50 protein-coding genes and 1 tRNA gene (1 of these 51 running past the window's edge) are annotated in these 57,671 nt (G+C 36.1%); 11 read left to right on the top strand and 40 right to left on the bottom strand.

Annotation, left to right across the window (positions count from 1 at the left end; translation table 11 throughout):
* Positions 1-183 (top strand): transposase (locus tag BLR30_RS15385; protein ID WP_317041398.1); only part of this gene is annotated, 183 nt, incomplete at its 5' end.
* Positions 184-497: 314 nt separating this feature from the next.
* Here the strand turns inward: BLR30_RS15385 and BLR30_RS15390 are convergent.
* The 3 genes from BLR30_RS15390 to BLR30_RS15400 form a co-directional block, all read right to left on the bottom strand.
* Positions 498-571, bottom strand: a tRNA-Arg gene (locus tag BLR30_RS15390).
* A gap of 71 nt (positions 572-642) precedes the next feature.
* Positions 643-2,403, bottom strand: coding sequence for a TonB-dependent receptor domain-containing protein (locus BLR30_RS15395; RefSeq protein WP_089860862.1), 1,761 nt, complete (start codon positions 2,401-2,403; stop codon positions 643-645).
* Between the two features lie 106 nt (positions 2,404-2,509).
* Positions 2,510-5,470, bottom strand: coding sequence for a tetratricopeptide repeat protein (locus BLR30_RS15400; RefSeq protein WP_089860864.1), 2,961 nt, complete (start codon positions 5,468-5,470; stop codon positions 2,510-2,512).
* Between the two features lie 252 nt (positions 5,471-5,722).
* On the opposite strand from BLR30_RS15400, the gene BLR30_RS15405 reads away from it, so the two are divergent.
* Positions 5,723-7,393 carry an APC family permease gene (locus tag BLR30_RS15405; protein ID WP_089860866.1) on the top strand — a complete coding sequence of 557 codons (1,671 nt, stop codon included), beginning with the start codon at positions 5,723-5,725 and terminating at the stop codon, positions 7,391-7,393.
* 114 nt (positions 7,394-7,507) lie between these two features.
* A complete protein-coding gene (locus BLR30_RS15410; protein WP_089860868.1) occupies positions 7,508-7,849 on the top strand; it encodes an Mpo1-like protein in 342 nt (113 codons plus the stop codon).
* A gap of 71 nt (positions 7,850-7,920) precedes the next feature.
* On the opposite strand, the gene BLR30_RS15415 is transcribed toward BLR30_RS15410, so the two are convergent.
* The 3 genes from BLR30_RS15415 to BLR30_RS15425 form a co-directional block, all read right to left on the bottom strand.
* Positions 7,921-9,942, bottom strand: coding sequence for a hypothetical protein (locus BLR30_RS15415; RefSeq protein ID WP_089860871.1), 2,022 nt, complete (start codon positions 9,940-9,942; stop codon positions 7,921-7,923).
* Between the two features lie 251 nt (positions 9,943-10,193).
* The gene (locus BLR30_RS15420; protein WP_089860873.1) at positions 10,194-11,147 is read right to left on the bottom strand and encodes an SPFH domain-containing protein; all 954 of its coding nucleotides are present in this window, start codon (positions 11,145-11,147) and stop codon (positions 10,194-10,196) included.
* Positions 11,148-11,249: 102 nt separating this feature from the next.
* Positions 11,250-12,605 (bottom strand): deoxyguanosinetriphosphate triphosphohydrolase, encoded by a 1,356-nt coding sequence (locus BLR30_RS15425; protein WP_089860875.1) that lies wholly within the window; start codon positions 12,603-12,605, stop codon positions 11,250-11,252.
* Between the two features lie 138 nt (positions 12,606-12,743).
* Here BLR30_RS15425 and BLR30_RS15430 point away from each other — a divergent pair, with 138 nt between their 5' ends.
* The 3 genes from BLR30_RS15430 to BLR30_RS15440 all read left to right on the top strand — a co-directional run bounded on the left by BLR30_RS15430 (position 12,744) and on the right by BLR30_RS15440 (position 15,764).
* On the top strand, positions 12,744-13,481 hold the full coding sequence (locus tag BLR30_RS15430; RefSeq protein ID WP_089860877.1) for a DNA-formamidopyrimidine glycosylase family protein: 738 nt from the start codon (positions 12,744-12,746) through the stop codon (positions 13,479-13,481).
* A gap of 799 nt (positions 13,482-14,280) precedes the next feature.
* The gene (locus BLR30_RS15435) at positions 14,281-14,988 is read left to right on the top strand and encodes an AAA family ATPase (RefSeq protein ID WP_089860879.1); all 708 of its coding nucleotides are present in this window, start codon (positions 14,281-14,283) and stop codon (positions 14,986-14,988) included.
* Between the two features lie 389 nt (positions 14,989-15,377).
* The gene (locus tag BLR30_RS15440; RefSeq protein WP_175443675.1) at positions 15,378-15,764 is read left to right on the top strand and encodes an MmcQ/YjbR family DNA-binding protein; all 387 of its coding nucleotides are present in this window, start codon (positions 15,378-15,380) and stop codon (positions 15,762-15,764) included.
* 339 nt (positions 15,765-16,103) lie between these two features.
* On the opposite strand, the gene gcvP is transcribed toward BLR30_RS15440, so the two are convergent.
* The 18 genes from gcvP to BLR30_RS15530 form a co-directional block, all read right to left on the bottom strand.
* Positions 16,104-18,962, bottom strand: coding sequence for an aminomethyl-transferring glycine dehydrogenase (gcvP, locus tag BLR30_RS15445; protein WP_089860883.1), 2,859 nt, complete (start codon positions 18,960-18,962; stop codon positions 16,104-16,106).
* Between the two features lie 522 nt (positions 18,963-19,484).
* Positions 19,485-20,135, bottom strand: a complete 651-nt coding sequence (locus BLR30_RS15450; RefSeq protein ID WP_089860884.1) for a DnaJ domain-containing protein — start codon at positions 20,133-20,135, stop codon at positions 19,485-19,487.
* A gap of 237 nt (positions 20,136-20,372) precedes the next feature.
* Positions 20,373-20,576: a DUF2325 domain-containing protein gene (locus BLR30_RS17615; RefSeq protein ID WP_139164645.1), complete on the bottom strand. Its 204-nt coding sequence runs from the start codon at positions 20,574-20,576 to the stop codon at positions 20,373-20,375.
* Positions 20,577-20,591: 15 nt separating this feature from the next.
* Positions 20,592-20,861, bottom strand: coding sequence for a hypothetical protein (locus BLR30_RS15455; RefSeq protein WP_089860886.1), 270 nt, complete (start codon positions 20,859-20,861; stop codon positions 20,592-20,594).
* 83 nt (positions 20,862-20,944) lie between these two features.
* Positions 20,945-21,286, bottom strand: coding sequence for a hypothetical protein (locus BLR30_RS15460; protein WP_089860888.1), 342 nt, complete (start codon positions 21,284-21,286; stop codon positions 20,945-20,947).
* 14 nt (positions 21,287-21,300) lie between these two features.
* Positions 21,301-21,855 (bottom strand): RNA polymerase sigma factor, encoded by a 555-nt coding sequence (locus BLR30_RS15465; RefSeq protein ID WP_228400784.1) that lies wholly within the window; start codon positions 21,853-21,855, stop codon positions 21,301-21,303.
* Between the two features lie 225 nt (positions 21,856-22,080).
* The gene (locus BLR30_RS15470; RefSeq protein WP_089860892.1) at positions 22,081-22,539 is read right to left on the bottom strand and encodes a DoxX family protein; all 459 of its coding nucleotides are present in this window, start codon (positions 22,537-22,539) and stop codon (positions 22,081-22,083) included.
* 31 nt (positions 22,540-22,570) lie between these two features.
* Positions 22,571-23,014 (bottom strand): SRPBCC family protein, encoded by a 444-nt coding sequence (locus BLR30_RS15475; protein ID WP_089860894.1) that lies wholly within the window; start codon positions 23,012-23,014, stop codon positions 22,571-22,573.
* 20 nt (positions 23,015-23,034) lie between these two features.
* Positions 23,035-23,463 (bottom strand): ATPase, encoded by a 429-nt coding sequence (locus BLR30_RS15480; protein ID WP_089860896.1) that lies wholly within the window; start codon positions 23,461-23,463, stop codon positions 23,035-23,037.
* A gap of 37 nt (positions 23,464-23,500) precedes the next feature.
* Entirely contained in the window at positions 23,501-24,334 is an 834-nt protein-coding gene (locus BLR30_RS15485) for an SDR family oxidoreductase (protein WP_089860898.1), read from the bottom strand.
* Positions 24,335-24,435: 101 nt separating this feature from the next.
* Positions 24,436-25,302 (bottom strand): VOC family protein, encoded by an 867-nt coding sequence (locus BLR30_RS15490; RefSeq protein WP_089860900.1) that lies wholly within the window; start codon positions 25,300-25,302, stop codon positions 24,436-24,438.
* Positions 25,303-25,632: 330 nt separating this feature from the next.
* On the bottom strand, positions 25,633-25,878 hold the full coding sequence (locus BLR30_RS15500) for a helix-hairpin-helix domain-containing protein (protein ID WP_228400785.1): 246 nt from the start codon (positions 25,876-25,878) through the stop codon (positions 25,633-25,635).
* A gap of 33 nt (positions 25,879-25,911) precedes the next feature.
* A complete protein-coding gene (locus tag BLR30_RS15505; RefSeq protein ID WP_089860906.1) occupies positions 25,912-26,325 on the bottom strand; it encodes an SRPBCC family protein in 414 nt (137 codons plus the stop codon).
* 67 nt (positions 26,326-26,392) lie between these two features.
* On the bottom strand, positions 26,393-26,824 hold the full coding sequence (locus tag BLR30_RS15510; RefSeq protein WP_089860908.1) for a VOC family protein: 432 nt from the start codon (positions 26,822-26,824) through the stop codon (positions 26,393-26,395).
* Positions 26,825-27,039: 215 nt separating this feature from the next.
* Positions 27,040-27,819 (bottom strand): alpha/beta fold hydrolase, encoded by a 780-nt coding sequence (locus BLR30_RS15515; protein ID WP_089860910.1) that lies wholly within the window; start codon positions 27,817-27,819, stop codon positions 27,040-27,042.
* A 4-nt stretch (positions 27,820-27,823) separates the two neighbouring features.
* The gene (locus BLR30_RS15520) at positions 27,824-28,348 is read right to left on the bottom strand and encodes a hypothetical protein (protein WP_089860911.1); all 525 of its coding nucleotides are present in this window, start codon (positions 28,346-28,348) and stop codon (positions 27,824-27,826) included.
* Between the two features lie 26 nt (positions 28,349-28,374).
* Entirely contained in the window at positions 28,375-28,779 is a 405-nt protein-coding gene (locus BLR30_RS15525) for a VOC family protein (protein WP_089860912.1), read from the bottom strand.
* Positions 28,780-28,855: 76 nt separating this feature from the next.
* Positions 28,856-29,446 (bottom strand): Crp/Fnr family transcriptional regulator, encoded by a 591-nt coding sequence (locus tag BLR30_RS15530; RefSeq protein WP_089860914.1) that lies wholly within the window; start codon positions 29,444-29,446, stop codon positions 28,856-28,858.
* A 140-nt stretch (positions 29,447-29,586) separates the two neighbouring features.
* Between BLR30_RS15530 and BLR30_RS15535 the strand changes: the two genes are divergently transcribed.
* From BLR30_RS15535 to BLR30_RS15545, 3 genes are all read left to right on the top strand, one after another.
* Positions 29,587-30,501: a helix-turn-helix domain-containing protein gene (locus BLR30_RS15535; RefSeq protein ID WP_089860916.1), complete on the top strand. Its 915-nt coding sequence runs from the start codon at positions 29,587-29,589 to the stop codon at positions 30,499-30,501.
* A gap of 81 nt (positions 30,502-30,582) precedes the next feature.
* Positions 30,583-31,179, top strand: a complete 597-nt coding sequence (locus BLR30_RS15540) for a hypothetical protein (RefSeq protein ID WP_089860918.1) — start codon at positions 30,583-30,585, stop codon at positions 31,177-31,179.
* A complete protein-coding gene (locus BLR30_RS15545; protein ID WP_089860920.1) occupies positions 31,176-32,252 on the top strand; it encodes a DGQHR domain-containing protein in 1,077 nt (358 codons plus the stop codon). The genes BLR30_RS15540 and BLR30_RS15545 overlap by 4 nt, the downstream gene beginning before the upstream one ends.
* 36 nt (positions 32,253-32,288) lie before the next feature.
* On the opposite strand, the gene gldG is transcribed toward BLR30_RS15545, so the two are convergent.
* The 13 genes from gldG to BLR30_RS15615 form a co-directional block, all read right to left on the bottom strand.
* Positions 32,289-33,959 (bottom strand): gliding motility-associated ABC transporter substrate-binding protein GldG, encoded by a 1,671-nt coding sequence (gene gldG / locus BLR30_RS15550; RefSeq protein WP_089860922.1) that lies wholly within the window; start codon positions 33,957-33,959, stop codon positions 32,289-32,291.
* A 4-nt stretch (positions 33,960-33,963) separates the two neighbouring features.
* Complete coding sequence (locus tag BLR30_RS15555; RefSeq protein WP_089860924.1) at positions 33,964-34,692, bottom strand: ABC transporter permease subunit; 729 nt, start codon at positions 34,690-34,692, stop codon at positions 33,964-33,966.
* A gap of 66 nt (positions 34,693-34,758) precedes the next feature.
* Positions 34,759-35,307 carry a CopD family protein gene (locus BLR30_RS15560; protein WP_089860927.1) on the bottom strand — a complete coding sequence of 183 codons (549 nt, stop codon included), beginning with the start codon at positions 35,305-35,307 and terminating at the stop codon, positions 34,759-34,761.
* Between the two features lie 81 nt (positions 35,308-35,388).
* Positions 35,389-35,799, bottom strand: coding sequence for a hypothetical protein (locus BLR30_RS15565; RefSeq protein WP_089860929.1), 411 nt, complete (start codon positions 35,797-35,799; stop codon positions 35,389-35,391).
* 126 nt (positions 35,800-35,925) lie between these two features.
* Positions 35,926-37,122, bottom strand: a complete 1,197-nt coding sequence (gene kbl, locus BLR30_RS15570; protein ID WP_089860931.1) for a glycine C-acetyltransferase — start codon at positions 37,120-37,122, stop codon at positions 35,926-35,928.
* Positions 37,123-37,209: 87 nt separating this feature from the next.
* Complete coding sequence (locus BLR30_RS15575; RefSeq protein ID WP_089860934.1) at positions 37,210-39,132, bottom strand: M1 family metallopeptidase; 1,923 nt, start codon at positions 39,130-39,132, stop codon at positions 37,210-37,212.
* 85 nt (positions 39,133-39,217) lie between these two features.
* Positions 39,218-40,690 carry a D-alanyl-D-alanine carboxypeptidase/D-alanyl-D-alanine endopeptidase gene (dacB, locus tag BLR30_RS15580; RefSeq protein ID WP_089860936.1) on the bottom strand — a complete coding sequence of 491 codons (1,473 nt, stop codon included), beginning with the start codon at positions 40,688-40,690 and terminating at the stop codon, positions 39,218-39,220.
* A 159-nt stretch (positions 40,691-40,849) separates the two neighbouring features.
* Positions 40,850-43,297, bottom strand: a complete 2,448-nt coding sequence (priA, locus tag BLR30_RS15585; RefSeq protein WP_089860938.1) for a replication restart helicase PriA — start codon at positions 43,295-43,297, stop codon at positions 40,850-40,852.
* Positions 43,298-43,552: 255 nt separating this feature from the next.
* Positions 43,553-44,461, bottom strand: coding sequence for an AEC family transporter (locus BLR30_RS15590; RefSeq protein WP_089860940.1), 909 nt, complete (start codon positions 44,459-44,461; stop codon positions 43,553-43,555).
* A 22-nt stretch (positions 44,462-44,483) separates the two neighbouring features.
* A complete protein-coding gene (locus tag BLR30_RS15595) occupies positions 44,484-46,973 on the bottom strand; it encodes a beta-mannosidase (protein WP_089860942.1) in 2,490 nt (829 codons plus the stop codon).
* A gap of 1,048 nt (positions 46,974-48,021) precedes the next feature.
* Complete coding sequence (locus BLR30_RS15605; protein ID WP_089860946.1) at positions 48,022-48,684, bottom strand: copper homeostasis protein CutC; 663 nt, start codon at positions 48,682-48,684, stop codon at positions 48,022-48,024.
* Between the two features lie 87 nt (positions 48,685-48,771).
* Positions 48,772-49,767, bottom strand: a complete 996-nt coding sequence (locus BLR30_RS15610; RefSeq protein WP_089860948.1) for an isoaspartyl peptidase/L-asparaginase family protein — start codon at positions 49,765-49,767, stop codon at positions 48,772-48,774.
* A gap of 64 nt (positions 49,768-49,831) precedes the next feature.
* Positions 49,832-52,090 carry a glycoside hydrolase family 20 protein gene (locus tag BLR30_RS15615; protein WP_089860950.1) on the bottom strand — a complete coding sequence of 753 codons (2,259 nt, stop codon included), beginning with the start codon at positions 52,088-52,090 and terminating at the stop codon, positions 49,832-49,834.
* A 325-nt stretch (positions 52,091-52,415) separates the two neighbouring features.
* Between BLR30_RS15615 and BLR30_RS15620 the strand changes: the two genes are divergently transcribed.
* Positions 52,416-53,174 carry an outer membrane beta-barrel protein gene (locus BLR30_RS15620; RefSeq protein ID WP_228400786.1) on the top strand — a complete coding sequence of 253 codons (759 nt, stop codon included), beginning with the start codon at positions 52,416-52,418 and terminating at the stop codon, positions 53,172-53,174.
* Positions 53,175-53,273: 99 nt separating this feature from the next.
* On the opposite strand, the gene BLR30_RS15625 is transcribed toward BLR30_RS15620, so the two are convergent.
* Together BLR30_RS15625 and BLR30_RS15630 are read right to left on the bottom strand one after the other, a co-directional pair.
* A complete protein-coding gene (locus BLR30_RS15625; RefSeq protein ID WP_089860952.1) occupies positions 53,274-53,927 on the bottom strand; it encodes a CoA transferase subunit B in 654 nt (217 codons plus the stop codon).
* Between the two features lie 116 nt (positions 53,928-54,043).
* Positions 54,044-54,748 carry a CoA transferase subunit A gene (locus BLR30_RS15630; RefSeq protein ID WP_089860954.1) on the bottom strand — a complete coding sequence of 235 codons (705 nt, stop codon included), beginning with the start codon at positions 54,746-54,748 and terminating at the stop codon, positions 54,044-54,046.
* Positions 54,749-54,918: 170 nt separating this feature from the next.
* Between BLR30_RS15630 and BLR30_RS15635 the strand changes: the two genes are divergently transcribed.
* Complete coding sequence (locus BLR30_RS15635) at positions 54,919-55,296, top strand: DoxX family protein (RefSeq protein ID WP_089860956.1); 378 nt, start codon at positions 54,919-54,921, stop codon at positions 55,294-55,296.
* Between the two features lie 195 nt (positions 55,297-55,491).
* Here BLR30_RS15635 and BLR30_RS15640 read toward each other — a convergent pair whose 3' ends face one another.
* A protein-coding gene (locus BLR30_RS15640; RefSeq protein WP_089860958.1) for a fibronectin type III domain-containing protein crosses the window boundary here: on the bottom strand, positions 55,492-57,671 show its 3' portion. It continues 559 nt past the right edge of the window; the window shows 2,180 of its 2,739 coding nt (coding positions 560-2,739); the start codon falls outside the window, past its right edge; its stop codon occupies positions 55,492-55,494.

The raw sequence follows: 57,671 nt of genomic DNA on the forward strand, positions 1-57,671 counted from the left end.
ATTGAAACCATAAATGACGAATTGAAAAATCATTGTCAGGTTGAGCACACCAGACACCGAAGTGTGAACAATTTTATAATAAATATTTTGGGAGGGCTAACAGCATATTGTTTCTTTCCAAAGAAACCGTCACTCAACTTGAAAAAGGTAAATGACGGTCAACTATTTTTAAAATTTGCTTAAACCGAACTCAGGTTAAATTAACAATTAATAAACAAAATATTTATATTATCACAGATCAGAATCAGGATGTTATCAATCAGCTTTCGGCAAACGAGCTAGCTCATCTCTGGTGATGAAACAGCCAGATCAATTCGGATGGCACAGAAGACGCAGTGATGCTGACGGAAACCTTGGCGATGTACATGGAAATGATGCTTTACAAAAAGATGTATGAAAAAGGAAATTAATAGATTGTTCAAATTAAAACAACTATAAACCCAATAACAATAAAAAAAAGGGAAAAATCACCGATAAAAGTGACTTTTCCCTTATAGTGACCCCGGAGGGATTCGAACCCCCAACCGTTGGAGCCGAAATCCAATATTCTATCCAGTTGAACTACGGAGTCATTATATAAATGATAATTGATGAATTATAAACGATGTAATCACTCATCAATCATCATTTATCAATTATATTTTAGAATGTAATCTTCACACCACCTAAAATCTGCGCGCCAAGGACTTTATACCCTTTATACGTTTGATATTTTGAGTTCAGAAGATTATTTCCGAGTGCGAAAATACTGAAATTTTTGTGAATTTTATACTCTGCTGATAAGTTTAAATCAGCATAACCCCCAACTTTATCATTGGTATCTTCGGTTGATTGGTAGATCATAGGACTTCCAACTCCCTCAAGCACAAATGAATTCGTCGTTCTGTCGCTGGCAAAAATCCCTTTAAAACCAAGCATTAATTTTTGATCTAACATCGTATATTTTGCACCGATTGATGCTGTAACAAGAGGTACATTATAGATATCCGAGTAGTTATCCAGATCAAATTTGGTAAATTTTACTTCCGTATCCAGAACCAGATTAGCTAATGGAAAATATTGCAAGCTTCCTTTGATGTCTCCAACATTTCCGTTATCATAAACTGCTGAAAAAGTATTTGCATAGTTATAAGCAGAACGGTTAACCGAAGTATAATCAAACAAATCATTGGCTCTGAAGAACATCATATCTCTCATTTTTCCATATCCGGCAGAAACATCATATTTAAACATCTCATCTACATCACCTCTCAAACCTACATAAAAATGATATTGGGTCTCTGTTGGTCTCAGATATTGATCTGATACAATGAATGGATTCTGTTGTAATAAATCAGCATAAGTATTCAGTTTCAGGCCACCGTCTACTCCACCGTAAAATTTAAATTCATCAGCTGCCGCATATTGAAATTCAGCCTGCGGAAACCAATAGGTTTTATTATTTTTCATCTGCTCAGGTATCATATCGTTCTGATTTTTTGAGTTCAGAAACGCAAATGAAGAACCTAATGTCAAATAAGATTCTCCTTTTCTGAAAGTCACTTTCGGAGCAAGATTCAGATTAACAAAATTAGATGAGTTTTTATTTAGGATTGCAAATTCACTTTTTACAGCATCAAGTCCAACTCCCAGATCAGCATTCAGATTAATTCCTGATTTACCTATTTCCACCGCATGTTTAGACAAGTTCGCAAGTATGGAAACCTGATTTTCCTGTGCATCAAAATGATCTTTTAGAAAAGATGATTTCACTCGTACATCATTCAGGATTTCATTAGAATAAAAATCATAATACCCATTTACCTTAAACTGATTAACTCTTTGATCCAGATCAACATCTCCCGGCTGCATCGCATAAATCCCGTAATAGTTATAGCTGTTTAATCCGTATTCAGCATTCAAATTAAACTTTCCTTTGTCTCCATAAGAATTCAGAAAGGCTCCCAATGTCGTAGAACTTTGTTTGGAATCCCAGTCATATTCTTTTTTAAGCCCTTGTGTTGAAAGAAAATGCGCGTCGGCACCCACTTCAATTTTATTTTCAAGGGTTTTGGAAATATTGGCATCACCTAGAATTTTACCGTAATTTCCCATTCCGAACTGGATGTAATTGTTCTGTGCCGAACCTTCAAATTTCGGTGTCACATCCTGCCCTTGGATGGTAGACGTTTTAAAATCTGAAACAGCAGGAACATCCGTAATATTATATTGTACAGGATTCTGCGACTTTTCTTCCGGCGGATAGTTTTTAATAGTTTCCACCGAAGTTTTCTTTTTCTCGATTTTCTTTACTTCCGGTTCTCTTTTTTTATTAAGAATCAGTTTTTCTTCTTTGATCTGAGAGAAAGCCACCGACGAAAACCCTAAAAATATGATAGATAATAATTGAATTCTTTTATTCATTACTTTTCTGTATTAATGTAACAATTTAATAATGTAGCAATCCAGCAATGTAATTCAGCCCGAATTGGTAAACTGGTACATTGATAAATTGGTAAACTATAATATTTTACTTTTTAATTTGTTTTTTAACCTCTTTTGCTTCTGCTACGATTTCAGGGAAATCTTTATAATTCTCGATAATCTGATCGCAGGTATAGCTTGCCTGATAATTATCTTTTAATCCAACATAATTCTTGGCCATTAACACAAGCGCTTTAGCACCCCAATATTCTTCTGAGGAGTAATTATTGGCGAGCTTGAAGATCGTTTCGTTGGAAGATTTAAATGCTTTTGCCTTATTCTGATAGAAAGCTTTTGCATAAAGCGATTCTGCAGCAACTTCCGTATTAGAAGACTTTTCAAGGGCAGCATAAGCCGTTTGTGCATCTTTATCTTTTCCTGAATTCATTAGACTTCTTGCCTTAATTACTTTTGCGGTTTCAATTACTGCCGCAGAATTTTTACTGTTGGCAATTACCGCATCTGCAAGTTTTTCTGCCTGAGCAAAATTCTTTTCATCAGCATATAATTTCATCAACTCTACATTTGCGTAATTTTTAACATTAATGTCTGAAGAGTTTTTGATATTCTCTAAATATTTTCTGGCTTCTGTCGTATCACCCTGAGCGATATAAATCTGAGCTAAACGTGTCTGTGCATCATCCTGATAATCATTCTGTACGTTGCCCACTTCCTGTAAAACCAACAGTGCTTTGGTTGTATTTTTCGTCTGATAATAACTTTCACCCAGCTCATATTTCGCCTGGTAAAGACCTTCACCCGTAGGGTTTTGAGTTAAATATTTCTCGTAGTAAGAAATTGCATTTTTATAGTCTTTCTTAGCGAAATACTGTTTTGCCGTAGAAAGGTTAATCTCATCAATTTCCGCAGCATCGATATTAACCCCGATATTTCTGGCAAAATTCTCATAACCTGTAACATCACCATTTTTGGTAAAAATAGGTTTGGCAGCCTGCACTATTTTATCAGCGTAAGGTGTATTTCTGTATTGCTCACCAAGGGATCTTAATTCAGATAAAGCCTTATCGCTTTGGTTTTGGTCAATATAATTCTGAGCCCTGTAAATAGAAGCATTCGCCACAAGATCTTTGTCAGATGATGTTTTAATCACTTTAGCAAAGAAATCATTCGAGTTGGCAAAATCATCCTGAGCTGCGTATGCTGTTCCGATTTCGTATTGAGCATCATCATAATAGTCGGAATCCGGATATTTGGATAAAAGACTTTTTAGATTGGAAATCTTTGCCTGTGTATCACCTTTAAATCCTAACGCCATTGCTTTCTGATACAGCGTATAATCCGTAGCATCTTCATTTTTTTCGTAGATGGCAATGGCTTCATTCAGATTATTGTTGGCATAATTAATATCTGCAAGACGAAGCTCGGCATCATTTTTAAATTCAGGCTTCGGATTTTTCAGGTATTGTGTAAAATATTGTTCTGCCTGATCGAATTTCTTAGATTTAAAATACGCATATCCCAGATCGTAAGGCAATTGCTGCTTCTCAGGGAAGTTTTCATTTAAAAGCTTTTCATAACGTGCTATCGCAGAAGGATAATTCCCTTTCTGGTAATACACCTGCCCTAGCCAATATAACGCTCTGTTATTGAATTCCTTATTAATATTAAATCCTAAACTTCTCAGAAAATACTGTTCTGCTTCATCGTAATTTCCTTTGTTGAATTCTTCCGTTCCTAATAAATAAGAAACTTCCTGATCAATTTTGTCGATTTCAGGAGATGAATTCTGAAGCCTGTCAATAGCATTCAGCGTTTCTTTATAATTACCGGAATACAGATAAGATTTCACCAGAAGTGATCTCATTTCTGAAGCGTTGGTATTCGGATTTTCGTTAATGTAATTCTGAATTACCGTTGAAGCACTTTCAAACGGGTTTCCGATATCGTAGCTTAATTTGGCATACTGCTCATGAGCAAGCTTTTTCACCTTCGGATCATAATTCATCTGGTACGACGAACGGAATGCCGAAAGCGCTTCCTGCTTTTTATCAACAGCAAGGTATGCATTTCCCAATTGGTAATAAGCATTCTGAGCCAGCGCAGAATTGCTGTTCAGCAACTGATTGTAATACGAAACCGCTTCATCATATTTTTTAAGCTGAGCCGCTACAAATCCCATTTCGTACAAATCATTTTCCGAAGGATTCTGCTGAACGCTCAAATAATCTTTCAAATGAGGATATGCTGAAGTATAATCACCCTGCATAAAATAACTCTCACCGATGATTTTATGTACTTCTGCTTTGTAGCCTTCCGAAATATCTTCATTCAACAAAGCGTTTCCTTCTGAAATTGCTTTGTCGTAATCCTTATCATTATAATACATCTGAACGTAATACGGACGAACGAGTTTTGAATATTTCGGCTGATCTTTTACAGAATCAAAATACTGGAACGCTTTATCATTCTGCCTGTCGGAATAATATAAATGTCCGAGCATATAGGCAATATCTCCTTTTTGGGATTCATCAGCTGTTTTATAAGCTTCTTCCAGCGCATCGGTTGCCCCTTTGGAATCTCCCATCATAAATTTTGCATATCCTAATTTTAGAACATACTGTGTATTTTCTTCTTTGGAAAGCTGATACTGATTCACTTTTTTAAGTGTTTCAAGCGCTTTTTGAAAATCTTTTTTAGCTAAATAATAATCAGCCAATGGCAAATTTGCCTGTGCAAAATAAGCCGAATTCGGATATTCTTTGATAAAAGCGGTTAAACCTTCCTCTGCATGATTTTTTTGGAGGATCACACCGATGACGTTATCAAAAAATTGCGCCGCTTCCTGTCTCGACCTCGACAAATTCTGGTTGTAGAAATATTGTCTGGCATATTCGTATTGAGAAGCGTTGTATATTTTGGTCTGATAAAGATTTTCAGCGAGATTAAATCTGTAGTCTTCTTTTTGGGTGAAGTATTGAGACTGCTGTGCATCGGAGATTCCGAAATAGAACACCGCAGCTGCTAAGAGTATTTTTCTTGATTTCATTAATTTTAAATTTTAAAACGTTTAAGACTGAAAATCAGGTCTTGGATATTTAAAATTCTGCGGAAAAATTATCCACAATCCATCAACGAAAATATTGAAAAGATATTGTATATACAAGCGTTTTAACACATTGTTAATATGTGGATAATTTTTTAAGACTTCTTAACTTTTCCGTAAGAAACCTTAAGAAAACCCCAATTATTTCAGATAAATAATTACATTTGCTTTTTTCAAATCAAATAAAAAAATTGAATGAGTCAGCTTTTTAAAAGAAAAATTTATTCAGAATCAGATACATCCACGAGTTTGCATAGGGTCCTGGGTGTTTGGGATATCGTATTTTTTGGTATTGCGGCAATTATTGGTGCAGGAAGTTTCAGCAGTTTGGGAGAGGCCGTTTTCCGGGGAGGGCCGGGAGTAATTCTCTTATATTTGATTTGTGGTTTTGCCTGTGGATTTACGGCGCTTTGCTATGCCGAATTTGCCAGTAGAATTCCTACTGCGGGTTCTGCCTATACCTACGCTTATGCCAGTTTTGGGGAGCTTATCGCATGGATTATCGGCTGGGCACTGATTATGGAATATTCCTTTGGTAATATTTATGTAGCCTTTTCCTGGTCCGATTATTTTACCAGTTTTCTGGGACGTATGGGAATGCATGTTCCCGATTACCTAACCTGCAGCTATACGGAAGCCAAAAAAGCTTTCATGAGCGGCTCCGAAAACAAAGAGCTGATCGGCGCATGGAAGAATGCACCGTTAATAGGAAACTTAAAATTTATTGTCGATGTACCTGCGTTGGTCATTAATGGATTGATTACGTGGCTTTGTTATGTAGGCGTTAAAGAAAGTAAAAATTTCAATAATGTTTTAGTGATCCTAAAATTAGCTGTAGTTGCTTTGGTTATACTGGTAGGCTTTGCTTACATCAATACAGATAACTGGACACCGGTAAATCCAGAAACACAGGTTGCCTCTTTTATGCCGAACGGCTTTGCGGGCGTTATGAGTGCAGTTTCGGGAGTATTCTTCGCTTATATCGGCTTCGATGCATTAAGTGTACTTTCTGAGGAAACTAAAGATCCGCAAAGAACATTACCTAAAGGAATGATTATTTCCCTGGTGTTGTGTACTGTTATTTATATCGCTTTAACTTTAGTGTTAACGGGAATGGTAGATTACAGGAAATTCGACGGTGTCGGGGATCCGCTTTCTTTTATCTTTGAAAAATCTAATGCTAATGTTGCCTGGATGGAACTTGTGGTTTCTTTTGTTGCCATTGTTGCCATCACAACGGTATTATTGGTATTCCAGATGGGACAACCGAGAATATGGTACGCAATGAGCCGTGATGGGTTGATGCCTCAAAAATTTCAGACAGTACATCCTAAATACAAAACACCCTCATTTGCAACGATTATTACAGGAATTGTAGTAGGTGTTCCCATTTTATTCACGGATAAAAGTTTCATCCTTGATTTTACAAGTATAGGAACTATTTTCGCTTTTGTATTGGTATGTGCTGGTGTTTTAATGCTTCCTGCAAAAGAAAAATTAAAGGGCAGATTTCATCTTCCTTATATTAATGGTAAAATCATTTTCCCGGTTATTTTTATTGGTGGACTGATCGGATTTTATTTATGGCAACCTGATTTTTTCCACACATTGATGGACTGGAAAGATCCGAAAGAAGGGGAATTCAGAGCATCCATATTTTTCTTTATACTGATTAATCTGGTTCTTTGTATTCTTACTTTTATTAAAAACTTTTCATTAATTCCATTAGCAGGCTTAAGCTCTTGTTTATACCTTTTGACAGGAATGAGTCATGACAACTGGTTTTGGTTTGGACTGTGGTTTGCGATAGGACTGATTATTTACTTCTGCTACGGATACAGAAACAGCAAGCTCAGAAAAGCTTAATTTAAACAATATAAAGCCGGATCTCAATATTGAATCCGGCTTTTTCTATTTTATAGAACTTCAAATTGGCGAACTTATTGCTTAGTTTTTTTTATAATGTAAACTATAAATGCCATGTCTGATAGAATAAAAACATTTAGCGAGTTTTACCGCTTCTACCTCACTGAACACAGTAAAATGGGAACCCGAATTTTTCATTTCATTGGAACTTTATTGGTGTTTTTTGTAATTGGTTATGTGATAAGTTCCGGGAAAGAGCGATTTTTATGGTACGTACCGATATTTGGATACGGCTTTGCCTGGTTCAGCCATGCTGTGATTGAAAAAAATAAACCGGCTACATTTCGCTATCCGCTTTGGTCACTGATTTCGGATTTCAGACTTTTCTTTGAACTTTTAATTGGCAAGCAGAAATTCACGGGAATTCCGGTTCAGAAAAAAACGGAAGAGATTTAAAGCTTTTTACCATTAATAAATTACGGCGGGTTTGCTTTGCAAACCCGCCGTAATATTTCAAAAAATCATATTTACTTGAATCTTTTCTTAAAATTAAATTTCAGCATATTCATTAATCCCGGTTCGATAATATCAATTCCCAAACCGAAATTGCTGTCAGCAACCTGATGATGGTCTGTGCGGAATTTTTCAAATTCATCCTGCGGAATTTCAAGATTCACAAGAGGATTAAATTCAATATAAACTGTCGCACCATTTTTATTTATTTTCTTGCGGCTTTTGAAATCAAAATAGGGATTAGTGATCGTACTTTCCTGAACCGTATATTTTTCTTCCGTATCGATTTTCTGATCGGTGTATAAATTAATCTCATACTTTTCACTGTCGAAATTATGCCAGAAAGGAAGATCTTTGTGCATAAAATCTCTTGCACTTGCTTTCACAACATTGCGATCAAAATACATCAGAAAACGATTATTTTTAGGATCAACAAAATATGGATTTTCTATGGTAGCATTGTATTGAATCCTGAATTCATTCAATTTTTTATCATCACTGATAATGTCAATTGCCGCATCTTTAAAGATATTTCTTACGTCTGTTCCATTTCTGTCATTAGAATAATTCAGGCTGTAAAAAAGGAAATTATTCCAGTTGTCAATCACTTCTCTTTTGTTGGTGTTTTTAAAATATCTTCTCATGGCATTGGCACGATTTCCTTTATAGGTCGTCGTTAACACTAACTTTCCCGTAGTATTCTTTACATTGAAGTCTACTTTTTCATCTACACAGAAATAAGGATAACGGTACGGCTTTCTTTCCTTTAATTCCTGATTAGGTTTTACTTCAAGATAATGCATAAAGTAAATGAAACCTCGATTTTCTAGCAAACCAAACTCATCTCGAATGGTAGCATCTATAAAATAATCTTCTCCTTTATGATTGATCTTTACAATAGCATGATTAAACGTCAGCAAAGACGGAAGATAATATTTAATGTAAAAATCTGTATGGAAATTCACCAGCACAATAGAAGCTTCTACGCCTATATAATCCAGAATAACTTTTAAAAGAACCGATTTAGCCTTACAGTCGCCCTGCTTATTTTCGTAGGTAATGGCAGGAGCTTGCGGTTTATGTCCATTCATTTCGTCGGCATTGAAAATATAATAGATATTATTCTGAACATACTCAATGGCAAACTGAATCTTCTCCTCATGATCTGGTATGGAATCCAGTTTTTCGACAAGATCGGGGGCAAAGTCCTTCAATGAAGCCTGACTAAAAATCTCATCATATACAGACGTAATATAATTAGAAAGATCAAGCCAGTTACTATCCGTTGCAAAATCTATAAAAGGAAATATCTCACGGCTGGCATCTACCGGATTGATATAGTTTTTCTCTTCAAAAATGAATTTTTCACCCTTTTGCAGATAGTGAACTTCCGGTTTTAGAAGATTCCCATTTTCATCCCTGAAAAATATTTTTTTACAGGCGATCTTCTGATTTCTTTCATTGATAAAGGTAAATTTGTAACTTCCGTACGCCCAGTAATTGTCCGGACTTACCCAAACATATTTGGAGAATTCTTTCCTTAAGAAATCACGTTCAGTGAAGGGTTTCACTCTTGAATCTTCAAGGATCAGAATATCGTACAGACGCAAATCCTTTATGGTAATATTGATTTTTTTGTTACTGCTTAATATTCCGCCACTACTGTGATTCTCATTGTCGAAAACTTTGATTTTTGTATCCGGAATTTTATCAATTAAAACGCCATCTCTAAAAACACAGATCCTGTGAATATTATAGATTTCATTTTCTTCAACGACGATATCAGAAACAGAAGCTCTTTCTAAATTTGCCGGTTCATTTAAAGTATAAGCCATACAAACATACTCACTGTTTTCCGTATTGCTTGTATGGTATTTTTTATCTAAAAAATAGCAGAAATCTTTTCCTTCGTTGTTTTGCTGTCTGGCAAAATCAGAATCCTGTATTTTGTTTATCAGTTCCTGATCGTCGATATTGCCTGCCCATTCTTCCGGTTTTCGGATTCTGTAATTTTCAATTTCAATCTGATTGTCCATATACTATTACTATTTTGTATTTTCGGTGTAAAAAGGAAAGTCAAATTAGCTATTTAAAAGCTAAAAAACAAGAGATACAGATGTTAAGATACCTTAAAACTGTTGCTCAAAACTGACTTTTCAGGGTTATGCTACATAAAAAATACCAAAATGAATTAGAGACACTTACTCCTGAAATTTTTACAAACTAACAATCTGATTAAATATATTTTAGATAAAAAAATAACCTCAGAAATTCTGAGGCTTTATTTTTAAAGGTCGCTATTTGTATTGTGGTTGTGATCCTTCGGCGGTTTAGGATAATTTCCTTTGGAAACCTCTCCTACCGTATTGGCAGCCGTCATGGCGACGACAAGATCATTCAGCATATTGCTTGCGGCAGTCGGTGAATTAGGCAATAATACCAGATTACTTCTATTGCTTGATCCTACAGAATGTAACGTATCATAATGCTGTGTTACAACAATTAATGCAGAAGCTTCATGAGAATTGATTTCAACGTTATTCAGCATTCTTACGGATTCTTCGAGACCTTTGGCGATTTCTCTCCTCTGATCTGCAATACCCTGCCCCTGAAGTTTTTTAGACTCTGCTTCAGCTTTTGCCACCGCAACAATTCTGATTCTCTGAGCTTCAGACTCGTATTCAGCGGCAGTTTTTTCTCTTTCAGCTGCATTGATTCTGTTCATGGCGTGTTTTACCTGCTCATCCGGATCAATATCCGTCACTAACGCTTTGATAATGTCGTATCCGTAGCTCTGCATAGCTTCCTGCAATTCTCCTTTTACAGCAATTGCGATATCATCTTTTTTTACGAAAACATCATCAAGTTTAAGTTTAGGAACTTCAGCACGAACTACATCAAAAACATACGAAGTGATTTGGTTTTCAGGATTTTCAAGGCGGTAATAAGCATCTCCGACCTGTGTTCTGATGACCTGATACTGAACAGATATTTTCATTTTAATGAAAACATTATCCAGTGTTTTGGTGTCAATCATTACATCCAATTGCTGAATTCTAAGATTCAGTCTTTTAGCTATCTGATCAATGATAGGCAACTTGAGATGAAGCCCTGAATGTTTTACAGCCTGAAACTTTCCGAAACGTTCGATAATTGCTGCGGTTTCCTGTTTTACGACGAAAAAAGAAGCAAATAAAATAATTAACCCGATAAAAATAATGGGTACTAAAAAAAGACTCATAGTTTTAATTTTTTAATATGAATTTGTATTCTTCATAAAGATATGGTTTTTAGTTTTAAGAGGAAAACCAACCGGAAGATTTGGCAATTCAAATTTTAAACGTTACATGGTCATTCCGATATCAATCCCTTTTATTTTCCGGTAAAGATCCGTAGCATAATTATCCGTCATTCCGGAAACGAAATCGATAATACCCAGAACTTTCTGATAATCGGTACCTTCCTTATAAACGAATTGCTGCGGAATGAGTTTTAAGGCTTTTTTATCATAAGATTTTCTTTCATCCTCGTGCTTCAGAATGGAGGGAATAAAGTGATCCAACAATTCATACATTACATTATAGCCGGCATTTTCAATTTCAACGACTGCTTTATGGTTGTATATTTTTTCAATGGAGAAGCTTTCAATATCCTGTAGTGTTGTATTTTCAGATTTATAAAGATCAAGAAGAGCTTTATCTAAATTACCTTGTAGAATTTTGTCAAAGTTCTGCTTATACATTTCCAATGATTTATTGATCAGGGCATTGATTACTTTAGCGCGAAGATACGAGATCTGTTCGTTTTCGTTTGAGATCGAACTGAGCTTGGATTCTATTCTTTTGACATCATCTGTTTCAGATTTTACCAGCTCAAAAAAAAGATTTTTACAGTCGGCGGTAGACACGATTCCCAGACGGTGCGCATCTTCCATATCAATAATATTATAGCATATATCATCAGCAGCTTCCACGAGCCACACAAAAGGATGTCTTTTAAAAATATGCGGCTCTTCACTTTCTGCAATCATATTCGTTTCTCTGGCAATTTCCAGGAAAATATCTTTTTCATTCTGAAAAAAACCGAACTTTTTCCGGTGAATAATCCCTTTTTTTCTGGCAATCGCTTCACAAGGATATTTGGCAATGCTGGACAAAGTAGAAAATGTAAGCTGAATTCCCCCGGCATCTTTCCCTTGCTGTTGTTGGGCTAAAACCCTTATTGCATTGGCATTTCCCTCAAAATTCATCAGATCCGCCCATTCTTTTTCATTGAATTTTGGTTTCAGATCCGTTTCATTTCGTTCAAAATAACTGGCAATCGCATCTTCTCCGGAATGTCCAAAAGCAGGATTTCCCACATCGTGGCAAAGGCAGGCAGCGGCAATTACGTTTCCTAAATTATGCAGGTAAAAGCTTTTTGCCTCTTCCGTAAGGTCATTCTTATACTGGTCGTGGATGAACTCTCCCATTACACTTCCAAGGCTTCGCCCTACTGATGAAACCTCCAGCGAATGCGTAAGACGATTATGCACAAAAACACTTCCCGGCAACGGAAAAACCTGAGTTTTATTCTGAAGCCTTCTGAAAGCTGATGAAAAAATAATTCTGTCAAAATCTCTCTGAAAATCCGTTCTTGAAGCTTTTGTATGCGGGTTGTTCCCTGTACGCTGATTCGTGAAAATCTGGTTTAAGTTCATCATGGTTCAAAATTAGTTCAAATTTTATTTTTTTCGGTTAAGTTCTCGCCATTTTTTATCAGAAACGTCGTCTTTATATTCTTCTTTTTTCACCCTTTTGTGGCAGAATTATTGTTATCTCGAATATAAAACAAGGTTATGCCAGAAGGTCCTTCCATATTATTAATGAAAGAAAGCATTCAGAAATTTGAAGGCGAAAAAGTTATTGAAGCAGGCGGAAATGCCAAAATAGATAAAGAAATCCTGACAGGCCGAACTTTAAAACAGATTAAAACTTTCGGAAAACAAACTTACCTTGTATTTGATGATGTCGCCGTAAGAATTCATCTTCTGATGTTTGGCTCACATAGTGTTGATGAACAAACAAAACCTGACCGACAACTAAGGTTATCATTAATATTTTCAAACGGCAGTATGTATTTTTACACCTGTAATGTAAAAATGGTAGACACCGAATTCCTGAAAAAGATCGACTGGGAAGCCGATGTCATGAGTGACAATTGGAAACCTTTAAAAGCAGAGAAAAAATTAAAGTCAAATCCGGAGATGATGGTCTGCGATGCTTTGATGGATCAGGATATTTTTTCGGGAGTGGGAAACATCATTAAAAATGAAGTTTTGTTCAGAATCGGAGTACAGCCCGAAAGCCTTTTAGGTAAAATGCCGCCTAAAAAGATTAAAGAACTCATTAAAGAAGCCAGAAACTACAGTTTCGATTTTCTGGAATGGAAACGGGATTTTACTCTCAAAAAACACTGGAAAGCACATACTAAAAAAATCTGCCCAAAATGCGGAGAAAACCTCATCAAAAAACAGACAGGCAAAGGTAAAAGAAGAAGTTTTTACTGTGAAATCGATCAGGAATTATATCAATAATCTTTTATTACCAGTTTATTAATAAATATTCAGATCTTTAATAATCATTAGATTTTACCACATACAACTTACACATTTACAATACATTCAATATCAAAAACAGTTAAATACTTTTCACCATAAAAGGATTAAACATTAAATTTTGTTAATATTTGACTATTTTAATCAAAATAAAGTGATATAAATCATGTCTTCTTTGATGCTATGCGATGCATTTTGATTATTAAGTCTCGAACACATAACACTATCTATTGAAATATTATCAAAATTTTAAACTAATATTGAAAAATTCATAAATAAATTTTGAAGTTTGTATTAAATTTATGTAAACATATTTTAGCCCAAAAGTTAACCCCAAGCACATACAACACTGATATACATCATATTTATTTCTTTGGGATGTCATTTTATTGTCGTAATATTGCAATGTCAAATCAACAATAATTAATCAAATAATTAAAAATACAATAAAATGATCGCTTACATCGGAATCGCAACATGTTTAGTAGTTTTTACTTCTTATTTTGCAACAGTAAAAAGAGAACAAAGAAACTAATCTCAAATTCTGCAGCTTAATTTTCAGCCTAAGAATACACAAATGAATTATATTGTTTATGTTTTCAATCTTTAACAGATTGACTGCTCTTTTACTCAGCGCGAGTAAAAGGGCATAAAAAACATAAAACAATCTACACTAAGGACAATTTTTAATTTTTATAATAGCCGATTGAGTCGAACATCTTTTTGTTCGGCTTTTTTGTTGAATAAACTTTTATCTTTGCAATAAATTTCCCAGCACATGAATCTCTACAACCTTATTATCCAGGACAAAGAAGAAATATCCCTTAACGACGTATTCCTGGAAGCCCATAATAAGGAACAGCTGACTCAGCTTATCAAAGAAAACAACTACGCGACAGAATTGCAGAAATACGGACTACCGGTAAACAACAAAGTCCTTCTTGAAGGCAGTTCTGGCTGCGGAAAAACCATGACCGCGAAAGCAATTGCCAATGCATTAGGAAAAAATATTATTATTCTTAACCTCAGCAATATCGTTTCGTCGCGGATCGGTGAGACTTCCCAAAACATTAAAATGATTTTCGACAAAGCAGCAAGAGAAAGATCCGTCCTTTTTCTGGATGAGCTCGACCAGATCGGGAAAGCAAGAGGCAGCGATGATAAAGATGTCGGCGAAATGAGAAGGCTCGTCAATACACTGATACAACTCATCGATTATTATCCTGAAAACGCACTTCTTTTGTGCGCTACCAATCATCCTGAAATTATTGATACCGCTCTGATCAGACGCTTTCAACTTAAAATTAAATATGAAATGCCATCTAAAGAGTTTCTGGATCAGTTTTACGAAAATATTCTGTTAAAATTCCCGGAAGATCTCAGGAGTATTGAACGGAAATATGAAATTTCTTTTGCGGAGGCAAAGGATCATGCTTTTACGGTTGTTAAAAACAATTTAATTAAAAAATTAGAAAGTCAGTTTTAATATTAAACTTGTTTAAACTAATTTCAGAATTAACCGCAAAAGTTACAAAAGATAATCACAATGAAATGATTAGTATATTTAAAGTTTTCAAAAGAATAAAAATCGAAGATTTTTTCAAGCTATTGTAACCTTTTTCATTTGTAATTATCAACTTTAAATAAAAGTTGAGCTCGTCTTTTGCAACTTTTGCGGTTATATAAAAGTTTAAACAGCCATATTGATAATCAAAATATTTTATAGATAAACTTTCAAGATTTTAAAGCGCTGCAAGATTCCGTCCAATCAGCTTAGTTCATAGATTCAGCATTAGTTCAGACTCTCTATCCGGAAAAAAAACTATCATTATTCATACTATTTTTTTTAAATTTAGCATGAATCACGGTAAGGATATGAAAAACAAAATACAACACTTTGACCCTAAAGATTTTGAAGCGGTAAAAAATATAGCCCTGAATTTTCCCGGAGCAGAAGAGAGCATTTCACATGAAGGAACACCTTCCGTAAAAGTCCGTGGAAAACTAATGTGCAGACTTCATGACAGCGGAGAGTTCATCCCGGTACGCCTGGATTTTGAAATACGAGACCATTATCTGGAACGATATCCGGAAATCTTTCACCTGCCAGACCATTTTAAACCCTACCCTTACCTCTGCATGTGGACCTATCATTATGATAAAAAATTACTACATGAAATCCTTGAGCTGAGCTGGAAAGGCCTTGCCACAAAAAAGCAGATTAGCGAATATGAAGCAGAGAAAAAAAATAATGGTCTTTGAAGTAACCGATAAAACAACATGACAGGTCCGTTAATTGTTTTAATAACTAATCCAACTTATCATAAACAGTATTCAGGCATTCAGTTGAGATTATCAGGCAGTTCGTTATTACGTTTAAGCGTTTAGATAAGACCATCAACTACTTCGAAGAAACGATCAACCGTTCCGAAGAGACAATCAACTGTTCCGAAGAAGCAATCAACTACTCCGAAGAAGCGTTCAACCAGTCCGAAGAGGCAATCAAGTACAATTTATTATATTTCAGCACTTTACTCAAATACAAAAAAAATCCCTCTCATTACTGAAAGGGATTCATATTATATAATTTAAAAACTTTAATTACATATAAGCTTCAATCGGCTCACAAGTACAAACTAAGTTTCTGTCTCCATACGCTTCATCAACTCTTGAAACAGAAGCAAAGAATTTGTGATCTCTCACCCATTCCAATGGATAAGCTGCTTTCTCTCTGCTGTAAGGTTTATCCCAAGAATCAGAGATAACGATCTGTTCTGTATGAGGTGCGTTTTTCAATACGTTATTGGTCGCATCAGCTTCACCGTTGGCGATCTCATCAATTTCATGTTTGATAGCGATTAACGCTTCTGCAAAACGGTCGATTTCTGCTTTGCTTTCAGATTCTGTAGGCTCAATCATCAATGTTCCGGCTACCGGGAAAGAAACCGTCGGCGCGTGGAATCCATAATCCATTAATCTTTTCGCCACGTCGGCTACTTCAATTCCTAAAGATTTGAATTGTCTGAAATCTACTATACATTCGTGCGCAACTTTTCCATTTTTGTTTGAATATAAAATAGGGAAATGCTCTGCTAATATTTCTTTTAAATAATTGGCATTCAAAATCGCGTGTTCAGTTGATTTTTTCAATCCTGAAGTTCCAAGCATTTTGATATAAGCGTAAGAAATATTAAGGATTAATCCGGAACCGTAAGGCGCTGCAGAAATACCCTCAATAGATTCTTTAGAACCAATTTTGATATTAGCGTTGGAAGGTAAGAATGGAACCAAATGTTTAGCCACGCAGATCGGACCAACACCAGGACCTCCGCCTCCGTGAGGAATCGCGAAAGTTTTGTGAAGATTCAGGTGACAAACGTCTGCACCGATGTTACCCGGACTTGTATATCCTACCTGAGCATTCATATTGGCACCGTCCATATAAACCTGTCCGCCATGTTCGTGAATTAAAGAAGTGATTTCTTTAATGTTGGCATCGAAGAATCCGTATGTTGACGGATAGGTAATCATTACACAAGCCAGATTTTCAGAATGTTGTTCTGTTTTAGCTTTTAAATCTTCAAAATCAATTTCTCCGTTTTCAAGGTTTTTCACCACAACGATTTTCATTCCTGCCATCGCTGCAGATGCAGGGTTTGTTCCGTGTGCCGACTGAGGAATCAATACAACGTTTCTGTGACCTTCGCCTCTTGAAATATGATATTGTCTGATTACCATTAATCCAGCATATTCTCCCTGTGCTCCTGAGTTTGGCTGAAGAGATGTTCCTGCAAAACCTGTGATTTCTGCTAAATCTTTTTCAAGTTCGCGGATCATTTCCTGATATCCTTCTGCCTGATTCACCGGTACAAACGGGTGAATAGCTCCCAAGTTTTCCCATGAAAGAGGAAGCATTTGAGTAGCAGCGTTCAGCTTCATCGTACAAGATCCTAAAGAAATCATCGAATGTGTCAATGATAAATCTTTTCTTTCAAGACGCTTGATGTAACGCATCAACTCTGTTTCCGTATGGTATTTGTTGAATACTTCTTCCGTAAGAATTTCGTCTTTTCTTAAATTTTCTTCCGGAATACTATATCCTTCTTTAATTTCTAATTTAAAAGTCTGCTTGTCTTTAAACTGAGCAAACGAAGCCATTAAATAATTCAATTTATCTAATGTGGTACTTTCATTGATTGCGATACTTACCACCCCTTCTGTGAAATAATTCAGATTGAGTTTATGATCCAGCATCATTCTCATCAGTCTTTTCTTATCTTCTTCGTTGATTGTAATTTTTACCGTATCAAAGATCGGCTCTTCAACAATGTCATATCCTAATGCTTTAAGTCCGCCTTTTAAAGCATTTGCTTTAAAATGGATTTGATCTGCGATATAGTTTAATCCTTTTGGACCGTGATAAACGGCATACATTCCTGCCATTACAGCCAGAAGAACCTGTGCCGTACAGATGTTGGAAGTTGCTCTTTCTCTTTTGATATGCTGTTCTCTGGTCTGTAAAGCCATTCTTAACGCACGTTTTCCGTACGCATCCTGGGAAACTCCAATAATTCTTCCCGGAATATCTCTCTTATAATCTTCCTTACAAGAGAAAAATGCTGCGTGAGGACCACCATATCCTAATGGAATACCGAATCTTTGCGTTGTACCTACTGCACAGTCGGCACCCATGGATGCCGGAGATTTTAGTTTAACCAAAGCCATTGGATCGCAGGCAACCACCACCTGAAGATCTAATTTCTTGTATTCAACAATATCTTCTGTATAATCTAAAACAATTCCATTTTTACCCGGATACTGCAACAGAACCCCAAAGTAAGAACCGTCAAGAGTATGTGTTTTGTGATCTCCTTCTACGATTTCGATCTCAAGACCTTCAGCTTTTGTTTTTAATACAGAAACGGTCTGAGGTAAAACAAGATCAGAAATGAAGAATTTGTTTGCTCCTGCTTTTTTCTGATCTTTTGTTCTGTTGTTGAAGAACATATGCATTGCTTCCGCAGCGGCTGTAGATTCATCTAATAACGAAGCGTTTGCCAAATCAAAACCTGTAAGATCACACACAACAGTCTGGAAATTAAGAAGAGCCTCTAATCTTCCCTGTGCTATTTCTGCCTGATAAGGAGTATAAGCGGTGTACCAGCTCGGGTTTTCAAAGATATTCCTCTGAATAGCCGACGGCAACAAGGTATTGTGATATCCAAAACCGATGTAGCTTGTATAATCAGTATTCTTTGCTGCCAGTTCTTTCGAATGGTTCAGCATTTCATATTCTGAAAGCGGTTCTGAAATTTCAAGATCTTTTTCTAAGCGGATAGAAGAAGGGATGGTTTGAGAGATAAGCTCTTCAATACTTGAAACGCCAATCTTTTCCAGCATTGCCTGTTTATCGGCTTCATTCATGGAAATGTGACGGCTCACAAACTGTTCTGTATTCATTTTTATTTATTAGATTTTGTTTGTAAAAAAGATTCGTAAAATTACGTTTTTTTAGAAAATTGTACAAGTAAATTGAAATCACACTAAAATCACACAATATATTCTATGTTATTCATAATTAATAGATTTTTATTATCATTTTAAACATAAAATCAGGGAAAATTATAATTTAAGATAAATTTTTATAATGTGCTATTTTTAAAAATTTCCTAAAAATCGATCTGAATGACTTTATTTATAAATTAGTTTAATTATTACATCATAAATTTTTAAATGATGTTTTTCTTTGATTCTAATGACATCATATTCAGCTGATAAAATTTATAAATTTTTATTATCTGTATTTATTCTAAATTAATATATTTGCAACATGAATATGATTATCCCTTTTAAGGTTCCGCCTTTAGCGCCAGCCTTTTCAATGAATACTCAGGAAATATATTGCGGTTATAAGAAATCCTGCTGTAAGAAGTTCAAAAAAGGAAAAAGATGCAAAAAGTGTCCGGGAAGGAAAAAATTGGCTTAATTAATAAAGCTGCTTACCAAAAAATAAATTGCTAACACAAGCAATATAACAGCCACAATGATTCTCATAACTTTTGGTTGTCCATATGGATTGGCGACTGTTCTCGGTTGTGATTTGAATAATTCTTCAGCTTTATCTTTGAATTTTTCCGTATTACTTTCAAAAACTTCCGTAATGGTAATGCCCTGAACGGCTGTCTTATGTAAAAGCGAATTTGTTGCATGAAGCAGAATCTGGAATTTGCCTTCTTTGAATTCCGTTATTTTGAAAATTCTTTCTCCGTAAGGCTTTTCCAATCCGAAAGGCAATACTTTTACGACATCCGCATTCTGTGTCTGCCATGTAATGATGATCTCCTCTCCTTTTTTCGCATGAATTTTATTGGCCGAAAAAGTTTTTATGGAAGGCGGAACAGTATATCTGAAGCTTTTCTGGTGACTTTCTAAATTCTGATCGTAAGCATATCGTCTACTTTTATCACTCAATGTTTCATAAGCCTCCTGAATTTCCCGGAAACGATCGGCGAAGAAGTCATCATTCTGATTTTTGTCGGGATGATATTTTAAAGACAGTTTGCGATATGCTTTTTTGATGTCCTCTTCTGAAGCATCATGAGAAATTCCGAGAAAATAGTAGTAATCTTTCATTGAACTGTACAAAAATAAGGAATTTGTGATTGCAGGCAAAGCGAAGGATTTTTTTTAACGTAAAGTGTGCGAAGATTTTTTGAAATGGTTGAGAATATTTTTTGTTCGCAAAGGTACCTCGACAAGCTCAGCATAAACTATCACTCAGCAAAGGCTGAATACATTAAATGATATTTCTAATATTGAAAGAAGGGCTGCTACCCTAGCCCAGATTGGAGCATTTGTTTGAGCTCATTTTCAATAGTTTCGGTTCGGCGGCTTTGCCGCCGAACCGAAACTATTGAAAATAGCGAGTGCGGAAAGCTGGAAACAGCTCCTTAAAATTCGCCAAAACGGAAAGTTTAGTTTTTTAGATTGCTTTTTCACTACGCTCATCGTAATGACAATAAAAAGATCCGGTTCGGGAAGCTTCGCTTCCCGAACCGGATCAAACAATCTCAATTAGTTACTTTCTATTTATGCTTCCGCAATATTTTCCTTTTCAAATCTTCTGTGTCTGCATCTGGATGCAAACTCTTTCTTGAATTTACCTTTTAGTTCCTGATATTGTTCATCATTCATTTCTCTGATTTTATCTGCTAACCCGAAAGGTGATTTTTCTTTGATTCCGTATTCTTCAAAAATACCTTTTACAAATCTTTTTCTTTCAATTGCTTTTTTAGCGATCATGGCAATGCCTGCAACGGCTAATGCTCCAAGAGCGCCTTTTAATACTGAATTTTTCATTTTTTTAAATTTTAAATTTTACTACTTCTTTTTTATATTGACGAATTAACCTAAACTTTACTTTACTACTTCTAAAATTTCAATTACTCGTTTGTACTTTTATTCCTGTTGAAAAAGCTGTTTTCACATCTGCTTTTCCAAACCTCTTTGAATTTTTCTCTTTCTTCTGGAGAAAGGTGTCTCATCTTTTCGCGCATTTTCCTTTCCTTGAAATCTCTCATTCCTTTTCCGAAATGGAAACCTCCGAAAAGAATTTTACACAAAATTAAAATTCCCATGGCCTGCAAGTATGAGATGGATTTTACACCCAAAATCTCAGGAAGAAGGCAGTTCCATAGCAGCATCACAATCCATGTGATTCCTAAAAAAATTAAGGGTGGGAACAGCATGAAAAAAATCCATCCTTTTTTATGTTTATAATTCATATCTTTCTTTTTTACTAACTATTTAAATCTTCGTATAATTGTCTGAGCCTGTTTCTTAAATGCTTAACTGCATAATTTTTACGGCTGATAATGGTTTTGATATTTTCACCGTGTTCATCGGCAATTTCCTGAAGGGTTTTATCGTTGAGTTCATTTTCAACATAGACCAGCTTTTGTTTTTCCGGCAATTCTTCCAAAGCTTCAAATAGCTTTTTCCAGATTTCATCCTGAAATATCTTCACTTCCGGACCTGCACTTTCGTCCATTAGCAGAATATCTTTTATGGAAAAATCTCCGTCTTCATCTTCATAGACAAAATCTTCAAGATTTTCGGTTTTCTTCTTTCTGTATTTGTCTGTAATTTTATTGGCCGTCACCCTGTAGAGCCATCCGCCAACATTTACTATTTCAGAAAGATTGGTAAGACTGCTGAACTGATACCAGACCTCCTGCAAAATATCTTCCGCATCTTCTGTATTTTTCACTTTCGGACGAATATACGACATCAGCTTTCCTCCGTACTTTGAAACGGTTTGTGAGATGATATTTTCCTTATCCTTCTGTGGCATTGTTATTTTTTCGACAATCTCCATATTGCTATGACGATTGAATTTTTTGTTTTACTTTAATAAATTTAAAATATTTTATCAAATTTTCCGGTTTTTCTTTTATTTATCATACTTTATACACTTTTTATTTTTTAAGCTAAAATGTAAATAGACCTGTTCACGAATAGTACAAACAAAAAACGGAAAGCAAGCAAGCCTTCCGTTTTTATATGTTTTTAATGAAACTTAATTCAGATAAATCCCGAAATACCACGTCCATACGATCAGGATAATCTGCATCGGTATTCTTTCTTTATAAAGATAATCCATTCCCGGGCCAGTAAAATCAGCTTTAAAAATATTGATATTCCTTTTGGATGAATTGATATTGGCAATAAAAACCAGAACATAAAAAATAATTAACAAAACAGCTGTAAGTTCACGGACAGAAGGAATCATCAAACCAATTCCTGCAGCAATTTCTATAACCCCTGTAACATATACCCAGAACATTTTAGCAGGAATAAAATCGGGAATCATCATAGCCATTCCTTTCTGAAATTTGAAGTGGGAAAAGCCTACAAATACAAGAAAAACAGCCATTCCTAAATTTCCGGAAAATAAGAAGTTCCAGTCGCCCTGAAAAATTTTTGTTCCTATTAACGCAAGAACAAAGGTTACAAAGAGAATTGTTAATAATTTCATGTTTAAATATATACATTTAAGCAGTAAGAATCTAACTTTTTTCAGCAAGATTTTTAATGATTTCCAGTCCTCGTGTAAAACCTTTGTTGATATGATCTTCCCATTCTTTCTCTGTCTGAACCTCAACATGCAGTTTGGTTTTTCCATCGAAATCTATTAAAATATACTTTTCAAAACATCCGCTCCACTGTTTTACCTCCATACTTTCTGTGTCTTCGTTCCCGTTTTTGTCAATCATTCCTAAGTGCTTGAAGATAATCTGATCCGGCTCTTCAAGACTATCAATGGTAGAAACCATTCCCTCTCCTTCTGCATTCAGGAAGTAAGTTTTACCTCCAACCTTCCAATCAGATTTCATGACACATCCCGGACTGAAAAACTGTGTCCATTCAGAATATGTGTTTTCGTTCCACAATACATTCCATACTTTTTGTTTAGAAGTATTAATGACAATTTCGTAAGATAGAGTTTCCATAACTACTTGTATTTTGATTATTAAAGCTGATTTTCAGAGAGATGTTTTACATTCGACAGAGCATTTGGAAATTTTTCTTCAAAAAATGGCTTAAACTCTTCTGATGTATTAATTTCTACATGTAAATGAGTGATGTTTTCATTTTCAGTAAGTACGTATTTCTCTGTAGCTTCTCCCCAATCACGGGGCGTTTCAATCCCTTCATGAATTTCTCCTAAATGTAAAAAAGTTATTTCCTCATTAGGGATTAAGTTTACAATTTTACTGTACATTCCGTTATTTTTAGGATCAAGAAATTTAACGATATTTCCTTCTTCTAAATTTCCCTGATAAAAAGACCCTTCCGTGAAAGCCGATGTCCATTGTCTGAAAGAAAAGTCGTCCCAGAGTACGCTCCATACTTTTATTGCTTCCGCATTAATCTGAATATCAAAATTCAATTTTTCCATAATTTATATATAAACTAGCTGTTAATCTGTGTAAATATTATCCTCCAACAAAGTCACCTCCATTGATATGGATAATCTCGCCGGTGATAAAGCTTGAATCCTCTGATGCTAAAAATACATATGCCGGAGCAACTTCTGAAGGCTGACCGGCTCTTTTCATAGGAGTATCTTTTCCAAAATCTGAAACGTCATCAAAGGTTTCTTTTACCAAAGGAGTCCAGATCGGTCCCGGTGCCACGCCATTTACCAAAATATTTTGCTCTGCCAAATTGGTGGCCAAAGAACGGATGAATGTAGCAATTGCTCCTTTTGTTGATGAATAATCTATTAAATGTTCACTACCCCGATAAGCGGTTACGGAAGTGGTACAGATAATTCGTGAACCACTACTCATCAACTGTAAGCAGTCTCTGGTAAAAGAGATCATTGAAATGATATTAGTATTAAAAGTTTCCTGAATCTGTTCATCGGAAATGTTTTCAATGTCATCTTTCGGAAACTGTATTCCTGCATTATTGACGAGTATATCAAGAGATTTCCATTCTTTTTTTATCTGCTGAATGCATTTTTTCCTGAAATCTTTTTTTGAGATATCTCCTTTCAGAAGAATACATTTCCTACCTTCTTTTTCTACTAGTTTTTGAGTTTCTTTGGCATCATCGTCGCTTTCTTTGTAAATAATAGCAACATCAGCTCCTTCACGGGCATAATGAACGGCTACAGCCTGACCAATACCGCTGTCACCTCCTGAAATCAAGGCCTTTTTACCTGAAAGCTTTTCACTGCCTTTATAGTTTTCACGAATTATTTCGGGAAATAATCCTTCCTGTGGAACTTTTGATTGAGAATCTGACTTGTTCTGTGTTTTCATATGCAAATCTTTTCTCTAATCATCATCAAACAGCAAGCCGAAGCTGAAAAATATGGTATATAATAAAGGAAAGAGATTAAATTTCAAAACCGTTGATATTATTAAGAATGATAAGCCTTCTCCAAATCTTCTATACTAATTTTCTGCATTTTCATCATTGCCTGAACGACTTTTTGTGCTTTTTCCTGATCGGAATCACTCATTAGCTGAATTAGTCTTTTTGGAACAATCTGCCAACTGAATCCAAACTTATCTTTCAGCCAGCCACACATACTTTCTCTTCCTCCATCAGCAGTCAAAGCATTCCAATAAAGATCCGTCTGTTCCTGATTATCTGTCATCACAACCATCGATATAGCTTCATTAAAATCAAACTGGTGGTCGTAAGAATTATCCATACAAAACAGGCTGTATCCATCAATTTCAAAATGGGCATGCTGAATATTCTCAGGAGGTTCCGGAGCAGGATGTCCTTCACTTCCATCCCCATATCTTAAAATATTTCCTATTCTTGAATTTGGAAAAGTTTTTGTGTACAGCTCCATGGCTTCGATGGCTTTCCCATTGTTCTGATGAATAAACATCAAAGTCGGAATAATTTTCTGATCACTTGCTTTTTCACCCAGAAAGATCTGCCAGGTTACGCCATATTTGTCCTGAACCCATCCGTATTTTTTACTCCAGGAGTAAGAATCTAATGGCATCAGAACCAATCCGCCGTCTGACAGCTGATCCCAATAATTCTGCACTTCGTTTTCTGTTTCACAAATCACCATAAAAGATACCGATGCATTTTTTTTAAACTGCGGACCTCCATTAAGAAGCATCAGTTTCTGACCGAAGAGTTCTATATTCATCACTACGGGTGTATCTGCTGTAACTTTGCCGTCAAATATTTTACAGTAAAATTCTGCGGATTCTTTAGCATCTTCATCGTACCAAAGGCACGGAAATATATTGTTGTTCATCGTTTTAATTTAAATAATTAATTCTAATATTGGTTTAATGTTGTATATTTCTTTTTTTAACACAAATGACGCGAAGATAATCTTTAAAGTATCATCTCCGGCCGCAAGGGCATTTCATTCAGCTAGTGATAGAGACTTAATAACTTTTAAAATGTTTGAAGGTAAAAAACTTTTGCTTTTTATTTTAATGCAAATGACGCAGGATTTTTTTTTAAATCATCATGTTGATTTCCGGGCGCAAGCGTTGAACTCCGTTCGTAAACCTACAGTTTATATTCAGCAAATGATAGGTATTTTGATATTGAATATCGTATATCTGCTAATAACAAGTTAGCTTTCATTATTTTTAAAATAAATATCATTTTCCATCATATACAATTTAAGTTTCTGCAGTGCATTTTTACCGAAACCATGCAACTGCAGGATTTCTTTTTCAGAGTAATGCGAAAGTTTTTCCAGAGAATCTATTTTTTCTTTTTCCAAAGCTCTTCTGGCGGGCATCGCGATAACACCCTGAAGAAAGTTTCCTTTAGGTACATGACTCACAGCGCAAATGGAACTTAAACATTTTGCCATTATCACTAAATTAATCATGATGCTAAAAAATAATTAATTGTTTTCTACGTATTTATGAAAATTATTCAGAATTGCATACCAGCCATCGCGCTGCATTTCGACAGGGTTTTGTTTTTCGGGATCGAAAATCTGCGTAACTTTTGTCGTGTTTTCATCAATCTTGTCAAACATTACAATTACTTTTCTGTTGTCCTCCGTATGATAAATAAGACTTCTTTCAGGAATTATTTCATCATAAATTCCGACAAAATCAAACCCGAAGCTTCCATCTTTTGTCTGCATTCGTGTTTTAAATGTTCCACCTTCCTTTAAATCAACTTCTGCTGAGGGGCATTCCCAGGTATCACTGGCAAAATTCCACTGTGTAATATGTTCGGGCGTATTATAGTAATTCCAGACTTTCTGAACAGGTGCTAAAATTGTAATCTCAATCTTGATAGGTTCCATGTTAATATAAATTTAGTGTTGTAAAAGGATAGCGGGCTGCTATCCTTTAATTTAACCTAAAGATAAGCTATTTTATATATTCTTCATTATAATTCACCATCCAATAAATACCGTATTTGTCCTGAAAACTGCCAAAATAATCGCCCCAGAACTGATCTTCGATCGGCATTTCTACATTTCCTCCTTCAGAAAGTCCATTAAAAAGCCTGTCTGCTTCTTCTCTGGATTCCGGGAAAATTGATACATAATTGCTGTTTCCGATGCTCAGGGTCTGCCCAAAACTTGGAACGATATCTGAAGCCATAAGCAGATCGTTGCCTATAGGAAGCGCAATATGCATCACCCTGTTTTTTTCTTCTTCCGATAAATGTTCGGTTCCGGGTGCATTTCCCATTCTGTAGATTCCGCCGAGAAATTCGCCCCCGAAAACAGATTTGTAAAAGTTGAAAGCCTCTTCCGCTTTTCCGTCAAAGTTTAAATAAGAATTTAATTTAGCCATAATTTTTATTTTTAAGTATTATTGTATGATATAAGATTTTCTTTCATATATTGAATGTTCCCAGTCAACGCACCCACCATCGTACGGTCAACACCTCGACTATCGTACGGTCCGGACACCCACACTCGAGCGGTGGACACCATGCCACTCGGGCGGAGGACACACCACCTTTCGGGCGAAGGACGAGGTAACTTACGAACGACATCTTCGCTACCTTATTCACTATTTAAAAACTTTTCAACTTCACTTACGGTGAAATCAATTAATTTTTCGTCTATTTTCCCTCCAAGATCTGCCATCATATAAGATCCGTGAGTTGCAGGAACGATCATTAACTGTGAATCTTTTACCAGACGCCACATTTCTACTGTATGTTCGGGTTTAATAATATCCTTGTCACCCGAAATAAATAAAGTAGGCGACTGTATGCTTTTTAAGATCTCTTCGCTCCAGTCTTCAAAAACCTGCATTCTTTTGCTGTCTTTATCAAACATATTTTCAAAGGCTGCAACGTTGGGGTTTAAACTTAAAAAATTATTTTTCAGAGGTGCCGGCATCGAATCAAGAGTAACTCCTTTCATGCTCTCGAAGAATCCGTCTATCATTCCGCTTTTTTTGTAGAACGCTGAAGCGACGACAAGTTTATCTATAAGCTCGGGATAAAGATGCGCCATCTGCATGGTTGTATTTCCGCCATTACTGAATCCCCAGAATAACGCTTTTTTAATATTAATTTCTTCCAGCAAAGCAGCGATATCATGAGCGTCCTGTTCAAAAGTCTCCGGAATATCGCGATGTCCGGATAATCCGTGATTCTGAAGGTCAATCCCGATGAGCTGGAATTTATTTTCCAGCCTTTCAATTACTTCTTTATAATCAAATAAAATTGAGCCTCCTCCGCCATGAATAAGCACCAGAGGTTTTCCGGAGCCGTAAATTTCATAATACATTTCGATTCCGTTAATGTATTTGTGGCCTTTTTCAATTGGATCCATTTTACTAATATTTCAGATCTTTATCGAAATTATATTTCATTCCTTCGTAGCCGAGTATTCTGCGCATTAATCCGATTTGTCCGCACAGGTAATCTTCGCGACCGATGCACATTCCGACAAAATTCAGAACCGTTTCCGGGAAGAAATCAATGTTCATTCCCATTGGGAAAGCTTTATCCAAATCCTCGTCCGAAACTTCCAGTAACTTTTGATAAACAAGCGGTGAAATCTTGTGGAAGGCTTCTTTCAGCTGTTGTAATGAGGGGTATTTAAAACTTTCATCCAATGCTTTCCCCTGGAAGAAAAAATCTTTGAATTCAAATTCTTCCTTAAGTCCTAAAATGTAGCCTAAGGCATATCGCATATCAAGAAAATTTCCAACCATCCAGATGATGTGATTGGTTCTGCCTTCTATTCTCTGTAAAGCACCTTCCTCTGCAATTCCGTCAAGAACCATCAGAAAATTCTGGCTGTGACCACGAAATGCAGGAATAATAATGTCTAGTTTATTTGATTTTGGTGTATCCATAACCTTTAGCGTTTAAAGTTGAAATACTATGAAGGCAATTGAGAAGGATCTGCAAAGATGACATTCCAGCCATGGCCATTGATATCCCAGAAGGAATTCTGATACATCCAGCCGTGATCCTGAGGTTCTTCGTGCTGTGTTGCTCCGTTGGCGACTGCAGTGTTTACCAACTGATCGACTTCTTCGCGGCTGTCTAAACCGATAGCTACCAAAACCTGTGTCGTATCGCCTTTCGGGACTGGCCTTTCAGAAAAGGTTTCGAAAAATTCTTCGGTGAGAAACATGATAGAAATATTGTCACTCATGATGATGCAGACCGCCCTTTCGTCAGAAATTTGTTCATTCACAGAGAATCCCAGATTCGTCCAGAATTCTTTTGTTTTCTGAATATCTTTTACGGGAAGATTGACAAAAATTTGATTGACTTTCATATTGTAATTTTTAGTATTAAGTTTTAACCAAAATTACCGGGTTATGACGAAAGTCAACTTGCCATAAGACAAGATTTTAAATTTTCCTGGGATGCGAAACGAGCTCTTTACGAATTCTGCTCAAGGAAGTATCTGTAATACCGAGATAGGAAGCAATCTGCTTGAGCGGCGCAAATTGTATGACGTAAGGTTTCTGCTCCAGAAGATTAAGATAACGCTTGGTAGCAGAGAGGGTAAACATTTCTACAGAACGCTGTTTCCCAATGAAAAGCTGCTGAGACATCCACGCTCTCCCCCATTCTCTGAGATTCGGGATTTTGTGAAACAGTTCCTGAAAGGTGTCGAAATTCATCTTCCAGCATTCACAGTCGGTAATGCACACCATATTTTCCTGCGTGGGAATTCGCTGAAAAAGGGATGAAACTTCAATGATGATTTCATTGTCTGTGAAAAAATTGATGGTCACATCATTTCCGTTAAAGTCATTGACAAATGACCGGGCAAGACCTTTTTCGAGAATATAATAATCATTAGATATTTTTCCTTCGCTAAGGATAAAATCTCCCTTGTGAAAGGTAACTTTTTCATGAGCCTGAAATATTTCTTCAAGCTCTTCAGCTAAAAAAAACGGAAAATCGTAACATATTTCCAGTGCTTTATTAATCATCAGAGAATGTTTTTTAGTGGTTTTAAAAATAGAGTTTTTTTATGGAAACTGATCCATAAAATAATGATAAATGATATAACTAGTTAATTCTGGTAAACTTAAGGCATTAAAGTTTCAGAATAATTAAATAATTTAGCGTTATGAAACAGACATTCAGATTTAATTCACTTTCAGAATTTCATGCGTTCTGTAATCTTCCCAACCCGGAACATCCGTTGATTAGCCTTATTGATTACAGCAAGGTTAAATATCCTGTCAATGACATGGAACTTAAATGGATTCAGAATTACTACTCGGTCGGACTGAAACGGAATGTCAATGCCAAATTCAATTATGGCCAGCAGGAATATGATTTTGATTCCGGGGTACTTTGCTTTGTTTCGCCGCTTCAGTTTCTGAGCCTTGAAATGAAACCTGATGTAGAAGTGGAACCGACAGGATATCTTCTGCTGATTCATCCGGATTTCCTTTGGGGAACATCACTCATCAAGAAAATAAAGTCGTACGAGTTTTTCAGCTATCAGATCAATGAAGCGCTTTTTCTCTCGGATAAGGAGGAGAAAATTATTGTTGATCTTTTTAAAAACATTGAAAAAGAATACCAGAATAATATCGATAAATTCACACAGGAACTGATTGTCGCCCAGCTAGAATTGTTCCTGATCTACGCCGAGCGATTTTATGAGCGACAGTTCTTCACCCGCAAAAAGTCCAGTCACGAATTGCTAGAGAAATTTGAAGAGGTTCTTTCACAACATTTCAACAACGGAAACCTGCTGGAAAAAGGGATTCCTTCTGTGAAATCCATCGCCGAGCAACTTAATATTTCACCGAATTATCTGGGAAGCTTACTCCGAATTCACACGCAACAAAACACGCAGCAGCACATCCAGAATAAGCTGATCGATCTCGCTAAAGAACGTTTGAGTACCACAAGTTTATCTGTTAGTGAAATTGCTTATGAGCTTGGTTTTGAGCATCCGCAGTCTTTCAGTAAGTTGTTTAAGCAGAAGGTGAAGCAGTCGCCGGGGGAGTTTAGGAGGGCGTTTAATTAGAGAAAATTGTAATAATATTATTAATTTTTCATTTTAAATTTTTATTTTTGATATAAACTAAAAGACTATGAAGAATCAAATATGAAAAATTTAATTATCTTAATAAAAGATCCATTTAAAGTTATTAAAGAAGATAAAAGTGATTTCTTAATATGGCTAATTTTTACAATTATAACTGGTCAACTCGGAATATTTGCAAATTTTATAGTTAGACATTACACAAATAATACAAGTCTAAAAAATTCTATATATATTGAGTCAACTAATGGAAGTTTTTATACATTTTCAATTGCATTAATTGCTTCTTTACTTGGTCCTATATTTATAAATTTTATTAAATCAGATAAAATACAATTTAGAACTCTTAAAACTTTTACAATAATAATTGCAATATTCTATTTGTTCATTGCTGGAATTGTTTACACTTCTATTCAATCCAAAAACAAAACTGTAATACTATCTAAAAATATTGAGTCTGACTTTAGTCAATTAATTATCTATATTTTTGCTATAATATTTGCTTCATATGGATATTGCATCTTAAAACTTGAATCAAGTACTTTAAATTTTAGTAATATAAATGATCCTCTTTTTAGTGAACAAAACAATGAAAATGTTGAAAGTTTATTAAATTCAGAACAATCTTTAAATCAAGATCCTAATGGTATAGAATTATGAAAAAAATTAAATATTTAAAAATAGAGCAGCCAATAGGAACTTTTTATTTAACCTCTTTAGAAGCATCAATACTAGCTAAAATTGCAATAATTGAAAGAAGAAATGAAAATCCTAACGCTATTCAAAGAGAAGCTTCAAGTACAAGAATTAAAGAAATTGCAAAATATTGTGGTGAAGCGGATGCTACTTTTCCGACTCCTATCATAATTGCAGTAGATGAAAATGCCAATATTAGAATAGATGAAAATTTTATATATTTTGAGGAGAATGAAATATTAGGTGATGTGATTGATGGACAACATAGATTAGAAGGTTTAAAAACTTCTAATTTCTTGTCAAAATTTCAAATGCCTGTAGTTCTAATGTTCGATCTATATCCATCTCAAAAAGCATATGTCTTTTCTATAATTAATAGTAAACAAACTAGAGTTAATATGTCTTTAATTTACGATTTGTTTGCTCTATCAGAAAAACGTAGCCCTTATAAAACGTGTCATGAAACTGCGAGAGCTCTAAATATTGATAAAAATTCTCCGTTCTATAACAGATTGAAAATGTTAGGAAAGAAAAAGGAAGACCAAGAGTCAGCTTCTTTATCACAAGGAACTTTTATAAAATATTTATTAGAATTAATCAGTAAAAATCCAGATGAAGATACTAGAAAAATAAAAAATGGTAATAAAATAGAATCTGATAAAAATTTAGTTTTAAGACAATATTTTATTGATGATCAAGATAATGTTATTTTTAAAATAATTTTAAATTTGTTTAACGGAGTCAAGGATGCTTTCGAGACAGAATGGAATAATCCAAATGAATATATAATATCTAAAGCAATAGGTTTTGGTGCTATAATAAAAGCATATCCAGTAATTCATATTTTAGGTGTTGCAAATAATAAATTAACCCAAGAATTCTTTAAAAATATATTTATTAATTTTAAAAAAAGTTTAAAAGCAAAAGGTATTGAATTAAATTCCAGTTCATTTGGATCAAATGAGCAGGCTAGAACTAAATTAGCAAACTTAATTATAGACTCTATTAAAGAAATGAATTGGAGAAATAATACTTAATAAAAAAGAGAAGTCTAGACTTCTCTTTTTATATTTCTATCCAAACTTCTTCTTCCTCAACCAGAAGAACAATCCTCCTAAAAGTCCGATAATGGCTAATGGCAGCAGCAAATTAAACCATTGCCAGTTGTTTTTCTCTTCGGTAATTCTTTGACGGTCGAGAAGTCTTTCTTCAATGTTTCGGTTTCTCAGCTCCATTAAATTGCTGTCGTCCAAAAGATAGTCTAAGGCATTTCTCAGGAACTGTTCGTTACCAAATTGTTCGTTGGTCAGCAGATCTACCCCTAAAGGCAAAGCTTCTCCTTTCAACACTTTGTTTCTTCCAACATCTCCGTCGGCGATAACGATCATTTTATTTTCAGGGCTTGAGCTTTTGAAATTCGGATACGATTTTCTTTCAATTCTTGAAGCATAGGCAGAATTAAATTTCCCTTCCAAAGCCACAGCGTAAATTTTCGGAGTACTCGGTTTTTCCATTTGCCCAAGACTGTCAACACTTGAGATTTCCTTTAAATCCACATAATTCGGAACCTGCTTCAACAACGTTCTTTCACTCGATTCAAAAAGCACATTGGTTTTAATATTCTTTCTGCCACCCAACGTATCGATGGAAGTCGGAAATTCGAATTTCACCGGATTGATATTTTTGGTAATCGGATTGTTATTTTCAGCAATTCCCAAAGGGAAATATGGCCAAGGAAGACTGGTGTATTGAGGGTTTCCGCTCACTTCTCCGGTAACTAACCTCAACAAGGCAAATTTCTTCACATCTTTCACCAAAGCCGGATTGATTCTGATTCCGTAATTGAAGAAAAAGTCTGTCATATTGATATCTACAGGGAAAGGCATTACTTTCTGAGACCTCATCAGGGTATCCATTTCTGCGTTTACAGCATCAATCATCCATAAGGTTTTCCCGCCGTTCATGATGTATTGGTCAAGAATTACTTTTTCTCCGTCAGTGAAGGCTTTTCTTGGTTTTGCAATCACCAAAGCATTCATCTGCTTCAGCATCGGGACATCAGCCAAAGTAAGTTCAGTTTGGTTTTTAGGAATAATAGGTCCTGCATCATAGCTTTCAGTTGCTAATTGCATGAAGCCTTGGAATTCTCTTGGATTCAATTCATCCTGATTGACCAAGATTCCGATTTTCTTTCTTTTGCTTGCGGCAATATTTTTAATGTTTGAAACAAGATTGTATTCTAAATTTTCAATGGATTTCGTAAGTTGCTGATCGGCATCAATCCCCGTCTGTTGCACCACCAAAGGAATGGAAACTCCTCTTTTATCGTACTTCACCACCGCATAAGGGAAAAGCATAATCTGCGAAACCTTCCCGTCTTTAATATCCGGAAGCATGGAAGGCTGCATACCCATCGCCATCAATGTGTCTTTAGACATTTTGGTTTTGATAGGATCAATAAATTTAAAATCGATCTTCGGATTTATTTTCCTGAATTCCTCGAGCATGAATTTTGTTTCGCTCTGAAGCTGTTTGAAGCTTGCAGGGAAATCACCTTCCAGATAAACATCGACTGTTAATGGTTTATGGACAGATTCCAATACTTTAACCGTATTTTCAGAAAGGGTGTATCTTTTTTCTTTGGTTAAATCTAATCTGATTCCTGAAACGGCAAGAATGATAACCAAAGGTAATATGATGAAAAGTAAAATTCCTAACGGAGACTTAATGGATATCTTCTTCATAATTCTACTTTTTTTTGTTTATAAAATGATTGGACAAAACTAATGTAATTCCGATGATTAATGCAAAATAAGCAACATCTTTAAAATCAATAAGTCCTCTTGTAAAACCTAAAAAATGCTGATAAAAACCGATATTCTGCAAGATGAAGTCTGCACCTCCCAACAGTTTGTAGCTTGCCAGCTGTTCAATCCCGAAATACATGATGAAGCACATGAAAACGCCCAACAGATAAGCCATAATCTGATTTTGTGAAAGTGAAGACGCCAGAATTCCCACTCCGGAAAATGCGGCAATTAAAATAATCGCCCCGATATAGCTTCCGAACGTCATTCCTAGGTCAATGTTTCCTTCAGGAACGCCTAAAACATATACGGTGTAAAGATAAATCAGTGATGGAATCAAACATAGAATTCCGACAATCCAAACGGAAAAGAATTTTCCGAATACCAAATCTGAAACTTTCAACGGTTGGGAAAACAGCCAGTTTAAGGTTCCTGTTTGCTGCTCTTCCGCAAATGTTTTCATCGAAAGTGCCGGAATAATGAACATTAACAACCACGGAACCAAAACAAAATAACTTTGAAGAGAAGCCATTCCGATCTCAAAAATATTAGAATCGTTTTCGAAAAAAAACAAAAACAGTGTCGTAATCAGACTGAATGCTGCGATAATCACCCAAGCGCTCCAGTTTCCGAAGTAGCTCCAAAGTTCTTTTTTTAAAATTGCAATCATAGTTTTAAATTTGCTGTATGCAGCAGGCAAAAAAGCTTATCGCTTAAAGCCTCTAGCCTAAAGCTCTTATTTTTTCTTTTTTTTATTAACTAGTTTCACCGTCATCATAATTAAAAATACCAGAACGAAAAATCCTGAGATTAATTGCCACCAATATTCAATAACCTGAAATTTCAGAATCACGGTAAATACGACGAGAAATAAAATGAAAGTTGCGATTTCGTTCGCCTGTCTTAATTTGATATTGGCCGTTTCGAGGGTATTCCCGTTGAGTTCTTTTAACTTTAGTACCTTTTTCCAGCACCAGAAATGGTAAATTGCCAGTGCGACAAGAAAGGTGAGTTTTAAATGAAACCAAGGCATTTTCATTAATCCTGTATTGAGAAAAATCAGGGTTAATCCGCAGATGGTCATAATAACACCGGCCGGAACCGTAATGATATTCCATAATCTGCGTGCCATGAATATGTACTGCTCTCTTAAAATCTTCTTCTTATCCTCCGAAAATTCGTCCGTATCTTTATAATACACAAAAATTCTGACGAGATAAAAAATCCCGGCAAAATAACTTACCATGAAGATAATATGAAGCGCTTTTATTATGGTGTAAAGCATTGAAAAAAAATAATGGCAAATATAACGTTAATCACAAAAATATTTGATAGAAAACAGAAGAAATCTTGCTTTTATTCTGTTCTATTCATTATTTTTCAGAGATATCCGAATTTTTTTTTTTTTAAATGAAATACTATCTGTTTTTTCACCATTAACATATTTTTTAATATAGCCAAGCTTTCCCTCTTCATCATAATATTTCCAGTCACCGAAGTAATACCAATGCTGTTCATTTGCAGAAACATCCATTTTAGACTGACCTTTTTCCATTAGTTTACCATCAGCGTAGTATCTTTTAGTTTTGATTATATTTTTTCTAAACCTACTTTTTTCGTATAGTTTATCATCAAGATAAATTTTCCATATTTTTATTTTCCTTCCCATCTTATATTTTCCGGATGCCATAAGTTTACCTTTATCCGAAGAATATTCTTCTTCCCATTTTCCGTGTCTCTTGTTGACATTATTTTCTTTTCTGATATACTGATTCATCTTTGTTTTACAGGAAACAAACACTAAAAGGATCAGTAAATAGGATAATTTTTGCATAAAAAAACAGAATTTCCGTAAATATAAGAAATTCCGTTTTTAATTCTACAAATGTAGAGTTGTTTATTTTTAAGAAATTACTGCTAATTCTTTTCCTACTTTTTCAAAAGCAGAAATCGCTTTATCCAGATGTTCTCTCGTATGAGCTGCAGAAAGCTGAACTCTTATTCTCGCCTTTCCTTTCGGAACAACCGGATAGAAGAATCCAATTACGTAAATCCCTTCATCCATCAGTTTTTCAGCCATTTTTTGAGCTAAAGGGGCGTCATACAACATCACCGGAACAATGGCAGCATCCCCATCAGGAATATCAAAACCTTTGGCTCTCATTTCAGTTCTGAAATATTCTGCATTTTCCATCACTTTATCGCGAAGAGAAGTGTCTTCAGAGATCATATCCAAAACTTTCAAAGCGGCACCCACGATTCCCGGAGCCAATGAATTTGAGAATAAATAAGGTCTTGAACGTTGTCTCAGCATGTCGATGATCTCTTTTTTTCCGGAAGTAAATCCTCCTAGAGCCCCCCCTAAAGCTTTACCTAATGTAGAAGTAATGATATCTACTCTGCCCATTACCTCATTGGCTTCATGCGTTCCACGCCCTGTTTTCCCGATAAAACCTGTTGCGTGAGAATCGTCAACCATCACCAAAGCATCATATTTATCGGCAAGATCACAAACACCTTTAAGGTCAGCAACAATTCCGTCCATTGAGAAAACTCCGTCTGTAACGATAATTTTAAAACGGTGATTTTTTTCAGAAGCGGCAATTAACTGTGCTTCCAGATCTTCCATATTATTATTTTTGTAGCGGTATCTTGCTGCTTTACAAAGACGTACTCCATCGATAATAGAGGCGTGATTCAATTCATCAGAAATGATCGCATCTTCTTCGGTAAATAATGGTTCAAAGACTCCTCCGTTGGCATCAAAACACGCAGCATATAAGATGGTATCTTCAAGACCCAGAAAGTCAGCAATTTTCTGCTCCAATTGCTTGTGAATATCCTGAGTTCCGCAAATAAAACGAACCGACGACATTCCATAGCCGTGAGATTCTATCATGTCCTGAGAGGCTTTCATTACTTCCGGATTGTTGGATAGTCCCAGATAATTGTTGGCACAGAAGTTCAAGAGCTTTTTACCATTAGCTTCTATTTCTGCACTTTGCTGAGACGTGATGATTCTTTCTCTTTTGTAAAGTCCGTCATTTTCAATATTCTGAAGTTCGTTCTGTAAGTTTTCAAGATACTTTTTAGAGATCATTTCTAATAATTTTTAAGATGTGCTAATTTAATAAAAAAAGCCGTTTCAACATGATGAAACGGCTTTCTTATTTGAAACGTATTATTTCTATTTTTTTAAAAACTTCACATTCTTATCATTAATTTTAAAAATATAGGTTCCGGGAACGAGTTCTGAAATATTAATTGATTTCTCAGGCTGATAAATTCCTTTTCTTACTAGCTTGCCATCTGTAAAATAAATTTTGAAATCTGTCGGCTTATCTATTCCTTTTATGTTGATTTCATTTTTGGCAGGATTAGGATACAAAGCAAATTCCTCCTTAATTATTTCTGTTGTTGCTAACGTGTTATCCTGAGTAACTGTAGAATTTTTTTCGACAATCTGATATTCATAATTAAATTCCACACTCGCTACCGGGAAAGTTACATTCTGCGTAAAATACTGGTTGTTTGAGGTATTGTTTAAGGCAAAATAAGCAACCTGTCCTCCGGTACCATTTACTTTAATTGGAAGAGGCATTTCAAAAAAACTTACGGTTGGGCTGCTTTGGGTTTGAGAAGCTTTAAAAGTCAATGTATTTCCGGTTTGTTTCCATCGAATATCATAAGTAGGATAGCCTTGTCCGTAGATCCAATCATTGAAAAATTCCGTAAAATCCTGTCCTGTAGACGTTAATAAAGAAGCATTAAAATCCTGTGTTCTCACATAATTGTATGCCAGAGCCGGCCTTGCATGATATTCTTTAAGTGCCTGATAAAATACGGTATCTCCTAAGATCCATTTTAGCATTCTCAATACATATGCTCCTTTAGCATAAGATAATCTCCCACTGAATATCATTCCGACACTTCCTAAGTTAGCATCTGCCACATAAACACTTCCACCAGGTGAACTTGTGATATAATCTTTTTGCCCTAAGAGGTAATTTCTAAACTCATTATTTGTCATTAAAAGTTTTTCATTGGCAAGATGTTCCCCGAAAGTAGCAAACCCCTCATTCAGCCAGATATCGTTCCAGGCACCACAGGTTACCTTATCACCGAACCATTGATGGGCAAGCTCATGAGCAATAAGACCTCTGCCCCATGATCCTAAAGAAGACATCGTCTGATGCTCCATTCCGCCACCGGCCTGAAATTCCATATGTCCGTATTTTTCGTTTCGGAAAGGATATGGTCCAAAGTAATTTTCAAAGGTATTCATTACTGTTTTTGTCCATTCTATGTTGCTCATACTTGTCGTATTAGAAGCTGTTGACGGAAAAACATAATTCACAAAAGGAAAAGGCGGATTTCCCATTGTATCGTTCAGTTTGACGAAATTAGTAATAGAAAGTGCGATGAGATAGGCTGCTGTAGGATATTGCGTTCTCCAGAAAGTAAGTTTCTGTCCGTTTCCAAGAGTGGTTTCAGACATCAGTTTTCCATTCGCGGCAACATTGTACTGGGAAGGTGTAGTCACCTTTATATCAAATTCTTCAATTTTATCATTTAAACTTTGCTTGGTCGGAAACCAGTCCTGAGCTCCGTAAGGCTCGCTTAGAGTCGACAAAACAGCTGTTCCGCTTTGCGTTCCGTTAAAAAATGCATTGTTTGCTATGGCCGGCGCACCGGAATAATTGATGGTAAGAGAATCTAAAACATTCGCAGCAATTGATGATGCAAAATCAATTCTTACTTCTTTGGTGCTCAGCTGTTGAAAATTAAGATTATTTCCGTGATATAAAACCTGTGAAACCGTCATCTGATTATCCAGATCAAAATAAATACTACTCATATTCTGGTTCGGCTTAAAATGAGAAGTTACAGAACCGGAAATATTGTAAACTGCAGGATCTATCGTGACATCCATTCTTTGGTACTGCAGATCATAATTCAATGTATTTGGATTGACGTTTCCTACTGCCATTTTATTGGCAAAAGACTTCATTTCCCTAGCGATCAGACCTTTGTTTTCAACATTGTCACTCTGAGCATAAAATTGCTGAAATGCCAATACACTTAAAAGCAAAAAGTAAATTTTTCTCATACTTTATAAAAATTGTATCAAAGATATAAAAAAACCTTTCAATCATTGATCGAAAGGTCATTATCTTAACTAAATTTTAATAATTCTACAAATCTAAAGCCGGTTCTAAAATCTGCTCCATCTTTTTCTTAACCATTGCGACTGATCCTGCATAATTATTGACTAATAACGAAAAAACAAGTGTTCGCCCCGTATTGGTTTTCATATATCCTGCCAAGGTTTTTACTTTATTTAAGGTACCTGTTTTTGCAAAAATCTGCCCGTTTCCGGTTCCTAAAAACATTCTTTTCAACGTTCCTGACTGCCCTCCTACAGGTAGAGAACTTAAATATGTTTTATAATATTTTTCATCCATTAATGATGTTAAAAATTTAGCCTGAGCAATCGGCGTTACGTTATTGCTTCTGGAAAGCCCGCTTCCGTCAATATAATTTAAACCACTCATATCAAAACCTTCATTCTTAAGGTGCTCTGTTACGACTTTTCTCCCGGATTCAGTGGTTTGATCGCCCAAACTCTGAAATCCTACGGTTTTTAAAAGTGCTTCCGCCAAACCATTGTCACTATGCTGATTGGTATAGAAGATAATGTCACTTAAAGTAGGAGATTTATACGCTGAAATGAACTTTCTGGCTTCCGGATTAGCATCAATCATTTTTGTGATCACCTTTCCTTTAACCGGAATTCCGGTTTTCACCAATGTTGTTCTGAATGTATTGGCAAGATATGCAGGAGCGTCGGGTAATTTTGTGGTTAAAATAGGATCTCCTTCGTATTTATCGGCATATACCATCTGATTATTGTAAGGAGAAACATAGAAGAATTTCTTTTCTATAGAGAAATTGGCAGATTTTTTAACGATTAGTTTTTCGTTTGCCGGGTTGATCTCGTGTGTGGTTCCGGCAGGAAGATAGTAATTATTATTTTCCAGCCAAACAACATTTTCCGGAAGCTTTGAAATATTGCCTTTGAAAAGCGCTGTCTGAATGATAATATCACCATTTACCTTTTTGATTCCCTCACGAGAAAGACCTTCTTTAAAATCTGAAATAATCTCTCTGTACGTCCATGCTCCGCCTTTATTTGTTCCCAAAGAAGGATCACCGCTTCCCACGATATAAAGATTTCCGTTCAACGCTCCGTTTTCATCAATACTTCCTGAATATTCCAGCTGCGTATTCCAACGGTAATTTTCACCCAGCATGTTCATTGCTGTTTCTGTGGTTAATAATTTTGTTGTAGAAGCAGGAACTAAAGGAGTGTTTTCGTTATACGAAGAGATTACTTTCTTCGTTTTCGGGTCGTACACTACGAATCCCCAGGTTGCGTTTTTCAGCACCGGATCGGTCATCATCGTGTTTACATTAATGTCTACAAGTTCTTTGGCCGACAAAACTGTTTTCTCTACCATTGAAGTAATGGGAGAAGGTAAGTTTAAACTGCTAGTCTGATTGTCGTAAGCCTGAGAATATAGAACTGTAGAAACGGTAGACTGGGCAAGAAAAAATCCTGAGGCCAGCACCGCAACACCTGAAATATACTTTCTGAAATTTACCATCTATTTTTTCATTTTGCTATAGTTTGGATCACCTAATAATCAATTTGTTAAATTGAAAATAAAACGCCAAACATATAATCAACGATCAAATGTAGAAAATATTACCAGAACTAGATACTTAGACCTCTTATAAAACCCTATAAAATTTGTTAAAAAATGTTAAAAATCAACAAAAACTTCTTTTTTTATGCTTTGATAAGCAGTAATTTCATCAAATTCTTTCAAACTTGTTAAAACCAACTTTTTATATTCGTCATATTTTTTTCCACGCGGAAGCTTAAGCATAATCTGAAACTGATAAAGGTTGTTAAGCCTCGCAATTTGTGCTTTCTCAGGACCTAAAACGCAGTCTTCAGGAAGATATTTCCTCAAAATAGAACCCAGAAACTGCGAAGCTCTGTTTGCTTTATCTTCTTTCCTATGTTTAAGTTCGATCATAATAAGCTTGGTAAACGGCGGATAATGAAATTTCTGACGTTCCGTTAAAATATACTTATAGACTTTTGCCGGTTTATTTATTTTAATCAACTGGAATACAGAATGCTCCGGATTAAAGGTTTGAATAATAATCTTTCCTTTTCCTGAAACCCTTCCTGCTCTTCCTGACACCTGTGTAATGAGTTGATAGGCACGTTCTTCCGCTCTGAAATCCTGAACATATAATAAAGAATCAGCCTTCGGAATAGCTACCAGCTCGATATGATTAAAATCCAAGCCTTTGGAAATCATCTGAGTTCCGACAACAATATCTGTTTCGCGGTCTTCTATTTTTTCATACAGTCTTTCGTAAGCAAATTTCTTCCTCATCGAATCGACATCCATTCGGTCGACTTCATGATCCGGAAACAGTTTTGAAACCTCTTCATGAATCTGCTCTACGCCTACACCCCGCTCATTTAGGTTTTCAGAATAGCATTTCGGACAGGTTTTAGGTTTGGAAGCTCTCTGTCCACAATAATGACATTTCATTTCATTGGCAGCTTTATGATACGTCATCACGACATCACAATTAGAGCAATAATTCACATAACCGCAGGTTTCACATTCTACCACATTAGCATAACCACGGCGGTTGTGAAGGACAATAACCTGATTTTTCTCTTCTAAAACTTTCTTAATCTCATCAATCACCTGCAAAGAAAAATTCCCTGAAACTTTTTTAGAATCCTGAGCTTCTTTAAAGTTAATCAGTTCATATTCTGGAAGATTGACATTCCCGAAACGTTCTTCAAGAAAAACATACGCCAATTTATCTTTCCTTGCATTGTAGTAACTTTCAACCGAAGGGGTTGCAGAGCCTAAAATAACATTAGCGCCATAAAAATTCCCCAGAACAAGTGCTGCATCTTTCGCATTAAAATAAGGTGAAACCTCACGCGGCCTGTACGCAGAATCGTGTTCTTCATCAACCACAATCAGTCCTAAATTTTGGTACGGTAAAAATAAAGCATTCCTGGTTCCGATAAGGACGCTGACATCATTTTGTCTGATTCTTCTCCACACTTCAACTCTTTCAAAGTCAGTTAATTTCTGATGATAAAAACCAAGCTTTCGTCCGTATTTCTTTTCTAATCGTTGGGTAATCTGTTTGGTTAAAGAAATTTCAGGAAGGAGAAACAATACATTTTTTCCTTCATTAATACAGTCTTCTATTTTATCTAAATAAATATGTGTTTTACCTGAAGAAGTGACTCCATGAAGAAGTACATTTTTTCCTTCTTCAAAGCCTACATCGATTTCTCCTTTTGCCACTTTCTGAGCTTCGGAAAGCTCTTCGATTTCTTCAATTTCTCCTTCATAGCTGTCAAGCCGATCTTTCTGAATATAATATTCTTCAACAAGATTTCTTTCTACCAGCCCCTTTAAATGAGAGTTTCCGAAATATCCCTCTTCAAAAAGTTCTGATTTTTTAATAAGAATATCCGGATCTTCAGTTTGCTTTTCAAGAATATACAGAAAAAGGTCTTTCTGCTTTTTGGCATTTTTTAATTGTAAAAGAATTTCCGTAAGGTTCTGGTTTTTTAAAACCTCATCGTTAATTTTAACGTAAGCTACTTCTTTTGCCTTATATTTTTCCGCAATCTTTTCGTCGATCTCGATGTATTGAAGATCAATTAGCGAGTTGATGGTTTTGATAATATCTTTTTTCGGGATGAAAGCTTCGATATCCGTTAAATTGATTAACTGCCTCACTTCCAACGCCTGAATCAGGTACATTTCATTGACATCCAGGTTTTCAAAATCAATCGTGATATTGGGTTTTAACTTTAAATACGTTTCACTTTCCAGTTTTAAGGAAGACGGAAATGCAAAACGGTAAATCTCTCCAAGCCCGCACAAATAATAGTCTGAAAGCCAGTTCCAGAATCGGATCTGCTCTTCCGGGACAATCGGCTTATCATCCAAAATGCTGATAACTTCCTTTACTACAAAATTTTCGGGAGCGATATCGTGGAGTTCAAAAACAATTCCCGTGTAAATTTTCTTTCCACCAAACGGAACCAAAACCCGCATTCCCACTTCAATCTGTGAAATTAAGTCTTCAGGAACTTTGTATGTGAAAGATCCTTTTAAATTTAATGGTAAAACAATTTGGGCGTAATTCAAGAGAAATATTTAAAATGTAAAATTAATTGTTTCTTTTGTGAACTGCAATTTTTATCAGGTCATTGTGATGAATGATGTGATTGGCAAACTTTTTTAACGCAGAGAAACGCAAAGATTTTGTTATTTTTTACTGAATATTTTTCGTTCGCAAAGGCGTTTCACTCAGCAAAGACATGAAAATTTACTTCTTGTATTCATTCCAGCATAGCTTTCTAAAATATAAATAATGAGTAGTTGGTAATGAGTAATATCCATTTAGAAAAAATATTCAATAATTTCATACCATATTGCAGAAGTAAAAAGCCCCACTATGATACTGAAACCGATCGTCAGGTTCGTCAATTTTGTATTCAGTAGGAACTGTTCGGCGATGATGCTGGAAGTAAGAACGGTGGGCATGGCGGCTTCAAAAATAGTGATCCTGGCGATATCTCCTTTTATGCCAATTAAAAGTGCAAAAGCAAGCGTGATGGCCGGTGCCAGAATAAGTTTGTATAGCATTGAAACTGACATTTGGGGAATCAGCTTTTTCCAGCCGTTGAATTTTAATTGCAATCCCACTGAAAACAACGCCAACGGACTTACCGTAGCAGCCAATTTATCAAAAACGGGTTCTGCCCAGCTGAAATCAATGAATTGAGACAATACTAATGCCAAAATACAGCCTATCAACGGAGGAAAGGTAATCAGTCTTTTCAGGATAAATTTTGCACTTACTTTTCCTGATGTACTTCCGCCTTTTACTGCTGCGATAATTCCCAGTGTTGACAGTGCGAAAAACATAGTCTGATCACAGATCACAGCAACACTCAATAAACTTTCACCGTAAAATGCAGAAACCAGCGGAAAACCGATAAATGAAGTATTACTGTAGCTGCTTACCAATTCCATTGTACTTCTCGACCGTCTGGAATAACCTTTAGACTTACTATAAAACATTATGAACAGAAACCCGAAAACCGATATCAAAAAAGTCGCTACAATCGGAAAAAGCATTTCGGTGGTCCAGTGTATGTAGGGAAGATATTTGAAAGATACCGCAGGAAGCGCAAGATAGAGAATCCAGGTATTGATTCCTTTATGGGCATCTGGATGGATAGATTTTGTCGCTTTTAAAACCATTCCTGCTACAATACAAACCGCAATCAGAACAAAATTTATCATAATTCGAAACTATGATGCAAATTTAAGGATTCATCGTATCCCAAAGGCTCATGACTTCAATTTTTTCCAGAGGTTTTGAAAGTTTTATTTTTCTTGATGTTTTAGGGAGTAAATCGAAAAAATTATCGCTAAAATGTGCGTCTCCCATCAAATAAATATCTTTTGCCAACACATCCGTAGAAATTTCAATTTCAGTAGCTGAGAGTTTCTTAATCCGAATATTGGGCTTTGTAAGCTTTAAATCTTTTGGCTTTGAGAAGAAATAATTGCTTTCCGCAATCATCTTATCTTTCGCACTTTTTACCATCAAATGCAAAAAGATTTCATTTTTATCTGAATCTCCAATAACTTCTTTTAGCGAAAAAGAAGCTAATTTTAATATTCCGTTAGATTGCAGTATTCTGTTATTTGCAGTTTTCACCAAACCTTTTTTTTCGCCATTTAATTTTATGATTTCGAAATCCAACGATACATTCTCAAACGTTTTCAGTTCATCATTAATGACATAAAAGCTTAAAATTTCATCTTTCTCTTCCTGCAAAATTATCTGATTTTCAAAGCTTCTTTTTATCTGATAATGCAACGCTTTCCAATTTCCGAGATAATCAATCGACGACCACGAAACGACTGGCCAGCAATCATTCAGCTGCCAATACAGCGTTCCCATATTGTAAGGTTTTGCGCGACGGTGAGCTTCAATCGCGGTCTGCATTCCGCGTGCCTGAAGCAGTTGGGAAACGTAATTGTATTTCACAAAATCTGCCGGAATCTTATAGTCCCGTTTCATATAATTGTCGATGATTTCCCAGCCTCTTGCGTGTTTCTCGTGTGCTTTGATGGTTTCGTTTTGAAGGCTTAGATCTGGCTTTCCTGAAAACATCGATTTTGTGGTCTGAAGAGTTGGCATTCCCTGAAAACCATATTCTGAAGCAAAACGCGGAACTTTTTCATTGTAGATTTCAAACGGCTGTTCGCCCCACCATACACCCCAGTAGTGGGAATCTCCTTCTGTTAAGCTTTCTTTATGTCCCCAGCCGATAGATGGTGAACTTGACCAATAAATCTGTTTATCAGCTGCAGCATACTTTTTAATGGCATCCGGAATAACTTTATGGAAAATCTGATTGTAATCTTTCCAAACCTGTAAAGAATCTTCCTTTGAATATTTGAACTGCTTCTGATATCCCCAGTTCACAATGGCTTCATCAATTTCATTATTTCCGCACCATAAAGCCAGAGCCGGATGATTCTGAAGTCTTTCCACCTGATCTTTCACTTCCAGCTCTACATTTTTCTGAAAGTTTTCATCTGCCGGATAAAAGCTTCCTGCAAACATAAAATCCTGCCACACCAAAATCCCATTTTCATCACAGGCTTTGTAGAATTCATCATCTTCATAAATTCCACCGCCCCAGACCCGGATCATATTCATATTGGCCTCTTTACAATCTTTGATGAGTTTTCGGTATCTTTCTTTGGTCATTCTTGGGGAAAAACTGTCGCCGGGAATCCAGTTCGTTCCTTTGGCGTACATTGGTTTTCCGTTCACTTTAAAATAGAAAGACTTTCCTTGGGCATCTTTTTCCTGAATCAATTCAACCGTTCTCAATCCGATTCGTTCTGACTTTTCATCGATGATCTTTAAATCTTTCCGTAAAGAAATTTTAACATCATATAAATTTTGTTCTCCCCATCCATTAGGTTGCCAGAGTTTTGGATTATTGATCTGATAAGGAATCGAAACGCTGTTTAACCCTTCTTTTAAAGTAAATTCCTGAGATTTATTATTGACTGAAATATTGTACTTTCCTTTTTCATCAACAAAAATTTCTGTATAAATATTTAAATCTGCTCTTTTTGATGTTAATTTTCCCTGTTCTACTTTGGTATTTTTAAGTTTCGCCTGATTCCAGCATACAAGTTTTACATCTTTCCAGATTCCCGCTGTCACCAATCTAGGCCCCCAATCCCAACCGAACTGATATTGCGCTTTTCTCACAAAGCTTCTCGGAGATTCAGGTACGGTAAAAGGAACTTTTTGTGCCAGTTCTTTTCCGACATTCACGGAAGATCTGAATTTTATTAATAGAGTATTTTCGCCCTTTTTTACATACTGCCTCACTGGAACTGTCCATTTCCGGAACATATTGTCTGTTGACTGTACAGGTTTTCCATTCAAATAAATTTCAGAAAATGTGTCTAATCCTTCAAAAACCAGTTCCATATGTTGATTCTTTAATTCTTTTTCCGATATATTAAATAAAGTCTGATAATCCCAGTCTTCATTTTCTATCCACTGAACTTTTTTTTCATTTTCATCTTTATACGGATCGGGAATAACCTTATTCTTCATCAGATCAAGATGTACCGTTCCCGGCACCGCCGCAGACATCCATTTTGTTTCTTTTGCGCTTTTGAATTGCCACTTTCCAGATGATAAACTTCGCTCAGAAGACTGCGCATTCATTAAAAACTGAATAAAGACTAAAGAAAAAAGTAAAATTTTGTTCATTATAATGGGTTTATCAATCCCGGAGTTCCTTTAAATACATCAAACCTGTTTAAACAGATTTATCATAAAAGCCGAACTCACGCTACATCAATTAAAAATATAAAATTAATGATTATCTTCTGCTTCTCATTACTATTTATTTCATGTCTGAACTTTCAAGAGAAAAGTTGACTTCGACAAACTCAAGCAATCTTGAGTGATAGGGTTATAGAGTGTAAGAGTTTAAATGATATGGGAACTAGACCTTCAAACCCTTTTTTAAACAACCCCGTCAAAAATTCATTTTGAATTTTTTGCCCCCGGAGGAGGGGAATTTTTGTGACGCTTTGAATTCTCCATCGCTCATACTCTAAAACTCTCCAACCCTCACCACTCACTTTGTCATTCCGTAGGAATCTCGGCAAAGCTGTTAAAGTCAGCATGGAAAGATTCGTGCTTAAATCCCTACGGGATGACAATCGGAGTACCCAGAATGGAAGTTAAAATTTATAGTGAGTCCTTAAAACATTAGATTTGCTATCATTTGCTGAGCGTTATAGTTTATGCTGAGCCTGCCGAAGTACCTTTGCGAACGAAAAATAAGCGCAATTATTTCAAATAAACCCTTACGTTCATTGCGTTAAATTCACATAAGAAGTCGGGCGAATGCAAAAAAACTCTGTCCGACAAATCCTTCCCAGCCGAATTAAAATATATAACAATAAATATTCTATTAAGCGTTGTTGTTTCCGAGAGATGTTCTCATCGACCGATGAGAACACATTATCACGCTCGAGATAACCTTCTTATCTCGACCGATGAGAGACCCTTGTGTCGGGCGACGAAAGCATCTCTCGGAAAATAGAGACCTAAAGCTTATGCTATCGTCAGTATTTTATCGAGAATTGCGGTTCTTGAGTCTTTTAATAAAGGCTCGCTGCTATATTGCGTTACCACTAATTTATTTTAACGCTATCGACGCGAAGATTTGTTGAAAGGATTGCGCGTATTTTTACAGGATGCTAATGTTGAACGCTATTCGTAAGATTTATATTTAGCAATGCATATTCTACTTACTTTTTAAAGCAACTACCTCATCCTCATCGGCAAAAGCTCCACCATCTGTAATGGCAGAAGAATGGAAATACGAAGCTTTTGTAAAGTCCCGGATTTCCTGAATATTGGCAGAGCGGAGTCCTCCGCCGACGAGAATTTCGATTCTTCCATCTGACAGCTCCACCAATTTTTTCAGGTTTTCTTTTCCTTCCGAAACATTTGGTTTCTGACCGGAAGTAAGAATGGTTTTAAATCCACATTCGATTACTTTTCCCAATGAAACTTCCAGATCTCTGGCTCTGTCGAATGCACGGTGAAATGTGCATGGATAAGGCTTTGCCAGTTCAACCAATTCCTTATTTTGCTCTACATTTACCTCATCATTTTCATGTAAAATACCGAAAACAAAACCGTCAACGTTCAAAGATTTTAATTGAATCAAGTCAGATTTCATTTTCTCAAATTCTACCTCTGAATACGTAAAATCTCCTCCTCGTGGACGAATCATCACAAAAATAGGAATGTTGATTTTTTCCCTGAGTTGTTTTACGGTATCAAAATTTGGGGTGGTTCCGCCTTCGCTTAATCCGTCGCACAATTCTATCCGGTCGGCTCCGTTTTCAAATGCAATGATGGCCGATTCCGGATTAAAGCAGGCTATTTCTATGTTGGACATTTTAGGTTTAGGTTTAGGTTTAGGTTTAGGTTTAGGTTTAGGTTTAGGTTTAGGTTTAGCAAAATTAATTTCTAATTTCTAATAAAATTATTTTAAAGCAAATCCTGGTTTTTCCAGACGGTTGCCCTTATTATCATAAACGGCAAAATTGAATCCGTCCTGAATACAATACGAACCATATTCTCCTTTTTTATTAATCGCGATAAAACCCACCTGTATATCTTTCAGGTTCTTGTTTCTTCTTTTGGTAATCTGTACAATTCTTTCCACCGCTTCTTTACAAGCCTGTTGTGGATTCCTTCCCTGTCGCATTAATTCCACCACCAGATGAGTTCCGACCGTCCTGATTACTTCTTCCCCATGACCTGTAGCCGTTGCTGCTCCGACTTCATTATCGACAAACAATCCTGCTCCGATGATGGGCGAATCTCCTACCCTTCCGTGCATTTTGAATGCCATCCCGCTGGTGGTACACGCCCCGGAAAGATTTCCCTGAGCATCCATTGCGATCATTCCGATGGTATCATGATTTTCAATATTAACAATCGGCTGATATTTACTATCTTTCAGCCAATCTCTCCATTCTTTTTCGGATTCAGGAGTAAGCAGATTTTCTTTCTTAAAACCCTGCGAAACCGCGAATTGTAAAGCTCCATCGCCGACCAGCATTACGTGAGGTGTTTTTTCCATGACCGCTCTGGCTACCGAAATAGGATTTTTAATATTTTCCAAACAGGCTACTGAACCAATATTGTAATTTTCATCCATGATGCAGGCATCCAGCGTTACTCTTCCGTCTCTATCCGGGCGGCCTCCATATCCTACACTTCTTTCATTCGGGTCATCTTCTACCAAACGAACTCCTTTTTCCACCGCATCTAAAGCTCTTCCGCCTTTTCCCAGAATGGTCCAGGCTTCTTCATTGGCTTTCAAACCGAAATTCCAGGTAGAAAGAACGATAGGCTTATTGATTATTTTATTGTCGTTTTCAGGAATATTTTTACCAAACATATCCAAAGGATTCAACAATAATGCGGATGATGCAATGGCTGTATTTTTTATAAATTTTCTGCGTGAGTTCATATGTATATAAGGTTGAGGTTGAGGTAAAGGTTAAGGTTGAGTTTGAGGCTAAGTTTGAAGTTATTTAGTTTGCTCCGATTTCATCGACGAATAACCATGCTTTTGAATCGGCTCCCGGGTTTCCTGCGGGAATAATTCCTGCATTTTCTATTTTTACTTTTATATATCTTGAATTTTGATTTCCTACATTTACCTTGATTTTTCCGTTGACAGAAAGAATATCTTCTTTTCCGATTTCTTTTATCATTTTAAAATCCGTTCCGTTATCTGAAATAAGAACCTGCGCAGATTTTGCAAAATGGATCCAGCTTCCTTTATTATCCAATGTATTAAAATAAACTTCTGAGAAAGAAGTTTTCTGTCCAAAATCAATGGTCGCCACGACATCTTTTCCCTGAAATCCTAACCATGTTTTCCCTAATTGTCTCTGATTTCCGATGATGCCATCAACCAAAGTAAAAGCTCCTCCGAATGAATAATTCTCGCTTGGCTGCTCTTCAAGTGTAATCTTTTTTCCAGTGGTTTTTGATATGGTGAAATTTTGTGAAGACATGGCACTTTTCAGTTGTCCGTTTTCAAAATAAGCAGATTTTATTGTTAATGAATTTAAAACTGGTATAGGGCTTTGATAAGGCTGAGAATTTACCGTAGGAGCTTTTCCATCAAGTGTATAACGAATTCCTTTTGGATTTTGCGATGTGGAAAGTTCGTAGGCAACACCATCTTTAAAAGGAATTACTTTTCCTGAGACATTATAAATACTCTTTGCATAATTTACTCCTAATTTATCCAGTGTTTTGAATTCGTTGATGACTCTGCTTTCAAATTCTTTATAATTTCCAGGATCTGACGTTTCCCAAGCAACCTCAGAAAGTGCTAGCAAACGGGGAAAAATCATATATTGAACCTGTTTAAAATCAAGAATATATTCCGTCCACAGATTAGCCTGAACGCCTAAAATATATTTTGCTTCCTGTGCATTCAATTCTTCAGGAATCGGATTGTAAGAATACACTTTTTCCAAAGGTGTGAAACCTCCGAAAGCGTTTGGTTCCGTCGCAGGATCACCTTGGTAATGGTCAAAATAGCAGTAAGCTCCGGGAGTCATTACAGCAAAATGGCCTGATTTGGCAGCTTCCACTCCGCCTTTAATTCCCGTCCAGCTCATAACCGCCGCGTTTGGTGCTAAACCTCCTTCCAGAATTTCGTCCCACCCGATAATTTTTCTTCCTTTTGAATTGACATATTTTTCAATCCTGTGAATGAAATAGCTTTGTAAACCATGTTCATCCTTCAGATTATTTTTCTTGATTAATTCCTGACAATGGGCACATTCTTTCCATCGTGTTTTCGGGCATTCATCTCCTCCGATGTGAATATATTTTGAAGGGAAAAGCTTTATTACTTCATCTAAAACATTTTCCAAAAACTTAAAAGTTTCATCCTTCGGACAGAAAACATCATCAAAAACGCCCCATTTCGTAGCCGGTTCGAATGGTCCTTTTGTACAGGCCAATTCAGGATATGCCGATAAAGCAGCCAGTGCATGACCCGGCATTTCGATTTCCGGAACAATGGTGATATGTCTTTCCTCCGCGTATTTTACAACATCTTTAATCTGTTCCTGCGTGTAGAAGTATGGCCCGTAAGGTTTTCCGTCAAACGTATTATCAACATAAGCTCCGATCATGGATTCTTTACGTTTCGAACCGATTTGTGTTAATTTCGGATATTTTTTAATTTCAATTCTCCAGCCCTGGTCGTCTGTTAAATGCCAGTGAAATGTATTCAACTTGTACATCGCCAGATAATCGATGTACTGTTTTACTTCTTCAACGGTGAAAAAATGACGGCATACATCGAGGTGCATTCCGCGCCATGCAAATTTCGGTTCATCTTCGATTTTCATTGCCGGAATTCTCCCTGAATCTTTGTACTGACTGAATAATTGAATGAGGGTCTGCAGTGCCAAGAAATATCCCTGATCGGTATTGGATCTGATAACGATTTCCTTCGCTGAAATATCAATTGAATATTTTTCTTTCTGCCGGTCACTGGATGGTTGTGGGGGGAAAAGGGAATTAACGAGATGAACGCCTTGATCTTTTTTACCATAATTGAATGTAGTCATTCCTGCGGTATGTTTTTTAAAATATGCTGTTTCTTTTTTGGGAAGATTCTCATCCAGCTTCAAACTTTTAGGAATGATGAATTCTCCTTTCAGAAATTCAACTTTCTGCGGATAAGGAATTAAATTTAACCTTGTCTGAGCACAAAAAAAAGTTGAAAACAATACAGAAAATATCAGTAAAAAACGCTGCATTTTATGAGTTTAAGATTTAGGCGAATATACTTAATTTCTGAAAAATTTAAGGCTGATTTTACTGCTTTCAGTATCAAAAGTTTAAATTTTTCAATAAATCTCAATTATAATTCAAATTTGAAAGGATTGTTTAAAATCTCCGTTTGTTGTTATTAAAATTTTATAAAAGAAACCTTACGATATTTCAAACTAAAATACCAATATAAAACATTCAAAATATAGCGTATTAATTTTTAAATTAAACAAACAAGCCACTTAATCTACTGTAAATTTAAAAATAATATTTATGATTTTTAACGAAAGTGATAAATATCAAAAATGACAAATGTCATTGAAAATCATCGTAAAAAAAGAAGGAAAGCCCGGTAAATTTGATCGTGTTAATAAACAAAAATCTATGAACATGAGAAAAATGTTATTGGCTAGCTCTCTTATAATAATGGGACTATGCAATGCTCAAAAAAAACAGGAAGGTTTAAAAGGAACTTGGTTTGCTACTGCACAATTTGGCTATCAAAGTACAAATGACGGCTCAGAAAACGGCAAATCGTCCAGTACAACAATTTTGCCTCTTGCCGGATATTTTGTCGGGCCATCTACCGCTGTAGGGATTGCCGTAGGAAATATCGGAGTAAAATCGACCAATCAGTTTGCTGACAATGTCACTTTAAAGACCAATCTTTTGGTGGTGGAACCTCTGGCAAGAAAATACTGGAACATTCATGGAGGTTTATTCTTCTTCGGGCAACTTGCAGCGCCCATCATTTCAGGGAAAACTAAGGTAACAGCAAACGGACAGGCAGTACCAGACAGTGATATTAAAGTAAATCAGTTCGGATTGGCTTTATCCGGAGGATTGGATTATGTAATGTCCAAACATTTTACAGTGGAATTTTCTTATAATCTGGCCAATCTTTCTTACACAACCATTAAAAATTATCCCGGAACAACAAAAGATATCAAAACAACAGATTTTTCTTTGGCTCACGTAGCTACGGTAACACCAGACTATAACCAGGCTGTACTCGGACCCAACGGAAATGCAATTTCTACGTTGTCTTTTGGATTTAAATTCTTATTCTAAAAACACACTGAATATTATATCTTATTTTTCATAATAATAATACTTTCTTCTAAAAAAAGCTGTTTCAATTGTTCATTGAAACAGCTTTTATCTTTTTTATTAAAACTGCATTTCAGGAATTTCTCCTTCAATAATCAGATCAGCTTCCGTTGATTGTATGATGTGTTCCACGGAAACACCGGGCGCTCTTTCAACCAATTTGAATCCGGCAGGAGTGACATCCAATACGGCTAATTCGGTTACCACTCTTTTTACACAGTTTACCCCCGTTAAAGGAAGTGTACATTTTTTAAGAATTTTGCTTTCTCCGGCTTTGTTGACGTGCATCATGGCAACGATAATATTTTCAGCAGAGGCTACGAGATCCATTGCACCGCCCATTCCTTTCACCATTTTCCCAGGAATTTTCCAGTTGGCAATATCTCCGTTTTCGGAAACTTCCATTGCTCCGAGAATGGTAAGATCTACTTTTTTACTTCTTATCATTCCGAAACTGAACGCAGAATCGAAGAATGATCCACCATCTAAGATGGTAATCGTTTGTTTTCCGGCATTAATGATGTCAGCATCTTCTTCGCCTTCATACGGAAATGGCCCCATTCCTAACACTCCGTTTTCGCTCTGGAATTCTACATTGAGATTTTCAGGAACATAATTGGCGACCAAAGTCGGGATTCCGATTCCGAGGTTTACATAATATCCGTCTTTCACTTCCTTTGAAATACGTTTTGCTATATCTTCTTTACTTAACATGGTAATAATTTGAAAATTTGTTTAATGAGCCAATCTGGAATTGACTTGTTTTTTAATTCAAAATGCGTAAGATTTAGTATAAATTGCTTCAAATGTAAGAGCAATTACCATCTTTATTAATGATCTCTTTTTCTTACGGTACGCTGCTCTATTCTTTTTTCAAATTTTTCACCCTGGAAAATTCTCTGGATCATGATTCCCGGAATGTGTATCTGATTGGGATCCAGCTCGCCCGGTTCTACCAATTCTTCCACTTCTGCAATGGTAATTTTCCCTGCTCCGGCCATCGGATGATTGAAATTTCTTGCTGATCCTTTAAAAATAAGGTTACCTGCATGATCTCCTTTCCATGCTTTAACGATGGAAAAATCTGCTTTAAATGCATGCTCCAGAATATGAGGTTTCCCATCAAAATCTTTTACTTCCTTTCCTTCTGCCACTTCAGTTCCAAAACCTGCCGGTGTATAGAAAGCGGGAATTCCGGCCTGTGCCGCTCTGCATTTTTCCGCCAAAGTTCCCTGTGGCGTAAGCTCTACTTCAAGTTCTCCAGAAAGCATTTGTCTTTCAAACTCTGCATTTTCTCCCACATACGAGGAAATCATTTTTTTGATCTGTCGTTTTTTTAACAGCAATCCCAATCCGAAATCGTCTACTCCGGCGTTATTTGATATGCATGTAAGACCTTTTACATCACTCTCTACCAAGGCATTAATTGAGTTTTCAGGAATACCGCAAAGTCCGAACCCGCCAAGCATCAATGTCATTCCGTCTGTAATGCCTTCAATGGCTTCCTTTGCATTTTTTACTCTTTTATCTATCATGAAATATTAGATTTTTCTGTTGGCTTAAATTTAATACTTTTTCTCATATCCGGAAGAAACAGCTAAGGATTTAGCATACTCCATTAATAGATCTCATCAGACAACGTTTGTCATGGTCTGAATTTTGGTTAAGATTTCCTACACCTTTTTATCACATTAAATTTATTATTATGGAAGCGAAAAACATTTCAAGAATTGCCTTAGGTGCATTTCTCATAACAGCAGGAATAGGACATCTCACTTTTGCGAGGAAGGAATTTCAGGCCCAGGTCCCTGAATGGGTTCCTCTGGACAAAGATGATACGGTTGTTTATTCCGGAATTGCTGAAATCGCATTAGGAACGGCAGTCATTGTCACACCAAAAAAATACCGCAAAACAATGGGGAAAATTGTTGCCGGTTTCTTTGCCGCGGTTCTTCCCGGAAATATTGCACAGTATAAAAACAGAAGGGATTCTTTCGGACTAAATACCGATAATCAGAGATTTGCAAGATTATTCATGCAGGCTCCGCTTATTGCGTGGGCGCTGAAATCTACGGATGAATAATGGAAGCGGCAAAAATTAAAAATTTTTGCCGCTTCTTTTTTAATTGAATGTGAAACTAATTCCTTTAATATCGTATAGATTGGACTGACATCCAATCCTGACATATGTCGTCCTTTCAGGACTCTTTACCGATGCTTTTAATATGGTAAGTTGGACTTGCATCCAATTCTTATATATCGTCCCTTCGGGACTCCGTTATTGAATAATCAATTTTAAAGTAAATAATTTTCGGGTATGAACTTTTACGAAATAGACGCCTTTCGGAAGATTTTCATTAACCAAAGAAAAACGCTGATTGTTAATATTTTTTGATTCATATAGCAAATCTCCGTTTGCTGAAAGCAATTCTATTTTTTCGATAGGATAATCACTTTTGATAAATGTCGGCTCGCCCGGTTTTGTCGGATTCGGATACAATATTACATTTTTCTCCGTACTTTTTGTTTCCTCTGTTCCTAATGTTGATCCGGTTACCTGAAACTGAACTCTGTTTGAAACTTCAGTATAAGAATCATTGGTAAACATCACCATATAATAATTCCCAGGTGTTGCCGGAACTGCTGTTCCCTGAATAGTTTTTGTCCCTTGAGTAACGCCATCAAAATACGTATAAGAAACAAAATTATCATCCGGAACCGTAACGCTTTGAGGGTAGATTCCCAACCAGTCTTTGATGATTCCCGGAGAATCCGTCCATGAAGCAGTAATATTTTCACCCAAAGTATATACCGGTTTATTGGTCCAGAGTTCTGTTACAATATCTCCAACTTTAAAGAATACTTTTTCTCCCACCGTGGTATAGCCGTCTTCCAGAAAATACTGTGCATAGTAATATCCTTTTGCAAGACCTGTAAAATTAAGACTTCCTGACGCTGTCGTAACATAGCTCCACTTTGTAGAATTTACGTTTCCCGGAGTGTGACCCATTTTGTAAATTCCAATCCAGTCTTTTAAAAGATTGGGGCCATTTGAGAAATTAACAGTCACTGTACCGCCTACAGGATAAACATCTGCCGTTGTACTTAATACGACTTTCGGACCTACGTAAAAGCTTTTTCTCGGTGTAATTTCAGTATAACCGTTATTGGCAAAAAATCCTGCAAAATATTGTCCTTTATTGGCAATTCCATTCGGGAAACTTGCTGTTCCGGCTGTCTGCCCGTTGGTATAAACATACGCCTGGGAAGCAATCGCAGTGGGGTTCTGTCCTTTTTTGTAAATTCCTACCCAATCCTGATTGTTCCCTGGCCCGTCTGTGAAAGTGGCAACGATAGGTTCATTTTGTGTGTATTCGGTTTTATCCAGTGTAAACGTCGGATTTGATACAACACTTCCTGTAATCTCGAATTCTTTTGGATCGCTCCAGTCGCTCCATTCTAAGTTTCTGTCCCTGTAACGGACTTTCACATAATATATTCCGTTTGTTATTGAGTTGGCAGCAATGGTTGCTTTTGTAATATCAACACCTGCATTCAGGTTTTTTGTGATATCAGGAGTTCCGTTTCCGTCTTTGCCAAACCAATTTTCGTAATCTCTGTAAAATTCTTTTTCAATGACCGAAAAATCTGCAGCTTTACTGATAAGAAATTGCGTCGTATTTAACAATTCTCCGTTTGTGCTTGAAAATGCGCTTCCGTTTAATGTTAAAGGCAAAGTAACCGGCGCAGTAAATATATTTGATATAGAAGGCTTTGCAGGCTTAGGTTGATTTTTATAGCGGTGGAACGTATCAATCAGTTCATTATATTTTTTATGATAAACGCCACCGATCGAATAAGATTCTACATCTACCTTTCCTGTATTCACATCAACTTCAACGATCTGGTAAGTCCAGTCTGTTAATGTTTTCTGAACATCATCAAAATCCTGTTCGGTCGACATTCCCCAATACTGATCCCATGCAACACCACCGGAAATGATCTGATAGTTCGGGCTATTTTTCAGCTGACCTCTGTGATATAAATGATGATGTGCTCCAACATGCATTAAATATTTTGAAGAAGTCGTAAGAAGCGGAACCGCATTATTCCTCACCCATGTTGAAATATCACCTACATATTGCTCTGCCTGGTATGGTCTGTGGCTCAAAGAAATGATCCAGTCTACGGTAGAATCATTATTGGCTTCATTAAGAATCTGTTGAAGCCAGGTCATCTGCGCTGATCCTGTATGTTCCGAGCTTAAGCTTATAAACAAAACATTTCCCGCCTGTTGAGCATAATAGTTTTCATTTCCCGAAGTGATATTTTTGTATTTTATCTCATCAATATAAAAGTGAGCGTAATATGAATTCATTCCGAGAGTTCCGTAAGTTTCGTGATTTCCGACCGTTGTCTGTATCGGCAGATAAGGAGATAAATTGATATTCTTTTTAA

Source organism: Chryseobacterium taeanense (assembly GCF_900099685.1).
GTDB lineage: Bacteria > Bacteroidota > Bacteroidia > Flavobacteriales > Weeksellaceae > Chryseobacterium > Chryseobacterium taeanense.

Excerpts from the sequence above, each read along its gene's own strand:
- BLR30_RS15395 (WP_089860862.1), bottom strand. The coding sequence starts at position 2,403 with ATGAATAAAAGAATTCAATTATTATCTATCATATTTTTAGGGTTTTCG.
- BLR30_RS15400 (WP_089860864.1), bottom strand. The coding sequence starts at position 5,470 with ATGAAATCAAGAAAAATACTCTTAGCAGCTGCGGTGTTCTATTTCGGA.
- BLR30_RS15405 (WP_089860866.1), top strand. The coding sequence starts at position 5,723 with ATGAGTCAGCTTTTTAAAAGAAAAATTTATTCAGAATCAGATACATCC.
- BLR30_RS15410 (WP_089860868.1), top strand. The coding sequence starts at position 7,508 with ATGTCTGATAGAATAAAAACATTTAGCGAGTTTTACCGCTTCTACCTC.
- BLR30_RS15415 (WP_089860871.1), bottom strand. The coding sequence starts at position 9,942 with ATGGACAATCAGATTGAAATTGAAAATTACAGAATCCGAAAACCGGAA.
- BLR30_RS15420 (WP_089860873.1), bottom strand. The coding sequence starts at position 11,147 with ATGAGTCTTTTTTTAGTACCCATTATTTTTATCGGGTTAATTATTTTA.
- BLR30_RS15425 (WP_089860875.1), bottom strand. The coding sequence starts at position 12,605 with ATGAACTTAAACCAGATTTTCACGAATCAGCGTACAGGGAACAACCCG.
- BLR30_RS15430 (WP_089860877.1), top strand. The coding sequence starts at position 12,744 with ATGCCAGAAGGTCCTTCCATATTATTAATGAAAGAAAGCATTCAGAAA.
- BLR30_RS15435 (WP_089860879.1), top strand. The coding sequence starts at position 14,281 with ATGAATCTCTACAACCTTATTATCCAGGACAAAGAAGAAATATCCCTT.
- BLR30_RS15440 (WP_175443675.1), top strand. The coding sequence starts at position 15,378 with ATGAAAAACAAAATACAACACTTTGACCCTAAAGATTTTGAAGCGGTA.
- gcvP (WP_089860883.1), bottom strand. The coding sequence starts at position 18,962 with ATGAATACAGAACAGTTTGTGAGCCGTCACATTTCCATGAATGAAGCC.
- BLR30_RS15450 (WP_089860884.1), bottom strand. The coding sequence starts at position 20,135 with ATGAAAGATTACTACTATTTTCTCGGAATTTCTCATGATGCTTCAGAA.
- BLR30_RS15455 (WP_089860886.1), bottom strand. The coding sequence starts at position 20,861 with ATGAAAAATTCAGTATTAAAAGGCGCTCTTGGAGCATTAGCCGTTGCA.
- BLR30_RS15460 (WP_089860888.1), bottom strand. The coding sequence starts at position 21,286 with ATGAATTATAAACATAAAAAAGGATGGATTTTTTTCATGCTGTTCCCA.
- BLR30_RS15465 (WP_228400784.1), bottom strand. The coding sequence starts at position 21,855 with ATGCCACAGAAGGATAAGGAAAATATCATCTCACAAACCGTTTCAAAG.
- BLR30_RS15470 (WP_089860892.1), bottom strand. The coding sequence starts at position 22,539 with ATGAAATTATTAACAATTCTCTTTGTAACCTTTGTTCTTGCGTTAATA.
- BLR30_RS15475 (WP_089860894.1), bottom strand. The coding sequence starts at position 23,014 with ATGGAAACTCTATCTTACGAAATTGTCATTAATACTTCTAAACAAAAA.
- BLR30_RS15480 (WP_089860896.1), bottom strand. The coding sequence starts at position 23,463 with ATGGAAAAATTGAATTTTGATATTCAGATTAATGCGGAAGCAATAAAA.
- BLR30_RS15485 (WP_089860898.1), bottom strand. The coding sequence starts at position 24,334 with ATGAAAACACAGAACAAGTCAGATTCTCAATCAAAAGTTCCACAGGAA.
- BLR30_RS15490 (WP_089860900.1), bottom strand. The coding sequence starts at position 25,302 with ATGAACAACAATATATTTCCGTGCCTTTGGTACGATGAAGATGCTAAA.
- BLR30_RS15500 (WP_228400785.1), bottom strand. The coding sequence starts at position 25,878 with ATGGCAAAATGTTTAAGTTCCATTTGCGCTGTGAGTCATGTACCTAAA.
- BLR30_RS15505 (WP_089860906.1), bottom strand. The coding sequence starts at position 26,325 with ATGGAACCTATCAAGATTGAGATTACAATTTTAGCACCTGTTCAGAAA.
- BLR30_RS15510 (WP_089860908.1), bottom strand. The coding sequence starts at position 26,824 with ATGGCTAAATTAAATTCTTATTTAAACTTTGACGGAAAAGCGGAAGAG.
- BLR30_RS15515 (WP_089860910.1), bottom strand. The coding sequence starts at position 27,819 with ATGGATCCAATTGAAAAAGGCCACAAATACATTAACGGAATCGAAATG.
- BLR30_RS15520 (WP_089860911.1), bottom strand. The coding sequence starts at position 28,348 with ATGGATACACCAAAATCAAATAAACTAGACATTATTATTCCTGCATTT.
- BLR30_RS15525 (WP_089860912.1), bottom strand. The coding sequence starts at position 28,779 with ATGAAAGTCAATCAAATTTTTGTCAATCTTCCCGTAAAAGATATTCAG.
- BLR30_RS15530 (WP_089860914.1), bottom strand. The coding sequence starts at position 29,446 with ATGATTAATAAAGCACTGGAAATATGTTACGATTTTCCGTTTTTTTTA.
- BLR30_RS15535 (WP_089860916.1), top strand. The coding sequence starts at position 29,587 with ATGAAACAGACATTCAGATTTAATTCACTTTCAGAATTTCATGCGTTC.
- BLR30_RS15540 (WP_089860918.1), top strand. The coding sequence starts at position 30,583 with ATGAAAAATTTAATTATCTTAATAAAAGATCCATTTAAAGTTATTAAA.
- BLR30_RS15545 (WP_089860920.1), top strand. The coding sequence starts at position 31,176 with ATGAAAAAAATTAAATATTTAAAAATAGAGCAGCCAATAGGAACTTTT.
- gldG (WP_089860922.1), bottom strand. The coding sequence starts at position 33,959 with ATGAAGAAGATATCCATTAAGTCTCCGTTAGGAATTTTACTTTTCATC.
- BLR30_RS15555 (WP_089860924.1), bottom strand. The coding sequence starts at position 34,692 with ATGATTGCAATTTTAAAAAAAGAACTTTGGAGCTACTTCGGAAACTGG.
- BLR30_RS15560 (WP_089860927.1), bottom strand. The coding sequence starts at position 35,307 with ATGCTTTACACCATAATAAAAGCGCTTCATATTATCTTCATGGTAAGT.
- BLR30_RS15565 (WP_089860929.1), bottom strand. The coding sequence starts at position 35,799 with ATGAATCAGTATATCAGAAAAGAAAATAATGTCAACAAGAGACACGGA.
- kbl (WP_089860931.1), bottom strand. The coding sequence starts at position 37,122 with ATGATCTCTAAAAAGTATCTTGAAAACTTACAGAACGAACTTCAGAAT.
- BLR30_RS15575 (WP_089860934.1), bottom strand. The coding sequence starts at position 39,132 with ATGAGAAAAATTTACTTTTTGCTTTTAAGTGTATTGGCATTTCAGCAA.
- dacB (WP_089860936.1), bottom strand. The coding sequence starts at position 40,690 with ATGGTAAATTTCAGAAAGTATATTTCAGGTGTTGCGGTGCTGGCCTCA.
- BLR30_RS15590 (WP_089860940.1), bottom strand. The coding sequence starts at position 44,461 with ATGATAAATTTTGTTCTGATTGCGGTTTGTATTGTAGCAGGAATGGTT.
- BLR30_RS15595 (WP_089860942.1), bottom strand. The coding sequence starts at position 46,973 with ATGAACAAAATTTTACTTTTTTCTTTAGTCTTTATTCAGTTTTTAATG.
- BLR30_RS15605 (WP_089860946.1), bottom strand. The coding sequence starts at position 48,684 with ATGTCCAACATAGAAATAGCCTGCTTTAATCCGGAATCGGCCATCATT.
- BLR30_RS15610 (WP_089860948.1), bottom strand. The coding sequence starts at position 49,767 with ATGAACTCACGCAGAAAATTTATAAAAAATACAGCCATTGCATCATCC.
- BLR30_RS15615 (WP_089860950.1), bottom strand. The coding sequence starts at position 52,090 with ATGCAGCGTTTTTTACTGATATTTTCTGTATTGTTTTCAACTTTTTTT.
- BLR30_RS15620 (WP_228400786.1), top strand. The coding sequence starts at position 52,416 with ATGTCATTGAAAATCATCGTAAAAAAAGAAGGAAAGCCCGGTAAATTT.
- BLR30_RS15625 (WP_089860952.1), bottom strand. The coding sequence starts at position 53,927 with ATGTTAAGTAAAGAAGATATAGCAAAACGTATTTCAAAGGAAGTGAAA.
- BLR30_RS15630 (WP_089860954.1), bottom strand. The coding sequence starts at position 54,748 with ATGATAGATAAAAGAGTAAAAAATGCAAAGGAAGCCATTGAAGGCATT.
- BLR30_RS15635 (WP_089860956.1), top strand. The coding sequence starts at position 54,919 with ATGGAAGCGAAAAACATTTCAAGAATTGCCTTAGGTGCATTTCTCATA.